The sequence below is a fragment of the Ardenticatenales bacterium genome (assembly GCA_020634515.1).
In the GTDB taxonomy this organism is placed as follows: domain Bacteria; phylum Chloroflexota; class Anaerolineae; order Promineifilales; family Promineifilaceae; genus JAGVTM01.
Genome location: JACKBL010000008.1, coordinates 1 through 57,671, shown reverse-complemented (window position 1 = coordinate 57,671; position 57,671 = coordinate 1). Strand labels below are relative to the sequence as shown.

The 57,671-nt window shown below is 58.7% G+C and carries 44 protein-coding genes, 1 pseudogene and 1 riboswitch (1 of these 46 running past the window's edge); of the genes and pseudogenes, 23 read left to right on the top strand and 22 right to left on the bottom strand.

Annotated elements, in window-relative coordinates; translation table 11 throughout:
• The 4 genes in view from H6650_19285 to H6650_19270 are tightly spaced (at most 23 nt apart) and all read left to right on the top strand, a layout consistent with a single transcriptional unit that may run on beyond the window.
• Nucleotides 1-1,180 carry the 3' end of a molybdopterin-dependent oxidoreductase gene (locus H6650_19285; GenBank protein MCB8954153.1) on the top strand. The gene continues 1,787 nt to the left of window position 1, outside the view, so the window shows 1,180 of its 2,967 coding nt (coding positions 1,788-2,967); its start codon lies beyond the left edge, outside the window; it ends in the stop codon at nucleotides 1,178-1,180.
• Nucleotides 1,181-1,193: 13 nt separating this feature from the next.
• Nucleotides 1,194-2,276 (top strand): AAA family ATPase, encoded by a 1,083-nt coding sequence (locus H6650_19280; protein ID MCB8954152.1) that lies wholly within the window; start codon nucleotides 1,194-1,196, stop codon nucleotides 2,274-2,276.
• A gap of 2 nt (nucleotides 2,277-2,278) precedes the next feature.
• Entirely contained in the window at nucleotides 2,279-3,001 is a 723-nt protein-coding gene (locus H6650_19275) for a hypothetical protein (protein MCB8954151.1), read from the top strand.
• A 23-nt stretch (nucleotides 3,002-3,024) separates the two neighbouring features.
• The gene (locus H6650_19270; protein MCB8954150.1) at nucleotides 3,025-3,714 is read left to right on the top strand and encodes a MerR family transcriptional regulator; all 690 of its coding nucleotides are present in this window, start codon (nucleotides 3,025-3,027) and stop codon (nucleotides 3,712-3,714) included.
• Between the two features lie 51 nt (nucleotides 3,715-3,765).
• Here the strand turns inward: H6650_19270 and H6650_19265 are convergent, their stop codons facing one another.
• Nucleotides 3,766-6,015, bottom strand: coding sequence for a DUF1906 domain-containing protein (locus H6650_19265; GenBank protein ID MCB8954149.1), 2,250 nt, complete (start codon nucleotides 6,013-6,015; stop codon nucleotides 3,766-3,768).
• 335 nt (nucleotides 6,016-6,350) lie between these two features.
• Between H6650_19265 and H6650_19260 the strand changes: the two genes are divergently transcribed.
• Nucleotides 6,351-8,894: a hypothetical protein gene (locus H6650_19260; GenBank protein ID MCB8954148.1), complete on the top strand. Its 2,544-nt coding sequence runs from the start codon at nucleotides 6,351-6,353 to the stop codon at nucleotides 8,892-8,894.
• 77 nt (nucleotides 8,895-8,971) lie between these two features.
• Here the strand turns inward: H6650_19260 and H6650_19255 are convergent, their stop codons facing one another.
• The 10 genes from H6650_19255 to H6650_19210 all read right to left on the bottom strand — a co-directional run bounded on the left by H6650_19255 (nucleotide 8,972) and on the right by H6650_19210 (nucleotide 19,438).
• Nucleotides 8,972-9,154 carry a peroxidase gene (locus H6650_19255; GenBank protein MCB8954147.1) on the bottom strand — a complete coding sequence of 61 codons (183 nt, stop codon included), beginning with the start codon at nucleotides 9,152-9,154 and terminating at the stop codon, nucleotides 8,972-8,974.
• Nucleotides 9,155-9,286: 132 nt separating this feature from the next.
• Complete coding sequence (locus H6650_19250; GenBank protein ID MCB8954146.1) at nucleotides 9,287-9,505, bottom strand: carboxymuconolactone decarboxylase family protein; 219 nt, start codon at nucleotides 9,503-9,505, stop codon at nucleotides 9,287-9,289.
• 261 nt (nucleotides 9,506-9,766) lie between these two features.
• Entirely contained in the window at nucleotides 9,767-12,196 is a 2,430-nt protein-coding gene (gene topA / locus H6650_19245) for a type I DNA topoisomerase (GenBank protein ID MCB8954145.1), read from the bottom strand.
• Nucleotides 12,197-12,514: 318 nt separating this feature from the next.
• Nucleotides 12,515-13,603, bottom strand: coding sequence for a mannose-1-phosphate guanylyltransferase (locus H6650_19240; GenBank protein MCB8954144.1), 1,089 nt, complete (start codon nucleotides 13,601-13,603; stop codon nucleotides 12,515-12,517).
• A 90-nt stretch (nucleotides 13,604-13,693) separates the two neighbouring features.
• A complete protein-coding gene (dprA, locus tag H6650_19235; GenBank protein ID MCB8954143.1) occupies nucleotides 13,694-14,806 on the bottom strand; it encodes a DNA-protecting protein DprA in 1,113 nt (370 codons plus the stop codon).
• 66 nt (nucleotides 14,807-14,872) lie between these two features.
• Complete coding sequence (rimM, locus tag H6650_19230; GenBank protein ID MCB8954142.1) at nucleotides 14,873-15,415, bottom strand: 16S rRNA processing protein RimM; 543 nt, start codon at nucleotides 15,413-15,415, stop codon at nucleotides 14,873-14,875.
• 254 nt (nucleotides 15,416-15,669) lie between these two features.
• Nucleotides 15,670-15,906 (bottom strand): KH domain-containing protein, encoded by a 237-nt coding sequence (locus tag H6650_19225; protein MCB8954141.1) that lies wholly within the window; start codon nucleotides 15,904-15,906, stop codon nucleotides 15,670-15,672.
• A 194-nt stretch (nucleotides 15,907-16,100) separates the two neighbouring features.
• Nucleotides 16,101-16,517, bottom strand: a complete 417-nt coding sequence (gene rpsP, locus H6650_19220; GenBank protein ID MCB8954140.1) for a 30S ribosomal protein S16 — start codon at nucleotides 16,515-16,517, stop codon at nucleotides 16,101-16,103.
• Between the two features lie 78 nt (nucleotides 16,518-16,595).
• A complete protein-coding gene (gene ffh / locus H6650_19215; GenBank protein MCB8954139.1) occupies nucleotides 16,596-17,930 on the bottom strand; it encodes a signal recognition particle protein in 1,335 nt (444 codons plus the stop codon).
• Between the two features lie 281 nt (nucleotides 17,931-18,211).
• Complete coding sequence (locus tag H6650_19210) at nucleotides 18,212-19,438, bottom strand: methionine adenosyltransferase (GenBank protein MCB8954138.1); 1,227 nt, start codon at nucleotides 19,436-19,438, stop codon at nucleotides 18,212-18,214.
• A 212-nt stretch (nucleotides 19,439-19,650) separates the two neighbouring features.
• Nucleotides 19,651-19,755: riboswitch (SAM riboswitch) on the bottom strand.
• A gap of 202 nt (nucleotides 19,756-19,957) precedes the next feature.
• Here H6650_19210 and H6650_19205 point away from each other — a divergent pair.
• From H6650_19205 to H6650_19190, 4 genes are all read left to right on the top strand, one after another.
• A complete protein-coding gene (locus H6650_19205) occupies nucleotides 19,958-20,668 on the top strand; it encodes a protein phosphatase 2C domain-containing protein (GenBank protein MCB8954137.1) in 711 nt (236 codons plus the stop codon).
• Between the two features lie 81 nt (nucleotides 20,669-20,749).
• Nucleotides 20,750-22,615, top strand: coding sequence for a hypothetical protein (locus H6650_19200; GenBank protein ID MCB8954136.1), 1,866 nt, complete (start codon nucleotides 20,750-20,752; stop codon nucleotides 22,613-22,615).
• Between the two features lie 201 nt (nucleotides 22,616-22,816).
• Nucleotides 22,817-23,773, top strand: a complete 957-nt coding sequence (locus H6650_19195; protein MCB8954135.1) for an isochorismatase — start codon at nucleotides 22,817-22,819, stop codon at nucleotides 23,771-23,773.
• A gap of 152 nt (nucleotides 23,774-23,925) precedes the next feature.
• Nucleotides 23,926-24,705, top strand: coding sequence for a VWA domain-containing protein (locus tag H6650_19190; protein MCB8954134.1), 780 nt, complete (start codon nucleotides 23,926-23,928; stop codon nucleotides 24,703-24,705).
• Between the two features lie 193 nt (nucleotides 24,706-24,898).
• On the opposite strand, the gene eno is transcribed toward H6650_19190, so the two are convergent.
• A complete protein-coding gene (gene eno / locus H6650_19185) occupies nucleotides 24,899-26,185 on the bottom strand; it encodes a phosphopyruvate hydratase (protein ID MCB8954133.1) in 1,287 nt (428 codons plus the stop codon).
• A 462-nt stretch (nucleotides 26,186-26,647) separates the two neighbouring features.
• On the opposite strand from eno, the gene H6650_19180 reads away from it, so the two are divergent.
• The 9 genes from H6650_19180 (at nucleotide 26,648) to H6650_19140 (ending at nucleotide 37,148) form a co-directional block, all read left to right on the top strand.
• Nucleotides 26,648-28,741, top strand: a complete 2,094-nt coding sequence (locus H6650_19180; protein ID MCB8954132.1) for a GAF domain-containing protein — start codon at nucleotides 26,648-26,650, stop codon at nucleotides 28,739-28,741.
• 13 nt (nucleotides 28,742-28,754) lie between these two features.
• Nucleotides 28,755-29,921, top strand: coding sequence for a cysteine desulfurase (locus H6650_19175; GenBank protein MCB8954131.1), 1,167 nt, complete (start codon nucleotides 28,755-28,757; stop codon nucleotides 29,919-29,921).
• A gap of 280 nt (nucleotides 29,922-30,201) precedes the next feature.
• Nucleotides 30,202-31,677 carry an AAA family ATPase gene (locus H6650_19170; GenBank protein ID MCB8954130.1) on the top strand — a complete coding sequence of 492 codons (1,476 nt, stop codon included), beginning with the start codon at nucleotides 30,202-30,204 and terminating at the stop codon, nucleotides 31,675-31,677.
• Nucleotides 31,670-32,314, top strand: coding sequence for a hypothetical protein (locus tag H6650_19165; GenBank protein MCB8954129.1), 645 nt, complete (start codon nucleotides 31,670-31,672; stop codon nucleotides 32,312-32,314). Before H6650_19170 ends, H6650_19165 begins: the two co-directional genes overlap by 8 nt.
• 51 nt (nucleotides 32,315-32,365) lie before the next feature.
• Nucleotides 32,366-33,526, top strand: a complete 1,161-nt coding sequence (gene mnmA / locus H6650_19160; protein ID MCB8954128.1) for a tRNA 2-thiouridine(34) synthase MnmA — start codon at nucleotides 32,366-32,368, stop codon at nucleotides 33,524-33,526.
• The gene (locus H6650_19155) at nucleotides 33,523-33,798 is read left to right on the top strand and encodes a hypothetical protein (protein MCB8954127.1); all 276 of its coding nucleotides are present in this window, start codon (nucleotides 33,523-33,525) and stop codon (nucleotides 33,796-33,798) included. Before mnmA ends, H6650_19155 begins: the two co-directional genes overlap by 4 nt.
• Nucleotides 33,799-34,010: 212 nt before the next feature.
• Nucleotides 34,011-34,460 carry a hypothetical protein gene (locus H6650_19150; GenBank protein ID MCB8954126.1) on the top strand — a complete coding sequence of 150 codons (450 nt, stop codon included), beginning with the start codon at nucleotides 34,011-34,013 and terminating at the stop codon, nucleotides 34,458-34,460.
• Nucleotides 34,461-34,507: 47 nt separating this feature from the next.
• Entirely contained in the window at nucleotides 34,508-34,876 is a 369-nt protein-coding gene (locus H6650_19145) for a YtxH domain-containing protein (GenBank protein MCB8954125.1), read from the top strand.
• A gap of 106 nt (nucleotides 34,877-34,982) precedes the next feature.
• A complete protein-coding gene (locus tag H6650_19140) occupies nucleotides 34,983-37,148 on the top strand; it encodes a bifunctional (p)ppGpp synthetase/guanosine-3',5'-bis(diphosphate) 3'-pyrophosphohydrolase (GenBank protein ID MCB8954124.1) in 2,166 nt (721 codons plus the stop codon).
• A 10-nt stretch (nucleotides 37,149-37,158) separates the two neighbouring features.
• Here the strand turns inward: H6650_19140 and H6650_19135 are convergent, their stop codons facing one another.
• From H6650_19135 to H6650_19120, 4 genes are all read right to left on the bottom strand, one after another.
• Nucleotides 37,159-37,374 (bottom strand): hypothetical protein, encoded by a 216-nt coding sequence (locus tag H6650_19135; GenBank protein MCB8954123.1) that lies wholly within the window; start codon nucleotides 37,372-37,374, stop codon nucleotides 37,159-37,161.
• Entirely contained in the window at nucleotides 37,371-39,176 is a 1,806-nt protein-coding gene (locus H6650_19130; GenBank protein ID MCB8954122.1) for an ABC transporter ATP-binding protein, read from the bottom strand. The genes H6650_19135 and H6650_19130 overlap by 4 nt, the downstream gene beginning before the upstream one ends.
• Before the next feature lie 169 nt (nucleotides 39,177-39,345).
• Nucleotides 39,346-39,903, bottom strand: a complete 558-nt coding sequence (locus H6650_19125) for a response regulator (GenBank protein MCB8954121.1) — start codon at nucleotides 39,901-39,903, stop codon at nucleotides 39,346-39,348.
• 389 nt (nucleotides 39,904-40,292) lie between these two features.
• Nucleotides 40,293-41,918: a GAF domain-containing protein gene (locus H6650_19120; protein MCB8954120.1), complete on the bottom strand. Its 1,626-nt coding sequence runs from the start codon at nucleotides 41,916-41,918 to the stop codon at nucleotides 40,293-40,295.
• Between the two features lie 360 nt (nucleotides 41,919-42,278).
• Between H6650_19120 and H6650_19115 the strand changes: the two genes are divergently transcribed.
• The 3 genes from H6650_19115 (at nucleotide 42,279) to H6650_19105 (ending at nucleotide 49,388) form a co-directional block, all read left to right on the top strand.
• Nucleotides 42,279-44,459 (top strand): hypothetical protein, encoded by a 2,181-nt coding sequence (locus H6650_19115; GenBank protein MCB8954119.1) that lies wholly within the window; start codon nucleotides 42,279-42,281, stop codon nucleotides 44,457-44,459.
• A 521-nt stretch (nucleotides 44,460-44,980) separates the two neighbouring features.
• Nucleotides 44,981-47,932, top strand: coding sequence for a hypothetical protein (locus H6650_19110; protein ID MCB8954118.1), 2,952 nt, complete (start codon nucleotides 44,981-44,983; stop codon nucleotides 47,930-47,932).
• A 109-nt stretch (nucleotides 47,933-48,041) separates the two neighbouring features.
• Nucleotides 48,042-49,388 (top strand): hypothetical protein, encoded by a 1,347-nt coding sequence (locus tag H6650_19105; GenBank protein MCB8954117.1) that lies wholly within the window; start codon nucleotides 48,042-48,044, stop codon nucleotides 49,386-49,388.
• 111 nt (nucleotides 49,389-49,499) lie between these two features.
• On the opposite strand, the gene glnA is transcribed toward H6650_19105, so the two are convergent.
• The 3 genes from glnA to H6650_19090 form a co-directional block, all read right to left on the bottom strand.
• Complete coding sequence (glnA, locus tag H6650_19100) at nucleotides 49,500-50,903, bottom strand: type I glutamate--ammonia ligase (protein MCB8954116.1); 1,404 nt, start codon at nucleotides 50,901-50,903, stop codon at nucleotides 49,500-49,502.
• Between the two features lie 294 nt (nucleotides 50,904-51,197).
• On the bottom strand, nucleotides 51,198-51,575 hold the full coding sequence (locus tag H6650_19095) for an RNA-binding protein (GenBank protein ID MCB8954115.1): 378 nt from the start codon (nucleotides 51,573-51,575) through the stop codon (nucleotides 51,198-51,200).
• 433 nt (nucleotides 51,576-52,008) lie between these two features.
• Nucleotides 52,009-52,491, bottom strand: a complete 483-nt coding sequence (locus H6650_19090; GenBank protein ID MCB8954114.1) for a peptidylprolyl isomerase — start codon at nucleotides 52,489-52,491, stop codon at nucleotides 52,009-52,011.
• Between the two features lie 272 nt (nucleotides 52,492-52,763).
• Between H6650_19090 and H6650_19085 the strand changes: the two genes are divergently transcribed.
• Together H6650_19085 and H6650_19080 are read left to right on the top strand one after the other, a co-directional pair.
• Nucleotides 52,764-53,792, top strand: a complete 1,029-nt coding sequence (locus H6650_19085; GenBank protein ID MCB8954113.1) for an endonuclease/exonuclease/phosphatase family protein — start codon at nucleotides 52,764-52,766, stop codon at nucleotides 53,790-53,792.
• A gap of 78 nt (nucleotides 53,793-53,870) precedes the next feature.
• A complete protein-coding gene (locus H6650_19080; protein ID MCB8954112.1) occupies nucleotides 53,871-55,163 on the top strand; it encodes a LysM peptidoglycan-binding domain-containing protein in 1,293 nt (430 codons plus the stop codon).
• A gap of 260 nt (nucleotides 55,164-55,423) precedes the next feature.
• Here the strand turns inward: H6650_19080 and H6650_19075 are convergent, their stop codons facing one another.
• The 3 genes and pseudogenes from H6650_19075 to H6650_19065 form a co-directional block, all read right to left on the bottom strand.
• Nucleotides 55,424-55,624 carry a DUF2892 domain-containing protein gene (locus H6650_19075; protein MCB8954111.1) on the bottom strand — a complete coding sequence of 67 codons (201 nt, stop codon included), beginning with the start codon at nucleotides 55,622-55,624 and terminating at the stop codon, nucleotides 55,424-55,426.
• A 277-nt stretch (nucleotides 55,625-55,901) separates the two neighbouring features.
• A pseudogene (locus H6650_19070) lies at nucleotides 55,902-56,888 on the bottom strand (hypothetical protein).
• A 156-nt stretch (nucleotides 56,889-57,044) separates the two neighbouring features.
• Nucleotides 57,045-57,320 (bottom strand): winged helix-turn-helix domain-containing protein, encoded by a 276-nt coding sequence (locus H6650_19065; GenBank protein MCB8954110.1) that lies wholly within the window; start codon nucleotides 57,318-57,320, stop codon nucleotides 57,045-57,047.
• Between the last annotated feature and the right edge of the window lie 351 nt (nucleotides 57,321-57,671).

Below are 57,671 nucleotides of genomic sequence, written 5' to 3'. Positions count from 1 at the left end.
CGAAATCGCCCACGCCCTCGACCTCGATCCCATCACCTTCCGCCGCAAAAACTGGGTGCAGGCGGGCGACACCATGCCCATTGCCCCCTTGCTGGGCGAAGGCGAGAAAGAAACCGTCACCTCCGAACCCGTCATCAACACCTGCGGCCTCGCCGAATGCTTCCAACAAGGCATGACGGCCATCGAGTGGGAGCGGCAATTCCAACCCGATTGGCAGCACGTCCCCGGAAAGCCCCATCTGCGGCGCGGCCTGGGCGCGGCCATGTGCATGCACGGCACGGCTATCCCCGGCCTGGACATGGGCGGAGCCAGCGTCAAAATCAACGACGACGGCTCCTTCAACGTCCTCGTGGGCGCAACCGACTTGGGCACAGGTTCCGACACCGTGCTTTCCCAGATTGCCGCCGAGGTCCTCGGCGTGCCCCTCGCGGACATCATCATCTATTCCAGCGACACCGACATGACCCCCTTCGATACGGGCGCATACGCCAGCAGCACTACCTACATCTCCGGCATGGCCGTAAAGAAGGCGTGCGAGCAGGTCGCGGAGCAGATTCGAGAACGGGCGGCGTTGATGCTGGGGCTGGACACCTGGCACGACATTCGCCTCAAGGACAGGCAGGCCATCGCCCCGGATGGTCGCCGCGTGGAAATGGGCGAAATCGCCCTGCATTCGCTGCATCAAGACCAGCAGCGGCAGATCATGTCCACCGCCTCCTACGTGAGCATGGAATCCCCCCCGCCGTTCGCCGGTCAGTTTGCGGAGGTGGAAGTAGACGTAGAAACGGGTCAGGTGACGGTGACGAAACTGGTGATGGCCGTGGATGCGGGCGTACCCATCAATCCGATCACGGCCAGCGGCCAGGTAGAAGGGGGCATGACGCAGGCGCTGGGCTACGCCCATTGCGAAGAAATGGTCTACACGCCGGACGGAGCGCTAATCAACGACAGCTTTGGCCCCTACCACATCTACCGCGCCGACGAAATGCCCTGGCTCAAGTGCATTCTCGTGCAAACGAACGAACCAAGCGGACCCTTTGGCGCGAAAGCCATTGCCGAAATCCCCAAGGACGGCGTCGCCCCGGCCATCGCCAACGCCATCTACAACGCCACCGGCGCGCGCATCCGCCGCATCCCGTTCACGCCTTCTCGCGTGTACGCGATGCTACATGAGCCATAGAGAGGAGGAGAAGATGTTCTCAAGTTTTACCGTTGAAAACTTCAGATGTTTCAAGAAACTCCACATTACTCCCCTCAATCGTGTCAACCTGATTGCGGGGAAGAACAATGTGGGAAAGACAGCATTGCTAGAAGCCCTTTTCCTCCATTACGGCTACCATAACCCGGCTCTCGGTATGGGCATTGATGCTTTACGAGGAATTCAGAGATTCAGGAGCGATGAATTGATGCTTAATCTCTTTTGCGGTTTTGATCCGGCAAAAGAAATAAAGTTGATTGCTGAGACGGATGACAAACATCGTCTATCGCTAAAAATCGTGTCTCAGATTCCGCGGCAAACAGTCGCTACACTAAAACCGCATTTGGGAAACGGTGGTGGACAACTGGAGATATTGGACACAAGTCAGGACTCCACGTCAGACCCTGGTGTTGAAGTACAATTTATCTACAAAGAAGATGATGAGACGGAGATTGTGTCCACGGCAACGCTAACGGATAGTTCAGACGAAATTCGGGTTGACAGAACGCCACAATCAGGTCGACCCGCGGCTGTTTTTCATACGGCAAAGCACCGGGAAAGCAGTGAGCAACTTGCGGAACGCTTCAGTAGCCTGGCCATCGCGCGAGAACAAACAAGGGTAATTAACACGCTCCAATTGCTAGAGCCAAAGCTAAAAGACCTGACACTGCAACATCGGGGCGGGAAAGTTATGATATATGGCGATACAGGAGGATCACGCTTGATACCATTGCAACTGATGGGCGACGGTATTACAAGGGTCCTGAGCTACGTCCTGGCTATACCACGGGTGCGCGGTGGGGCCATGCTGATTGATGAAGTGGAAAACGGTCTTCATCATTCAATAATGAGTGACATTTGGCGTGCATTGGCTCAGTCAGCGCGAGCATATGATGTACAACTCTTTGCTACCACTCACAGTTCTGAGTGCATTAGTGCAGCGGTCCAAGCATTTGAGTCCCGTCAAGATGATTTTCAATTGTACCGTCTGGACCGCATCAAAGATGATGTCAAAGTCAAATCCTATGACTTTGAAACGCTTTCCATGGCGCTGGAACTTGGATTGGAAACACGGTAGTAATGGAAAAGACACAAGCGATAACGCAATCCAAACTGCTTCTGGTAGAGGGCAAAGACGAACGAAATCTATTCGGTGCTTTGGTTAATCACCTCTCGCTAAAGGACATCCAGATTATTGTTGCAGGCGGCTACACCCAGTTTCAAACCAGACTCAAGGCGATTGCGACCACACCTGGGTGGGAGAATGTACAATCGCTGGGAATTGTGCGGGATGCCGATAATGACGCCGAGGCAGCTTTTCAAAGCATATGTAGCGTACTTCGGAATCGTGGGTTACCATCTCCTCTAAAATCGGCGGAGTTGTTTGTAGCCGACCCATCGGTGTCTATTCTGATTGTTCCGCCTCATTCCGCTACAGGAATGCTCGAAGATGTGTGTCTTGAATCGGTAAAGGATAACCCGGCCATATCGTGTGTCAATGGTTATTTCGAGTGTTTGAGGAATACCATGGTCCGACAGTCTCCCCATCTGGCAAAGGCTTCCGTAAGGGCTTTTCTGGCATCACGGGAAATGGTCGAGATGAGTGTCTTTGAGCATTTTCAAGAGCAGTATCCATCCCTCAACAACCAATATCCCCGACAGACAAATCCTGCCTTTGTCCATGCTTTTTTGGCGTCGCGGTATCGACCTGATCTTGATCTGGGCGTTGCTGCTCAAAAAGGCTATTGGAATTTCGATCACGACGCTTTTTCATCTATCAGACGCTTCATGGAAACCCTATAAACTCGGAACTCTTTGAGAGGATCATGGCGACTGTATCAACTCTGGTTGAACTGTTTGGCATCAGCAAGCACACGGCACGGACGTGGGCGCGGGAGTTTGCGCCGTACCTGAGCGCGGGCGCGGCCCCGCCCCGTGGCGAACGGCGCCGCTTCAGCGAGGATGATTTGACGGTGTTCGCGCTGGTGGCGTATCTGCGCGGGCAGAACGCCAGCTACGCGGACATTCACGACGCGCTGGCGGCGGGGGATCGCATGAACGTGCCGCAGCCGACGCGGGAGTTGGTCGTCAGTGGGCGCACGGGGACCGGCACACCACTGATGCCCTCCCCCGATTTTGCGCCCGTGGAGGTTTTCCAGTTATTCGCGGAGAAGCTGACGCAGCAGTACCAGGCGCAGATTCGGGAGCTGCGGGATGAGATTGAGCGCATTGGACGGGAACGGGATTATTTCCGCGATCAGTACGAGGCGCGCTATCAGGAAATCAAGGATGCGCAGGCCAGGGTGTTGCAGGCGGAAACGACGATTGCGCGCCAGGAGACGGAACTGGCAAATTTGAGTAATTTGCAGCAGCAGTTGAAGGAAGAACGCACGGCGCGCATGAATGTGATGAACCAATTGGCGGCGGCGCAGGCGAAGGCGGAGAAGATGGAGGCGCTGTTGGATAGCGGCCAGCAGCAAGATAAGGGGGGGCGCAGTCTGTTTGCGCGCAAGTAGATGAGGGCACGACGCACGCGGGGGTGCGTCGCGCCCATGTTGTGATGTGGATTATTCGTTTGGCAGCGTCATGGGGGTCCAGGTGATGCCGGCATCCACGCTCCACCACAAATTACTCGTCGTCACACAACGCAGCGGAGCCACACCCTTCTCACCACTGCACTGGCTCACCGCCGTCTGCACCCAACCCGTCTTGCCCTGCCAGGTCGCTTGCCCCGCCCCCGTCGGCGCGGCATCATCGGACAGGCGCATAACACCATCCACCAAATGCACCGGTACATGGCCGGTCGGTTCCACCACCAGCGGCAGCGTGCGTGCCAGCGTCCAGGTCGCGCCCCCGTCCATCGTGGCATAAAGCCGCACCCGCGACTGATCTCCATCAGCAATCGTTATCGGGAGCCAGCCATTCATTTCGTCAACAAAAGTCGGCAGCGCGGCAAAAGAAACCGCGGCATCCGTTAGCGTCAGGCGCGTCCAGAAACGTCCGCCATCTCGCGTGCGATACAGCGCGTCTCCGGCAGGACCGCCCACCGTCCAGCCCGTGGTAGGGCTGCTAAAGCGCACCGCCGCGCCCAGCGGCAGCGTCCGCTGCTGCCAGGTCTGGCCGCCGTCGCCGGTCTGGAACAACAGCCCCTGGCTGAAGTTGACGCCCGAACTCAGTGTCACCGCCAGATAGCCAACCTGCGTGGAAACGAAATCAAGATGGACTTGCGCGGCTGCCTGGCCGCTGTCCGGCGCAAACAGCGTCAGGTCATGCTGCTGCCACGTCTGGCCGCCGTCCACGGTAGCGAACACGGCCAGCGCATTGAGCGCCGTGGGGACGGCTACCCAACCATGCCGCACATCGCTGAAGGCCACCGACTGGATAGCCGCCGGGTCGATACCTGCGGGCGTGATGTTTGTCCAGGAAATGCCGGCATCCTCCGTCCACAACAACTTCCCATCCGTCAGGAGCCATCCCTGCCGCTCATTGAGCAAGCGCATGTCGCGGGCGCTGACGCCCGTTTGCGCCAACTGCACGGGAGACATCGCGCGCGGATTCACCCCCGCCACGTGCCCATCCTCCGCATTGCTGTCAATGTTAAAAGTCACACCGCCCCAGGTCTCATTGTGTCCACCGGCATATTGGCGCAGGCGTTGATGGTTGCTCCAGTAACCATCGGAGACGCAGGCCACATTCCAGACGGTGGCATTGGCGTTGTAGCCACTATAAATCCAGTGCGCCAACCACACATCGTCAGGTACATTGCCGGCACTCGCCCAGTCGGTGACGTAAGTGCCACAGGCGGAGCCATACGCGCCGGCCCGTTGGCCCAATTCCTGCAGGCGACCACTCCAGCCGCTGATGAATGATTTAGCCGCTTCACGACAGTTTGCGTCACCAGGGTACGCTTCCAGGTCATAGTAGATGATCGTATTGCGCCCTTGCCCAATGAGGCCGAGATTAGTAGCGACATTGTAGGCGGAATTTGCTTCGCTGCGTCCCTGGCTGTAGGCGGTGGCGGGATCGGAACTAAAACGGGAACTAAAGCCAGAACACGGCGCCTGTGGCCCCACCCAAGTGGGAATGAAATTCCAACCTTGATTGCTGACAGTAGAGACCCAGGCAGCATTAAGACCGGAATTGGCGCAAGCGCGCGCGGAACCGCCTATGTACAGATTGATTTCATAGTACGGGCTGCTGTTCCACCACGTTTGCATCTGGCTGGTGGAAGGAATTTCGCATTTGTCGAACCCTTGCTGGTTAGAGATGACAATGCCACCGGGATTGCCACCGCCGCCCTGCCAGTAAAAGGTATGCTCCCAGACATTGTCGTTTTCGTTGCTTTCCGCTACAACGTTGGTGCAATCGACAACAATACGCAGGGTATGGTTGCCGCTGCTGTTGACCGTATAGGTCCAATCTTCAAGATAAGTGTAGTAGTTGCGCCGCAGTCGGCGTACGGACCAACTGCCGATCTGGCTGCCATCCAGGTAGACGCAGACCGAGAATTGATCCCAGGCGCTCTGATTACCGTTGTTCACGACCGCCCAGTCGATGTAGGTTGTCTGACCGGCATAGAGGGTGTTGACGGTGTTCGTGCCGGAGACCGAAGCAGGCACGATGGGATAATCCCAGCCCGTGGGTGTGTAGGGAGCAAGATTGGGGGCGCGAGCAGCGTCCGGGAAGGGAACGTCGGCCTCCGCCTGCCGAATTTCGTCGGACTGGGCGCTGGCGGCGCGCCCGGCGAGGAACAAGGGGAAGGCAAAGAGGATGAGCCAGAAGAGAAGAAGGGAACGTTTGCGGGGAGTTGAATTCATGCTGCCACCTGTAAAATATGAAGCGGTAATCAAAGCAAACAACCACGTTGTTTCCTGATCGCACTTTTATGGTAACGATGCAGATCCATATTTCATGCCACCGTCAGCCCCAATCAGGACGATGCCGGGGTTATTACCATGTCAGCTACAACCGAAGAAACGCAACACGAGCCAATAATAACACCCCCACGGCGGATTGCCCACGAAAAAAACGCGGAATCGACCTGTGCCCGTTGTCGTTCTCCCTCACCGCCTCTGATCGATTTCAGATCGTCTTTCTATTATGCTCCTGGTAGTTTGAGATTCAAGAACACCCAAATAACAAGGAGCATTCCATGAAAGTTAACGTTTCGTCCCAAGTACGCAGACGGCGTGGCGGTTTGCTGCTGGCTTTGCTGGCGGCGCTGGGCGGCCTGGTCTGGCTCATGACCCAGGCGGATGTGGCCCTGGCGGCCAACTTCACCGTTACGCGCTTTGATGATCCCACGCCGAATGGCTGTCTGGCAGGTGACTGTTCCCTGCGGGAAGCGATCATTGCCGCGAACACAACGGCGGGCGCGGACCTGATCTTTTTGCCGGCAGGCAACTTCGCGCTGACTCTGGCCGGGACAGGAGAAGATGCCGCGGCCACCGGCGACCTGGATATTCTGGAAACCGTCACGATTATCGGCTCCGGCGCGGGGGCCACGATTGACGCCGGCGGCATTGATCGCGTTTTCCACGTCATTGGCGGCGGCGGCACGCCGGTGGTCACATTCAGTAAGCTGACGATTCGCGGCGGCGCGCTCACCACCGCGGGCGCGGCGGGCAGCGGCGGCGGCATCCGCAACGATGGCGGCACGGTCATTCTCAGCTACTCCGTGGTGCGGAACAACAGCGTCACGCCCGGCTATAGTGACTGTGGCGGCGGCGGGGGGATATTCAACGATGCCGGCAGCGTCACTCTCTCCAACAGCAGCGCCATTGGCAACACATCCGACAGCTTTGGCGGCGGCATCAGCAGCGTGGAAGGCGTCGTCATCCTCTCCGGCGCCAGCCTGGACAGCAACATCGCCGAAGTCCAGGGGGGCGGTCTCTACAACATTGACGGCTCGGTCGTCATCAGCGGCTCCGCCGTCACCCAAAATGAAGTAGGCACGCTCATCCCCGGGCCAACCTTCACCGAAGGTCGGCAGCCATTGGTCGCCAACTGCGGCGGCTTTCTGGCAACGGATGGCGGCGGCATTTTCAGCAACAGCGGCTCTCTGGTGATCACCAACACCCTCATCAGCAGCAATTATGGCAACACGGGTGTGCATGGTGCCGGCATTGCCACCCGCTTCAGCAACAATATGTCCCTGGAAAACGTGGCTTTCCTCAACAACAGCAGCGTGAGCAGCGGTGGCGCCATCATGATCAACGGCGGCCTCAACGAAATCAACAACAGCCTCTTCCAGAGCAATTACAGCAACGGGCGCGGGGGGGCCATCTTCGTGCGCGATGATGAGGATGCCAACCCCGGCACCCTGATCATCAACCACACCGATTTCATCAGCAATGTGGCCGAATACAATGGCATTGGCGTCTACGGGGGCACAGGGGGCGGCATCCACGCCTACTCCTCCGCCGGAACCGTCACCGTGGAGATGAATCAATCCACCCTCATCGGCAACCAGGCGCTGGGCAGCGGCCTTTCCGAAGCGCGCGGCGGGGCAATTCACATAGACGAATATCAGCCGATCACGTCCACCGTCCTCTTCACGCTCAACGACACCACCGTTGACAACAATCATGCCGATGAAGAAGGCGGCGCGCTATACAATCGCGGCGGCTACGTCACCATGAACGACACCACGCTGAGCCACAACAGCGCGTCCGTTGGCGGCGGCATCTACACCTACTCGACCAGCCGCGTTGTCCTCAACAACAGCACCATCAGTGGCAACACGGCGGATTTGTGGGGTGCGTTCTACAATGGGTATACCGCCGGGGAAATGTTCCTGAATAATGTAACGATCAGCGACAACAGTTCCCCGAACGAGGTCTTGAAGGCGTGGGGTGGCTCTCCCGCGCACTTCCGTAGCAGCATCATTGACACGGACCAAACCTGCGCCGGAGACATCGTCTCCCAGGGCTACAATATCGGTCCCGCGAGCTGCAATTTCACGGAAGTGGGCGACTTGATTGGGGACCCGCTGCTGCTGCCGCTGGCGGACAATGGCGGGGAAACGCAAACGCACGCTTTATCTGATACGAGTCCGGCGATAGATGCCGGCAATCCCGCCGGTTGCGAGGCGGATTTCGACGGGGATGGCCTGCCCGAAAGCATCTTCACCCTGGACCAGCGCGGCGAACCCCGCGTAGATGTCCCCGGCGTGGGGCATGAGCCGCCCGACGACGGCTGCGACATGGGCGCGTATGAGTACCAGCCCATCGCCGCCCTGATCCTCAATGGCGGCTTCGAGATTGACAGCAACGGAGACGGCAGACCGGACTATTGGCAGGCGATTAACGCTGCGCCCGAAGACGGGCAGTACTGCACATTCGCCCACGGAGGATTATGCTCTTTCTACTCCACGGCGACAGGCCCCACCAAATTCGTCTACCAGGTCGTGAACCGGAGCGGGGCGGCGGGCGATAGCTATCAGCTCAGCGTGTGGGCGGCAACGAGGAACGCTGCCGGCACGCCCACGGGAGCCGTCGTCATCCTCCGCTACGCCGATGGCAGCAAACAGACCTTCACCAAAGGGTACAACCTGGGCACACATGGCTGGCAGAACTACCACCTCAACTTCACCGCCCAGAAGAACTACACCAGCATCATCGTCATCCCCATCTACAACAACCTCACCGCCGGTGAACTCCTCGTAGACGACGTTACCCTGACCCCCCAACCGTAAAATCGGTTCCCCCACCTTCCCGGAAGCTCCACCCACCTTCCCGGAAGCTCGCAGCTTCCGGGAAGGTTTGTCGGACACTATTCCCCCTCCAATTCCACGCCCAAACCATCCGCGATGCGGTTGACAAATGCAAAATACGCCGTCACGGCGCAAATGTCGTGGATGGCACGGTCATCAAAGCCTACCTCCCGCAGCGCCGCCACATCCGCCGCCGTGATCGCGCCGGGCGTCCGCGTCAACTTGGCCGCGTAATCCAGCATTGCCCGGTCCGCCGCCGCCAGGGGAGCCGCCGTATAATCCGTTTTCAGCGTCGTCAGCAAGTCATCCTGCGCCGCCTCCGTCCACGCCTGCGCCGTCAGCAGTTTGCGAAGCCCCGCTTCGTGATGGTGCAGTCAGTAATGGCACTGATTCAGCGCCGACACCACGACGGCCATCATCTCCCGCTGCACACGGCGCAACGGTCCCCCACGCCGCATCACCTGCACGTACAGGTCATAATGCTGCCGCATCACCGCCGGATGCACGCTGTGAATCTGGATGATGTTATCCCGATCCGCCACCCGCTCCCCCTCCGCCAGCGCCTCCTCAGGAACATACGCGATAAAGGCCATGGTGTTTATTCCTTCTAACCGGACTCTGGCGTTTTTGGCGTGGAAGTTTCCGCCGGTTCACTAATAACTTACTGAGATTGGTCCAATCTTGAAGATTGGACCAATCTTGACTCTACTGAAAAAAGGCCAAAAACCGGGTTTTTACACATGAACCACTCTGGTTATTTCGGCCGGACACTCGAAAAACCCGGTTTTTTCAGTGAACTCAATCTTAAAAACGGGAAGTTGTTTTTAGACGCTCACTTAATGAAAGACTGGTCATCACTCCAGTACGGCATCGGGAACGTGGACGGGCTGGCGTTCGCCGCATTTGGTGCATTCGCCGGTGTCCCGGTTGACCTGGACGACCAGGCCACCGCAGAGGCGGCAGGGTTGGGGCAGCGGGCGCTTCCAACTGGTCCAGTCGCAGTCGGGGTAGTTGGCGCAGCCGTAGAAGACGCGCCCGCGACGGGTGCGTTTTTGCACCAGGTCGCCGCCGTCCTGGGGGCAGGCGACGCCGATTTTGTGTAGGATTTGTTCGGTATGCCGGCATTTCGGGAAATCACTACACCCGATAAACTTGCCAAACTTACTCTCGCGGTACACCAACGGCTGCCCACACGCAGGGCACGCCCGCCCCACCAACTCCGGCTCCTTCTTCAAATCCATCTTCGGGATCGCTTGATCCGCCTTCTCCAGGTCCTGGCTAAAGCGTCCATAGAAATCCCGCATCAGCGGAACCCACTCCCGCCCATCCACGATCTCATCCAGCTCACTCTCCATGCGCGCCGTAAAATTCACGGAAATAATGTCCGGGAAATGCTCCACCAACAAGTCATTGACCAGATACCCCGTTTCCGTGGGAACCAGGCGGCTCCCCTCGCGCACCACGTATCCCCGATTCTGGATCGTGGAAATAATCGACGCATACGTGCTGGGGCGGCCAATCTCGTTCTCTTCCATTTCCTTCACCAGCGTCGCCTCGGAGAAACGGGGCGGCGGCTGGGTGAATCGCTGTTCCGGCAGTAGTTTGATCAGATCGAGTGGCTCGTTGTCCTGCAAATCTGCCGGCACAACCACATCATCCTCCTCCCCGTTTTCCTCCTTCGACTCCTCGTACAACGCCAGGAAACCGGCAAAACGCAGCGTCGAACCCGTCGCGCGGAAAAGATATGGTCGCTTCGTTAACGGCGTCGCCGCTTTGCCGGCATAAATATCCACCGAAACCGTGTCGTAAACGGCGGGGGCCATCTGGCTGGCGACAAACCGATCCCAGATAAGCTTATACAGGCGATATTGATCCCGCGACAAATGCGACTTCATCTGCTGCGGCGTCCGCTGCACCGACGTGGGTCGAATCGCCTCGTGCGCCTCCTGCGCCGTCTTCGAGCGCGTCTTATACACCGGCGGCGTCTCCGGCACGTACTCCTTGCCAAACGCCGCCGCAATGTACGCGCGCGCCGTCGTTTCCGCCTCTTTCGACACGGAAACACTGTCCGTGCGCATATACGTGATCAGACCCGTGGAGCCTTCCGCGCCAATATCCACCCCCTCGTACAGTTGCTGCGCCACCCGCATGGTCTTACTCGTGCCAAAATTCAGCCGGCGGGACGCTTCCTGCTGCATCGTGCTGGTCGTAAAAGGCGCGGACGGGCGGCGCGTGCGCTTGCCCAGCCGCACTTTGCCCACCTTCCAATCCGCCGTCCGCAGCGCATCCAGGTGCGGCTGCACTTCCGCGGCGGAGGACAGCGTCGGCTCCTCCCCGTTCAGGCGATGCAACCGCGCCACGAAGGTCAGCCGCTGCCGCGCCTGGCGGTATTTCTCCTGGCTCAATTCCGCCTTGATCAGCCAGTATTCTTGCGGCTGGAAATCGTCGATCTCCCGCTCACGCTCCGCCACCAGGCGCAGCGCCACGGACTGCACGCGCCCGGCGCTGAGGCCACGCCGCACTTTGCGCCATAGCAGCGGGCTGAGCTTGTACCCCACAAGGCGGTCAAGAATGCGGCGCGTCTGTTGCGCGTCCACACGCCGCATGTCAATCTGGCGCGGGTGCTGGAACGCTTCCAAAATGGCCGATTTCGTAATTTCATGGAAAACGACCCGCTGCGTCCGCCGTGGATCCATGTTAGCGGATTCTAAAACGTGCCAGGCAATCGCCTCTCCTTCTCGGTCCGGGTCCGTTGCCAGGTAAATCTCGCTCGCCTTGGCGGCGGCGGCTTCCAGTTCTTTCACCACGGCGCGTTTGTCATTGGGCACACGGTACTCGGGCGTAAAATCGTTCTCAATATCCACGCTGAGGCGGGACTTGAGCAGATCGCGCACATGCCCGACACTGGACTTAACTGTGTAGCCACGGCCCAGGTAACGCCCGATGGTTCTGGCCTTTGCCGGAGATTCGACGACGACGAGCTTGCCGCTACGTTTCTCGCGGGATGTGGATTTCGCCGTTTGACTTTTGCCCGCCTTCCCCTTTTTACCGGAGTTCGCTTTCTTGGAAGCGGCTTTCTTCCGCGCGCCCGCCGTCACTTCTGGCTTAGGCAACGTGTCATGGGCAGGCGTATGCCCACGGCGATAGATGTTCGCGCCGCAGACGGCGCATTTTCCGCGTGTGGCCGGCGCGCCGTTAGACGCCCATTCGGGGCGCGGGTCTTGCAGCACGCGCGTTTCTTTACATTTCAGGCAGTAGCCTTCTAAAGGTGTTTGTTCACTCATCATAGTTGGGACAATGTGTCAAAAGACGCCAAAAAACGACAGTTTTTCCGCTTGTTGGAAGTACTCCTGAGGCAACGGGCCACGGAGGTAGGTTAAAAAACGGTTTCCGCGGAAGAAACCGGGGTTTTCGGTGTTCAGTTGTACATTCTCGACTTTTGGGGGAAACGCAGCCTGAGCTTGTCGAAGGCCGTTGGTTTCGACAGGCTCAACCAACGTTCCCACCCTTTATTGAGAAGGTACGTTCAGTTCAGTCGAAGGCCGTTGGTTTCGACAGGCTCAACCAACGTTCCCGCCCTTTATTGAGAAGGTACGTTCAGTTCAACTGAAGTGTTCCAGGTCTGTTCCTTCCAGACCATTAACCACTTTTTTCACCAACGGTATGTGATCTTTGTGTACGACGAGGATCGCGTCTTCCGTGTTGACGACGATCATGCCTTCCAGACCTATGGCCACCAGCAGTTTGTCGGCTTCATAGTTGTACAGTAGCGAGTCGCGTGAGGCTTGGGACCGAACCAGGCCCTTGGTCACGTTGTCTTCAGCGTGGGGGCTGATAGCCTCTTTAAGGGCGTATAGCGTGCCCGGGTCGCTCCAGCCCATTTCACCGTGGAGGACGAGCGCGGATTGTGCCGGCAAATGCGTCAGAATCGCATCATCAAAACTCATCTCCGGCAGCGTCGCGTACACACGCGCCAACGTCCGCGCATAATCTGGCTGGCCGATGGTCGCGCCAATCTCTTCCAGACTGGCCCACATTTCCGGCTGATAGGTGCGGTAGGCGTCGCACACGAAACCCACCGTGGTCACGAAGTAGCCCGTATTCCACACATGCGAGCCGGCGGCCATCATATGCCGGCATTCTTCCAACGGCGGGCGATACGTAAGCGACTCAAACCCATAGTAGGGCCAGCCATCCATACTGCCACGCTGAGGCCCCAGACCAATCCAACCCAGATTCTCGTTAGCGAAACGGGGCGTTTCTCCGATAAACAGAATGTCAGCCTTTTTTTGTTGTATCAGTTGTTCAGCGATTGTCAAGACCCGTCTGAACGTGTCCACATCGGCCATCGTGTTGTCGCCCCACAGAATCGCCACCGTATCCGTGGGCGACGCCATATGCGCCAGATGGATCATAGACAGACCCACGGCTGCCGCCAGATCGCGCCGCATCGGTTCCCCAATCAGGTGCGCGACCGCAATCCGCGGCAACTGCCGTGCCACCAGGGGCACATACCGCTCGTTAGTGGAAATAAAGATATTCTCCAGACCACACAAATCTTCCACCCGCTCAACCGCAAGCTGCAAAGTCGAACGATCACCAATGATCGGCTCAAACTGCTTCGGTGAGCGCTGGCGACTGATCGGCCACAGGCGTCGCCCCGTGCCACCGGCAAAAATGACTACTTTCATCCTCAAAACCTCATTGTTGCTGCCCGGCAAACCATCAACCTTTCTGGAAGCTGCGAGCTTCCAGAAAGATGCCCAGAAACAGTTACACGACTACACCTGATAATCAGGACCGGATTCCCGGAATGAAACATAATTCATTCCCCCCACTTGCCGCGTCATACCCTTCAGTTCCATCAACGTCAGGGTGCTGCTGACCAGGGCGCTGGGCAGCCCGGCTTGTCGCGCCAGATCATCGATGTGGGTGGGCTGCGGGGACAGCAGCGACAAAAGCGCCGCTTCCTCCGCCGTCTCCGGTAACGCCATCTGCACCGCAACACGCTCCGAGACCATGTTGATATTCAGTTCTTCCAGAATATCCTCCACGCCGGTTACGAGTTTGGCTCCGTTTTGAATGAGCCGGTTGGGTCCTTTACTCACGGGGCTGTTGATGTTACCGGGCACGGCGAACACGTCACGGTTTTGCTCCACGGCAAAATCCGCCGTGATGAGCGCCCCGCTACGTTCGCCCGCTTCGATAACCAACGTACCCAGCGAGAGGCCACTGATGACGCGGTTACGCGGGGGGAAGTTGCGCGCTTCCGGCTGCACACCCAGCGCATATTCGGTCATCACCACGCCATGATCATCCTGGGGAATACGCGCGGCCAGGGGGCGGTTTTCCGGGGGATAGATGCAATCAAGGCCGGAGCCGAGGACGGCGATGGTGCGTCCTCCCATTTCCAGGGCGGTCTGATGGGCTATGGAGTCAATACCGCGAGCAAGGCCGCTGACGATGGTGACGCCGTTGCGTACGAGTCCTTCCACCAGCGTTTGCGTCACCTGGCGGCCATAGGCAGTCAGGCGGCGCGTCCCCACGACGGCAACGGCCCACTGGTCTACTTCGTTGATCCGGCCACGGGTGTAGAAGAGGGGGGGCGCGTCGGGAATCTCGCGCAAGTAGCGCGGGTAGGCAGGGTCGGCCCAGGTGAGGAGGGAAATGCCGGCATCTCCTACCATCCGCAGCCGTTCATCCAAATCCAACGTACGCCGCGCCTCAACCAGATTCGCTATCGCCCGCTGATCCAGGCCCAATCGCCGCAAATCCGGTTCACTCGCCTGCCACGCCTGCTCCACATCCGCAAAATAACTCAGCAACGCCTGTAATTTTGCCGGCCCAATCCCTTTTACCAGGTTAAAACCCAGCCAATACTTAAGGTCAGACATAAGAGCCAGAATACCACGCGCCTTCCGCGACTGTCAAATTCGCCCGCCCGGCGCGTCCCCTTCGCCTTACGAACGATCCCGCGGCAAAATCCCCGGCAGCAAATGAATCGTCACCAACTGCGCCGCAAAATCGATCTCCTTGACGACATCAGGCACATCCGGCAGCAGTATTTCCCCATACGGTCCCTGCACCACAAACACATTGTTCGCCGGCGTCTCCATCACCTCCACCAGCGTGCCCAACAACTCATCATCTTCGCTCACCACACGCAAACCCTCAAGCTGGTAAAGGTAATACTCTCCGTCCTCCAGGGGGATCGCCTCGGCAAACGGCACAAACAGCCACAATGAGCGCAGCGTCTCGGCGGTATTGCGGTCGTCGCAGCCGGCCAGTTTCAATAGCACGGCGTTTTGGTGAAAACGCGCCCCTTCGACGTCCATACAACGCGGCGAATCGGTGTCCGCTTCCTCACTCACGTACACCGCCCGCAGCCACGTAAATCGTTCCGGCACGTCAGTATGCACCATGACGCGCACCTCGCCGCGCACCCCGTGCGGTCGCACAATCTGACCGATTAACAAGAAACGAGGCTCAGTGTCTGGTATCACCGAGCCTCGTGGGGCATCCGACTCTGGATGATGTGAACGCTGTTCTGTCAAAACGCAGCCCTCCTTCGAAAATAATCTTCCCGGAAGCTCAGTCACGGATGATGGTCCTGGGGTGCAGCTTCCGGGAAGATGTTGTCATGTGGGTGGTGAACGGTAGTCAGGACATGCCCGGCTGGTCACATGCCTATCCTGAACGGCTTTGAGGCACTTGAGGCAGCGGCAACCAACAAGATCGGCTTGCCGCTGCCACCCTGCTAATCTTCCACAACTTCCAGGTTGACGCGCTGGCCTTGCTTGGCGGCCAACACCTGCACAATAGCACGAATAGAGTTGATGACGCGCCCCTGCTTACCAATGACGCGCCCCATATCACCATCAGCCACACTGAGTTCCAGGATAATGGTAGAGGCGCTCTTGATCTCGCGCACGCTCACCTGGTCAGAATTATCAACAAGTGATTTTACGATGTATTCGACAAGGTCCTTGTACATTCCTATGCTCCACGGGTAGAGTGACCACACGAGAAGTGCGCCGCTACGATACTGTCCGAATTCCTGTAAACCATGCCGCTTACAATGCTTCTATAAGCCGCAAGCAAACGACTTGCCCCAAGACATTCGCCCAGCGGCGACGCATGGCCGTTATTGCCGGCACTTTTGCCACCCGGTGTAATCGCCGAAATGGGTTATTCTTCTTCGTCCAGCGGCATTTCCGCCACCATCACTGCCTCGGCGACGGCGACCGTTCCGGCAACCGCTTCCGCCGCCGGCGCGGGGGCAGCGCCCGTTTCCATCAGAGGCACGCCCTCATATTCGGCAACCAGCGCCTGCAATGTTTCGCCCGCATGTAGCCGCGCCAGGCGGTCATATGTGCCTTGCTTCTCCAGCAAACGGCGCACGGCATCCGAGGGCTGCGCGCCGACGCTGAGCCAATACAGCGCCCGCTCTTCTTCTATTTTGTAGGTGACGGGATCGGTGAGGGGATTGTAGAAACCTATGAGTTCTACGTAACGACCATCACGCTTGGCCTCCACATCAGCCACGACCACACGATAGTGAGGTTGTCTTTTTTTGCCTACACGGCTCAAACGAATTCTCAGCATTGTTTTGAAATCTCCAGATCGGAAAGTATTGGCCGTAACGGCGCTGGCACTGCGTCTTCGCCAGGCCCTTACTTCATGTTACATGCGCCCGCTGAAAAGGTTATTCAGGGCGCTGCGGCGACCGCCGCGCTTGAAATTTCTCATCATCTCCTGCATTTCACGGAATTGCTTCAGGAGGACGTTGACATCTTGCACGGACGTTCCTGAACCTTTGGCAATACGGCGCTTGCGGCTGGCTTTGATGATCTTGGGATTGCGACGCTCTTCCGCCGTCATGGATTGGATGATCGCCTCTACCCGTTTCAGTTCTCCCTCCGCGCCACTAAGATCCACATCTTTCGCCATCTTGTTGATGCCGGGGACCATCTCCAGCAACTGGGCAATCGGCCCCAGTTTTTTCATTTGCTGCATCTGGCTTAGGAAGTCATCCAGGTTGAATTCCCCTTCCATGAGGCGTTTGCCCGCCCGCTGCGCTTCTTCCTGGTCCAGTTCCTGCTGCGCCCGTTCGATTAGCGTGAGAACATCCCCCATGCCCAGAATGCGATTTGCCAGGCGGTCGGGGTGGAATACTTCAATGGCGCTTAATTTCTCGCCCGTGCCCAGGAATTTAATCGGTACGCCGGTGACTTCGCGCATGGAAATGGCCGCGCCGCCGCGGGCGTCACCGTCAATTTTGGTCAGGATGAGGCCGGTGATGTTGACGGCGTTGTTGAAGTCCGTGGCCACACGTACGGCTTGCTGCCCCGTCATGGCGTCCGCCACGAGAAGTGTTTCGATGGGTTGGACGCGGGTCTTGATCGCCTTGATCTCGTCCATCATCATTTCGTCAATGTTCAAACGGCCCGCCGTGTCCAGAATAACGACCGTTGCTCCGGTAGCTTTGGCTTGTTTGACGCCATTGGCGCAGATGTCAGGGGGACGCGATGTGGTTCCTTCGCTATAGACGGGGATGTCTAACTGCTTGCCCAAGGTTTGCAACTGGTCAATAGCCGCGGGGCGGTAGGTGTCCGCGGCCACTAGCAGCGGGCGGCTGCCACCTCGGCGCAGATGCAAGGCCAGTTTGGCAGCCATGGTGGTTTTGCCCGCGCCTTGCAAGCCAACGAGCATGATGATGGTGGGAGATTGACGACCCAGTTCCAGGCGTCCCGCTTCACCAAGTGTGCGCTCCAGCTCTTCGTTGACAATTTTCACCACCATTTGGCCGGGCGTGAGGCTGGTCATGACTTCTTGACCAACGGCACGTTCGCGCACGCGGGCCACGAAGCTTTTCACAACCTTGTAGTTGACATCGGCTTCCAGCAGGGCGAGGCGGACTTCGCGCATGGCAAGATCGACGTCGGCTTCGGTGAGTTTGCCACGTCGTTTCAGGCCATCAAAAACGGTTTGCAGGCGATTGCCCAGCGATTCAAACATGGTGTGTTATGTCCTTGTGCCAACGGTGAAGCCGGGTGGGTTCTTCCGTTAACCAGACAAAAGTTACCCAGGCCATGCCTGGCATGGCGCAAAAAGGTCAGGATCAACTGCTCAAGACGGGAATGCCGGCATTTGGGTCACCCCATGCCAGCCTCGGATAGATAATCCGGCCAACTGCGCGCAAGCGCCAACACGCGCTTCCGCGCATTGCCAGGCTGAAAATTCTAACGCAGCCTTGTATCCGCGTCAAGGTAAGATAAAATGAAAAACCCGCCGCGAACTTAAGCAGGCTCTTGCAGCGCGTTTGCCGCCGCCAGCAGCGCCTCCACGCGGTTGGTGCGTTCCCACGGGGCGTCAATGTCGTCGCGGCCAAAGTGGCCGTAGGCAGCCGTGGCCTGGTAAATGGGGCGGCGCAGTTCCAGATCGCGCACAATCGCGCCCGGACGCAAGTCAAAGCACCCCTCAATCAGGCTCACGAGCAGATCGTTGTCCAGTTTGCCCGTGCCGAAAGTCTCCACGCTAATGCTGATGGGGTGGGCCACGCCAATGGCATAAGCGACTTGCACTTCACAGCGTTCTGCCAAATCGGCGGCGACGATATTCTTGGCCACCCAGCGAGCCGCATAGGCGGCGCTGCGGTCCACTTTGGTGCAATCTTTGCCGCTAAATGCGCCACCGCCGTGCCGCCCCATGCCGCCATAAGTGTCCACGATGATCTTGCGCCCGGTAAGACCGGCATCGCCCATGGGACCACCGACGACGAAGCGTCCGGTGGGGTTGATGAAGATGCGCATATCGTCGTCTACGAGGTGCGGCGGCAAAACCGGGCGAATAACGTGTTCGATAATGCCGGCATGAACCTCTTCCTGGGACAATTCCGGGGCGTGCTGTGAACTCACCAGCACCGTATGAATACGCTTCGGCCGGCCATAACTGTACTCCACCGTCACCTGCGTCTTTCCATCTGGACGCACCCAGGGCAGCGTTCCATCCCGGCGCACCTGCGACAATCGCCGCGCCAGTTTGTGCGCCATGTCAATCGGCAGCGGCATCAACGATTCCGTCTCGTTGCAGGCAAACCCAAACATCATCCCCTGGTCCCCGGCTCCAATCGACTCAATAAGCGCCTCCTCGCTCCCATTGCCGCGAAACTCCAGGGCACGGTTCACGCCCTGCGCAATATCCGGGCTTTGCTTCGCCAGGGCGACGAGGACGCTGCACGTCTCGGCGTCAAACCCTTTCTTGCTGTCGTCAAAACCGATGTCGCGCACTACGTTGCGTACCAGTTCATCATAATTGACCTGCGCCGTGGTGGTGATCTCCCCAAAGATCAGAACCATGCCCGTTTTCACAGCCGTCTCACAGGCGACGCGACCATAGGGGTCCTGGGACATGATGGCGTCCAGCACGGCGTCACTGATCTGATCACACATTTTGTCTGGGTGGCCTTCCGTGACCGATTCGGACGTGAAGAGCAAGTGTGGTGCGTTCATAAAGGAATGACTCATGATTACCTCCATTCTCTGAATTTTCCCCGCTGGTCCGTTGCGCGGCAGAGGGGCGCGGAAAACGTGCGCCGGGCGCGGAAAACGTGCGCCGGGCGCGGAAAACGTGCGCCGGGCGCGGAATACGTGCGCCGGGCAAAAACAACGTGCGCCGTGGCGCGGCGTAAGCAAAAAAAAGCCCCTTGCAAGGCAAGAGGCTACAGGTCAGTGCTGGCTTCTTATCTTCCAAGTTCAATCCTGACGGACTTAGCACCTGTCCCTGATTTCAGGGGGTTGCTGCAGTTTCATCGGGCCGGTCCCTCCACTGCTCTTGATAAGGATATGGCTATGTGATTTTTTAGGTGGTGGCGCGGCCAGCCCAAAAAAACCGCGCATAATCGAATTGACCAAAAAGTATACCTGAACGAAAGGAGATGTCAAACGGGGATTGCGCGGCGCGAAGCTGATCGCTTGACAAAGTGTACTAGAAACACTATACTACCCAACAGGATTTAGTGTAACAAACACACTTATGGAGCGCGTATGATTGTTAGCCAGGCAACCCACATCGGACGGGCACACCGCTTGATGCACCAGAACGGACAGGATTATGCAAATGCCGGCATTCTCCCCCCCCACCACAGCTTCGGCATCGTCCTGGACGGCTGCGGCAGCAAATACCGCCAGGAAAGCGAAGTCACACCCTCCGCCAACGAAGTCGGCGCGCGCCTGTTGGGGCAATTCATCAGCAGTTGGCTGCACGCCAGCGACCTGGACCGGCGCGCGGACGAAATCGTCGCCCAACTACACCAGGCCACCCTCACCTTTCTCCGCCAGCTAACCACGGCCATCCCCTTCGCCAACGACGATGCCCGCACCCGCTTCATCGCCACGCAGCTACTCTGCACCGTCGTCGGCTTCGTGGCGCGGCCACGGGATGCCTTCTTCTTCTGGGCCGGGGATGGCTGCCTGGGCATCAACGAGGAAGTGATTATCCTGGAGAGCGACAATCGCCCCGATTACCTGGCCTACGCGCTTCTGGACGATCACCCCCACCCCTTCCACACCCTTTCCGTGCGCCGGCGGGAGACGCTCACCCGCCTGGCCGTCGCTACCGATGGCTGGCAACCCGACCAACTGCGCCAACTGTGCCAGCCACTGACCAGCCTGGCCTTGCAGCGCCAGGTCAATCAGCAGGCGCAGCAGCGCGGTTTCTTCGAAGACGATGGCGGCATTGCCATCTGCTGGCTATGACAACCACCTTCCCGGAAGCTGTAATGAAACACTTTCGGCTTGAAATGGAGCTTCCGGGAAGATTTACCACCGGATACGATCATGAACCCACTCTATATCGGCGGCAAACGGGTAAAGCTGCAAGCCACGGACCTGATCCAGGCGGGCGGCGAAGGTATGGTTTTTCGCTGGCAGGGGCAGGCGGTGAAGGTGTACCACCAGCCGCAGCCAGGGCATGGGCAAAAACTGGCGTATTGGCGGCAAAACGATCTGGCGCGCCAGGTTCCCGACGTGCTGCTTGGTCCCACGGACCTGGTAACGGATAAACAGGGGATGGTGCAGGGGTTTGTGATGCCGGCATTGCCGGCCACCACCCACCCCATGAAACAACTCGCCAACCCCAACTTCACCGCCCGCCACCAGTTCGACCCCCGCCACGTCATCCTCTGGCTGCAACACGCCCACAACACCCTCACACGGCTACATCGCCTGGGCATCGTCGTCGGCGACCTCAACGACCACAACCTCTTCTTTGCGCGCCCCACCCCCGGCGGCCACGCCATCACCTACTGGATTGACGTAGACAGCTACCAGTTTGGCGGCTTCCCCTGCCCCGTGGCCATGGAAGCCTTCCTCGATCCCCACCTGGCCGGCGTAGGCGACCTCAGCCGGCAACCCGTCTTCGCGCCAGACACCGATTGGTACGCCTTCTTCGTGCTGCTGGTGAAGAGCCTGCTGCAAGTCCACCCTTTTGGCGGCGTTCATCCCCAGCACAAGACCCTCCCCGCCCGCATCGGCGCGGGCGTGACCATTCTCTCCCCAGACGTGACCTACCCCCGGCGCGCCCGCCCCGTGGAAACGCTTTCCGACGACCTGCTGCATCATCTGGACGCCGTTTTTGCGCGTGGTCGGCGGTCCCCGTTTCCCGCCTCGCTGCTCGCTGACTACGCGAATAGTCTGATGACGTGCGCCCACTGCGGGCAGGTCTATCCCCGAGAACGCGCGCACTGCCCCGGATGCCGGCAGCAGCACACCCCCCCCGCCCCGGCCATCCAGCGCGGTCGGCTCCATTTCCGCCTGCTGCTGCACGCGGACGGGCTGATCACCCAGGTCGCCGTCATGCCCTCAGGCCGCATCCAGGCCATCGTGCGCGCCGGGCGGGAATACCGCCTCGTGCGCGCGGGCGTCGGCGGCGTCCTGGAAGATGTGCCTCTCTTCACAGGAGAAGCGGATTATCACTTCGCCTTCTGGGGGCAAAACCTGGTCGTAAATCAGACCGGAACGGACCAACTGCTGCTGCTGGAAGCCACGGCGGCCGGTTTCCGGCCCGCCACGCGCCTGCAAACGGCCATGTTCCGGCAGGAAGCGGTGTTCGCGGCCACGGACCATCATCTCTTTCGGCTGGCAAATGGCTACCTGATGCGCGGCGCATGGCAGCAAGGGCATTTTGTGGAGAGTATTGCCGCCGACGCGCGCCGAGATCAGACGCAGTTCTGGGCCGCGCCCGATTCGCCGCTGGCGTTGGGCTTCTATCGCCTGTTTGCCGACCATCATTTCTTTATGATGACGGAGAAGGGGGAGATGCTGCCGTTGTCGCCGATGTTGCCGACGGCTGCCGGCATTATCCGTGACACGGCCGCCCTATTCAACGCCAATCACGCCGCGCTGCTGCTGCAAACGTCCCACAAAGGACAGGAAACAACGCATACGCGGCTCTATGACCGGCGCGGCGGGCTGCGGCACGAGTGGCGGAGCGATACGGACACCGCGCCGCTGACCGGGCGGGCTTTGTTGGGCGAGACGGTGCTGTGGGCGACGGATGCCGGCATTCACAAGCAAAACGCCACCGGTCAAACCCTCCTCAGCGACAGCGCCGGCCACGTTGCCGCCGGCGACCTGCTGCACGCCCACCCTCAGGGGCTGCTCATTCAGCAAGCCTCACGGCTGTGGCTGGCGACCGGCAAGTAATTTCAGCAAATTCCCCCTTGACAAAGTGTAGCAGATACACTATACTTTTCCGCAAGTTAGTGTTCACAAAACACTAACCGCAACCGGCAGGCGTATAATCATGTACGCGGCAGCTTCCTGGAGGCTAGATGCTGCTTCCAAGAAGATGAAATGATGAGACTTGTTGTCCGACGGACCTTCCTGGATGCGAAAGGAGCAATCATGACCGACTTTCCCCGCTTTTACGATCCCAGCCGCATTGGCACGCTGTTTTATCCTGACAAGGCCACTATCGCCGCCGAAGCATTGGGCACGAATCTACCCGCGGCTGCCGCGGACAAGTTTAAGACGCACCTGGTGATCATTGACATGCAGGTGGATTTCTGCCACACGCGCGGCAGTCTGAATGTGCCCGGCGCGTTGGGTGACATTCAACGATTGACGGAGTTTATCTATCGGAATGCCGGCATCCTCACCAACATCACCTGCTCCCTCGACTCCCACCTCCCCTTCCAGATTTTCCATCCCGCCTGGTGGGCGGACGCCGACGGAACCCATCCCTCCCCCTTCACCATCATCACCTGGGAAGACATCAAGCAAGGCAAATGGCGCCCCCTGATCGCGCCCGCGGCCTCCACCAACTACGTCAAACAGCTAGAGAAGCAAGCGAAGAAGCAGCTTACCATCTGGCCCTTCCACGTCATGATTGGCAGTGCCGGCAACATGCTCGACCAGGAACTGTGGTCCGCCATCTTCTGGCACGCCCTCGCCCGCAAAAGCCAGCCCGCCTGGCTCACCAAAGGCAGCATCCCGCTCACCGAACATTACTCCATCATCCAGCCAGAAGTGCCCGTACCCAACCACCCCCTGGGCGGCAAAAACAAGGCATTCCTGGACACGCTGGCGGAAGCGGACGCCATCGTCATCGCCGGCGAAGCGGAAAGCCACTGCGTCCTGGAAACAGTCGAAGACATCGTCGAAGATTTCGCCGGCGACCCGCGCACGCTGCAAAAAATCTACTTCCTGCGCGACTGCACCTCGCCCGTGCTGCATCCCGACGTAGACTTCCACGCCATCGCCATGCAGCGATTCGCCGAATTCGAGAAAATGGGCGTCAACTTCATCAACAGCACCGACCCCCTGCCCTTCCTCGCGCACACCCAGGCCCGGCACGCATAACCAAAGCGGGGCGGCGCGCCACCCGCGCGCCGCCCCGCCCACGGCCTGACAAACCCAAAAACAATCCCATTCCATCCCCGCAGACGATGACGGCCACGTCGCCGCTTATGCGCTGCCCCCTGCCTGCCAACTCCAGGCCAAAGGAATAAACCATGAACAACAACGGACTCGGAAACCTGGATGATCTCTTCCAATCCGCACAAAACGATGGGCTGACGAACAACACAATGGACCTGGTCGTCGCCAACCTCAACGGTCCCACGATGACGGGCGCCGTGGGTGTGGGGTTGGATCAGTTAGCCTCCAACGAGGTGACGCTGGCAATGAACATCATTGACATGAGTGGCTCCATGGGGCCACACGCCGCCGACCTCGTGCGCGCCTACAATGAGGATTACCTGGCGGCAATGGTTGGCTCCACGGCTGCCGACGATATTCTGGTCAGCACGATTCTGTTTGACGACGCGGTGATGCTGCATCACGGCTACCTTAACCTGCGCGACGCGCCGCCGCTGACGCGCGCCACGTATGCGCCCAATGGCACGACGGCGCTGTATGATGCGGTTGCTGCCGGCATGACGAACATGGTGATGTACGCGCAAACCCTGCGGCAAAGCGGCGTCATGGCGCGCTGCCTGATCATCGTTTACTCCGACGGTGAGGACAACGCCTCCCGCCAGAGCGCCGCCACCGTGCGCCGCGCCGCCGCGGAACTGCTCAAGCACGAAATGTACACGCTGGCTTACGTTGGCTTCCGCACCGGGGGTATTTCCTCGCGCGAGCTGCGCCAGTTAGCGGATACGATTGGCTTCCCGGACATCTTGATTGCCGGCATGTCCCACACCGAACTGCGCCAGATATTCCACCTCGTCTCCATGTCCACCATCCGCGTCAGCCAGCAGCAGCCCAACGGCGCGTCCATTTTTAGCTAAACCACCTTCCAGAAAGTGGACCTTCCAGAAAGTGGACCTTCCAGGAAGCTGACTGCTTCCTGGAAGGTCATAGCCACAACCTAGCTCGACAACCTAAAAATGAGGGGTGAGAGGGGTGAGGAGTGCGGCATCCTCAGATGCCGCCCATTCGCATCTGAGGATGCGAACTCCTCAAAATCACATTGTTGAGGCACTAGCGGCGCAAATTCGTAAACGCCTTCATCCCCGGATAAACAGCCGTATCGCCCAACTCATCCTCAATCCGCAGAAGCTGATTGTACTTGGCGACGCGATCCGTCCGCGCCGGCGCGCCCGTCTTAATCTGGCCCGCGTTCAGCGCCACCGCCAGGTCCGCAATCGTCGCGTCCTCCGTCTCGCCGCTGCGATGAGACACCACGGCAGTCCAGCCATGCCGCTGCACCGCGTCCACCGAGGCAATCGCCTCCGTAAGCGTGCCGATCTGGTTCACCTTGCACAACAGGCTGTTCGCCGCCTTACGCGCAAACGCCATCTCAATCCGCTTCACATTCGTCACCAGCAAGTCATCCCCGACAATCTGCACCCGGTCCCCCAGTTTCTCCATCATCAAGGTCCAACTATCCCAGTCATCTTCCTGGAGGCCGTCCTCTATGGAAATAATCGGGTACTGGTCCACCCACTGCGCGTAGAAGTCCACCATCTCCGCCCCCGTCAGGCGCCGCCCTTCCGTCTTCAGATGGTAAAGGCCATCCTCATAGAATTCACTGGCCGCCGGGTCCATCGCCAGCATAATCTGGTCGCCAGGATGGTAGCCCGCCTTCTCAATGGCCTCCATAATCAGGTCAAACGCCTCTTTATTCGCGGAGACGCGCGGCGCAAAACCGCCCTCGTCGCCGACCGTCGTATGATAGCCGCGGCGGGCCAGCACCTTCTTCAGCGCGTGGTAAATCTCCACCGCCCAGCGCAGCCCTTCGCCAAACGTGGGCGCGCCCACGGGCATCACCATGAACTCCTGCAAGTCCGTGGCGCCGGCGGCGTGCTTGCCGCCGTTCATGATGTTCAGCATGGGCACGGGCAGCGTGCGCGCCGACGTGCCGCCGAGGTAACGATAGAGCGGCAGGTCCACCGATTCGGCGGCGGCTTTGGCCACGGCCAACGAAACGCCCAAGATGGCATTGGCTCCCAGGCGGCTCTTGTTCTCGGTTCCGTCCAGGTCGATCAACGCCTGATCAATGCCCACCTGCTCCACGGCGTCAAAACCAAGCAATGCTTCGGCGATTTCATCATTCACGGCGGCAACGGCATCGTGCACGCCTTTGCCCAGGTAACGGCTGGCATCGCCATCCCGCTTCTCCCAGGCCTCGTGGACGCCGGTGGAGGCGCCGGACGGGACGATGGCCCGTCCCATGGCCCCATCGCTGAGGCCAACTTCAACTTCGACAGTCGGATTTCCGCGCGAGTCCAGGACTTCGCGCCCGTGTACGGCAACAATGATGCTCATAGTAACTCCTCCGAAAACACTTTGTAGGGCGAGCTTCTCACTCGCCTGAAAATGGTTGATAGCTAGTCGTTGGCGGTTGTTCGCGGCACCGCCGATATGTAGCGCCGATGGGGGTGGACCACGAGTCGTGAACCACTACTTCTGCGAACAACGGGTGGCAGCCACGGCAAATGCCGGCACAAAGAACCTCCAAATCGCGTAGTCTGACATGGGCATCGCTCAGGAATTGACGGATGCGCGGGAATGGTCCTTGCTTGGCGGACAATCAAGTTAATTTTGAACGAGCCTGAAGGGGACAGTTGGTGGCTGTTACTGGTTAGCCTGGATAATACCGTATGGTGGGGTGTTCGGGCAAGGTGAGGCGTGTTTGGTAAGAATTGACTATGCAGGCGGGAGGAAAGGAGGAGAGATAGCGGGGGGTTTGGTTTGCCAAACGGGTGCGACGGGATGATAATTGCCGGCATGACGACCAACCAGCCGACCTCGCTCACAAATGCACACGTCCATACACTGTGGGAAAAACTGACACAGGAGCTAATCGGCATCCTCGACGCGCACGGGGTCTGCGCCGCCGTGGCTTCCGAGGTAGCGCTGTTTACGCGCACGACGACGGTGGTAGCGATGAGCAACCGTCTGAAGCAGTTCCATGACGTGTGGATTTGTCAGCCGGACGGAAAAATAGAGCAGACTCGCTGGGAAGATGCCGGCATCACCCTTGAACGCCTCAACCAGACCAACAACGTCGTCGCCTGGGATAAATTCGGCATCAGCGCCCGCGAGCAAATCCAGAGCGAATTGTGGCATCTTTCCAAAGAAAGCGTACTGGCCGTTCCCCTGCCTTTTGCCGGCAGCGCCAGCCACATCACGCCATCCGGCGCCCTCTTCCTCCTCGACCCGCCGCCAGACTGCCCGCTGCATCAATCCAACCTGGACCGGCTGGGCATGCACATCACCACTTTTCTGGACCGCGCCTATTTACGCCACCGCTCCGACCAGCAAGAGATCGAGTTTACCGTCGTTTCCGAAATCAGCCACGCCCTCACCGCCAAGTTGAACCTGGAAAACATCTACCAACAGGTGACCAATTCCGTGCGGCGGACGCTGAATGTCCACTCCATGTCCATTGGCCTGGCGGACCCTGTTACCCGGGAGATCGTCTTCGTCAGCGCCCTCATGGGGCCTTTGTTCCACGATTTGCCCCCCATCCGCCTACAGGCAGGGCAGGGCATTGCCGGCTACGTCGCGCTCCACGGTGAGCCGATCATCGTAAACAACGCCTACGCGGACAAGCGTTTCTACTCCCGACCCGATACACTCTCCGGTTTTGAAACCCAGTCCATTCTCTGCGTGCCCCTGATGGTAGAGAATCGCGTCATTGGCGTCCTGGAAGCCATCAACAAGAAAGATGGGGATTTCAACAATCAAGATTTGAAACTATTGCAGGCAATCAGCGGCCCCCTGGCGGCGGCTATTGAAAACGCGCGGCTGCATCTGGACGTTCTGGCGGAGAAGCGACGCATTGAAACCATGTTCGCCAGCATGTCCGAAGGGATTCTCGTGGTCAACCACGATGGCCGAATCACAATTGTCAATGATGCTTTGTGCAGCTTGCTGCGGTTGGAAGAAGAGGCATTAACAGGACAGGAAGCGCATAAGGCAGTGCGGGCGCGTGCCGGCAATTTCGCGGAATTCATTGAGTACGCCCTACGCGCCAAAGAAGACACGCCCCAGATCGCCTGCGACGTCCTACAAGGAAATGGGGAGTACGTTCCCGTCCTCGTCAGCGGAGCCGCCATCACCAACGAACAGGGGGAAGTCCAGGAGGGCATCTTCGTCTTCAGCGACCTGCGCCAGATTCGTGAGCTGGAACGAATGCGCGACGACTTCTTCCACAACATCATTCATGAACTGCGCACCCCCCTCGCCACCATCCTCATGTATGCCCGCCTGCTGCGCGAGGGCAAGGCAGCGGACAACAAAGAAAAAGCGGATCGTTTTCTGGGCGTCATTGAGCGCGAGAGCGACCGCCTGCAGCGCATGGTGCGCCAGATGCTGCAACTGGCGAAGCTGGAAGCACGCGAGATCCAGCGCAGTTCGGAATTCATTAATCTGAACAAGCTGCTTGATGAACTGCTACCTCCGCTGGCGGACCGGGCTACGGAAAAGGGACTGCTGTTTAGCCAACGCATTCAGCCCAATTTACCCTTCATGCTGGGTAACGAAGAAACACTGTACATTGTTTTTAAGAACCTGGTGGAGAATGCGATCAAGTTCACACTGTCGGGCGCGGTGCGCGTGAACGCGCAGGCCACGCCGCAAGAAATTACGGTGCGCGTGTCCGACGACGGCATTGGCATCCCCGTGGAAGCGATGCCCAATCTGTACAAGCGTTTTTATCGCACTTCGACAGCCGTGGAGCGGGGAATTGCCGGCACGGGCCTCGGCCTCTACATGGTCAAAGAAGGCGTCGAAAAACACAGCGGAACCATCACCGTTGACAGCAAAGAAGGCAAAGGAACCACCTTCATCCTCAAATTCCCCGCCGCCGCGCAATAGCAGGGGCCACACCATGAACCGCACCCCCATCTACCTCGACCACAGCGCCACCACGCCCCTGGCGCCGTCGGTTCTGGAAGCGATGCTTCCCTACTGGACCGAATTCTACGGCAATCCCTCCTCCATGCACTTTCATGGGCGCGAAGCCGCGCGCGGTCTCAACCAGGCGCGTCGCACCATCGCCGAGCTGCTCAACGCCCGCCCACAGGAAATCGTCTTCACCGGCTGCGGCTCCGAAAGCGACAACCTGGCTATTCGCGGCGTCATGTGGGCCGCCAGGGCCGCCGGGCGCGGAAACCACATGATCACCAGTGCCATTGAGCATGAAGCGGTGCGGGAAACATGCCGGCAATTAACCACCTACTTTGGCTTCGCGTCAACCATCCTCCCCGTGGACGCCGACGGTCTCGTAGACCCCGCCGCCGTCGCCGCCGCCATCCGCCCAGACACCGCCCTGATCACCATCATGGCCGCCAACAACGAAATCGGCACGGTGCAGCCCATCACCGCTATCGGAGAGATCGCCCGCGCGCATGGTGTCCTCTTCCACACGGACGCCATCCAGGCCGCCGCCTACACGGCCTGGGATTTAGCCACCATGCCCATCGACCTCCTCAGCCTGGCCCCGCACAAGTTCTATGGCCCCAAAGGCGTGGGCATCCTCTACGCCCGCCAGGGGGTAACGCTGGTCTCCGCCCTCACGGGTGGGGGGCAAGAAGAGGGACGGCGCGCGGGCACGGTGAACGTCCCCTTTGCCGTGGGCGCGGCGGAGGCGCTGCGCCTGGCGATGACGCGGCGCGAGCAGGACACGGCGCATTGCCAGGCGTTGCGAGACAGGTTGATTGGCGGCATACTGGCGGCGCTGCCGGACGACTGCCGCCTGACGGGGCATCCCACACGCCGCCTGCCCCATCACGCCAGTTTTGCCTTTCGCCACGTCACGGGGAATGATCTGCTGCTGCATTTGGATGTTGCCGGCATTTGCGCCAGCAGCGGCTCCGCCTGCGCCACCGGAAACCCCGAACCCTCCCACACCCTCCAGGCCATCGGCCTCAGCCACGAATGGACCACAGGCGGCCTCCGCCTCACCGTAGGCCGGCAAAACACCCCCGCCGACATCCAATACACCCTGCAAACCCTCCCCCGCATCCTGCGCGCCATCCGCTCTTACCATTTTTGACTCTACTGAAAAAAGGCCAAAAACCGGGTTTTTACACATGAACCACTCTGGTAATTTCGGCCGGACACTCGAAAAACCCGGTTTTTTCAGTGAATCTGTGATCCGCAGTCAATTGGGAAAGGTCCTTTCCTTTATCTCAAGGCAATGGGGTAAGTGTACGTCCGATCAAGGTTTCCACAGAAGTTCCGTGTACCCAATCCGCCAATCCTCTTCCATGCAAAAGAGTATCAAATCTGTTATATTATTTGTATCGTAGCCCTAATCTTCACTGGAGTTGGACATGCTCACCAGGCTAAAAGTATCCGGCTTTAAGAACCTAGTAGATGTTGACGTCCAATTTGGACCATTTACCTGTATAGCCGGGCCGAACGCCGTTGGTAAATCTAACCTCTTCGACGCCATTCGTTTTCTTAGCTTCCTTGCTAATGATACCTTAATGAATGCGGCATTATCTATTCGTGCAGAAGGAGGTCGCACAGCTGATATTCGGAGCTTGTTTCACCAATCTGGGAACGAGTACGCAAGGAAGATGTCTTTTGAAACCGAAATGATATTGCCAGAAGTTGGGAAAGATGACCTCGGACAAAAAGCAATAGCCACGATTACATTTGTGCGCTACACGCTTGAGTTAGGTTATCGGACTGATAGTGCCCTGCCCACATCAGCATCTCTTGAACTGCTCCGTGAAGAGCTTGAGCATATCAATCTAGGTGAAGCGCCAAGGCTATTGGTATTCCCTCACAAAGTTCAATCCTGGCGAAAATCGGTACTTAAAGGGCGGAGAACCTCACCTTTTCTCTCCACGGTAACAGAAGGTGGCAACCGCATCATAAAACTGAGCCAGGATGGTAGTGGAGGACGTCCCCGATCAATACTAGCGACTAATCTGCCTCGCACGGTTCTTTCTACAGTTAATGCAATAGAAAGCCCAACGGCTCTTCTGGCCCGTCGTGAGATGCAATCGTGGCGATTGCTACAACTCGAACCTGGTGCTCTACGAGAACCTGACTCTTTTTCTACACCACCAGGCCTGGGAACAGACGGCTCTCACCTCCCCGCGACACTCTATTACTTGGCGCATCCCTATGGGGCGAACAATCACTCTCCGCATACGGCTCCAGTATATGGACAGATAACATCACGACTAGCGGATCTGATTGACGATATATCGGATGTTCAAGTTGACCGCGACCAAAAACGTGAGCTGTTCACCCTTTATGTACAACAGCGCGATGGAACGACTTATCCGGCTCGATCTCTTTCAGATGGAACATTGCGCTTTCTCGCCCTGGCGGTTCTTGATCTTGATCCATCCGCGAGCGGCCTTATATGTCTGGAAGAACCTGAAAATGGTATTCACCCTGAAAGGATTCCTGCTATGCTCCAATTGCTACAAGACATTGCTTGTGATGTAGACGAAGCAGTTGGCGATGACAATCCGTTGCGTCAGGTAATTATCAATACCCACTCCCCTTCTGTGGTCAATCAAGTCCCCGATGACAGCTTACTGGTAGCGCAAATAAAAGAAACCTTTTCAAACAACAAGCGAAAGAAAGGCGTGCGCTTTTCCTGGTTGCCAGAAACATGGCGAACTAAAGCAGACCCAGATACACCTCCTATTGATAGAGGGCATTTACTTGCGTATTTGAATCCAATTTTACTTGAAGCAAGGGGTGACGCAAAGAAAGTTCGTAGAGTTGTCGACCGCGACGATATTCAGATGATTTTTCCGTTATTTCAAAATCAGAATGAATGAACTGCGCTATACTCTTGTCAGTGACGGGAGTTCTGACAGGTCCTTAATTCCCATACTAACCTGGTTGCTAAGAAATAATGGTATTACCGCCGCTATTCAACCGACTTGGGCTGACCTTAGTCGCCTTCCTCAACTCAAAGCGAATCTAGGTCTAAAGGTCAAGTATGGCATTGAATTCTACTCTGCTGACCTGCTATTCATCCATCGCGATGCCGAAAGAGAGCTGCCTCAAGAGCGTGTCAATGAAATTCAGTATGCAGTTGAGTCGCTTGATTATCCGGTTCCGCCATACGTTTGTGTCATACCGGTACGAATGACCGAGGCATGGCTACTTGTAAGCTCATCAGCCATTCGTCATGCATCTGGAAACCCAAATGGGCAAAAACCACTGGAAATCCCGCCTCTTCATAACCTGGAAAGTCTCTCAAACCCTAAGAACATCCTGTTTGAAGCCCTAAAGGAAGCCAGCGAACTATCGGGGCGTAGGCTTAAGAAATATCCGGTAAATCGCCATGCTCTCCGCGTCAGCAACTACTTCGAGAACAACGACTTTCTAAGGCTACGGACTTCACCTTCATTTGAGACTCTCGAGACGGATCTGCAAATGATAATTCAAGAGCATTCGTGGAGTCCGTAACGCAATTCTCGGCAATTGATTCACCTCCTACCGTATGCTACAATCCAGACCATGATCAGCACGCGCAATGGGCAGCACCCTTCTCCCGCGCAAACGCGCGTCGTCGTCGCCATGAGCGGCGGCGTGGACAGTTCCGTGGCCGCCGCCCTCCTGGTACAGCAGGGGTACGACGTCATCGGCATGATGATGCGCCTCTGGAGCGAGCCAGGTATGGGGCCGCGCGCTCCCCTGAACCGCTGCTGCACCCCGGACCAGATGGCCGACGCCCGCCGCGTCGCCGATCTGCTGCGCATCCCCTTCTACGTCATTGACGTACAGGACTATTTCCGCCGCGCCATCGTGCAGTTCTTCATTGACGAACACGCCCGCGGACGCACGCCCAACCCGTGCATCGAATGCAACCGCCAGGTACGTTTTACGCACCTCTTGCAGCGGGCATTGGCCCTGGATGCCGATTACCTGGCCACCGGGCACTACGCGCGCGTGCACCACACGCATGGCAACTACCAACTGCTCAAAGGGCTGGACGACGACAAAGATCAATCCTACGTGCTGCACATGCTGAATCAGGCGCAGTTGGCGCGCGTAATGTTCCCCGTCGGGGCGTACACGAAGCCCGCCGTGCGCCAGATTGCCGCCGACCTGGGGCTGCTGCCCGTGGCAAACAAGAGCGAAAGCATGGACCTGTGCTTCCTGGGCGACGGAGATTACCGCCGCTTTTTGACGCAGCACGCGCCGCAATTGGCGCAGCCTGGCCCCATCTTGAACACGCGCGGCGAGGAATTAGGTCGGCACGATGGTTTGCCCTACTACACCATTGGGCAGCGCAAAGGGCTGGGCATCAGCGCGCCGCGGCCGCTCTTCGTGCTGGCGAAAGATGCCGCGCGCAATGCGCTGATTGTGGGCACACGGGCGGAAGTGGGCCAACATCGGATGGAAGTGCGCGATGTGAACTGGATTGCGGGACAGCCCCCCGCCTTCCCCATCGTCACGTCGGTAAAAGTACGGTACAAGGCACGCCCCGTGCCGGCCACCCTCACCCCTGGCGACGACCGGCGGTTGCGGGTTTCCTTGCACGAGCCGCTGCCGGGTATCACACCCGGCCAGGGGGCGGTTTTTTATGATGATGATATTTGCCTGGGGGGCGGTCTGATCGCGGACATGGGGTTTGCCCCGGCGACGGAGCCGGAAGTTGCGGTGGCGCGCGCATGAGTAGCACTGCCGCCGGCGTTGTCCTCGGCTTCTTGCTCGCCAGCATCTATGGCGCGTCTTTTCACCTTATCCTGGGTGGGCCGGCCCGTCGCATTGTCTTGTACGTCCTCGCCGCCTGGCTTGGGTTTGCGCTGGGCCATCTGGCCGGCGATCTGCTGCACATTGATCTGCTCAAATTGGGTGCGCTGCATCTTTTCAGCGCCAGCCTGGGTTCCTGGATTGCCCTCGTTGCCAGTTTGTGGCTAAGCAAACACGAGGAATCCGCGGCGTAGCTATTCATAAACTGGGCGGCTGCTACCTGAAACAACCGGCGCAACAGAAGGGGCTGCCGGCAATTTGCTGATTCTACCAGAGGCGATATACTTTTTAGTTGGAGAGTGACTACTAACCCGTTGCCTGAGCCTGTTGACGGCAATACGGGATTGTCACAGGCTTCAACAAGCTCAGCCCCCAAGAGGGTTAGCCGTTACGTTGGAGAACTTGCATGGAAAATTCATATCAAGCCCAGCTTCCCGCCCCAACATCCGCCAAGCCCCTCGTGTCCCGCATTGGCGTGGCCGCCGGGGTGATCGGCGTCTTGCTGATCGTTGGGTTAATCATCTGGGGCATTTTCTGGGCAGCCACACAGCACCCTACTGCCGTTGAATCTCTGCGCGACATTGTGATCATTGCCCTGGCACTGGGGTCCTGTCTTTTTGGCGTTGCCTTCATCATCATGCTCGTCATGATTGTTCGCCTGGTCAACATGCTGGAATTTGAAATCAAGCCCATTCTGCAGCAGACCAACGAAACCATTGGCACGCTAAAAGGGACCACAACGTTTGTTAGCCAAAATGTGGTCAAACCGGTGACCAAAGCGAGCAGCTACGTGGCCGGCGTACGCCGTGGCGTGAAGGTGCTGTTCGGCGATCCCAGAAATAATCTGCCTGACTAAGGAACGGAATCCATCATTTCGTACATGACACTAGAGGAGCATCAATCATGAGCGACAACAACGGTGAATTTGGAGCCTTTTTGGCCGGTTTTGTGATCGGCGGACTGGTGGGCGCGGCAACAGCGTTGATTTTGACGCCGCAGTCGGGCGAGGATACGCGGGCGACATTGTCGCAGCGCGGCGCGGAGTGGCGCGACAGGGGAACGCAGCAATGGGGAGACGCACGAGAACGGGCAAGTTCGGTTCTGGCGGAGACACGCACCCGGGCGCAGGAGGCTTCTCAGCAGATTCAGGAGCGAATTGTTCTTAGTGGCGATAGAAAAGGCCCGTCAGACAGGACAGATGCCGGCACGCATCCCACCACCGACACCCCTACTGACGGCTCCCACGAAGGAGAACCCCCCGCTGCCGCTTAGTCCAGCGCAACCCCCGTGAAGCAGGAACAGCAAAGCAGGCGTTCTCCAACCAGGAGAATCGCCTGTTTTTTTTCGCCAAGCAAACCAAGCAGACGATGTTAGCCCAATGACCACAGCCAATTCCCTTACGATTGACGACTTGCTGAAACAGTTGCCGACACAGCTTGATGCCGAAGCGCGGCAGCAAATAGGCCAGGCATACGACTTCGCCGCGGCAGCCCACAACGGACGCACCCGCATATCCGGCGAACTCTTTATCCAGCACGATCTCTCCGTCGCCAACACCGTCAACCAGATTGGCATTGACATCGTCAGCACCTCCGCCGCCATCCTGCACGACTCGCTTCTGCCGCACACAGGCGTACAGCCCAAGATATTGCAAAGTCGCTTTGGCAGCGAAATCAGCAAGCTGGTAACGGGACTGGATCAACTCGACCCCTACGTACGCCTAAACACCACCGCCAACGAGCGCAACCTGGAGCTAATCCGCCGCGCCATCCTCACCATCATCGACGATGACCTGCGCATCGTCCTCATCCGCATGGCGGACTGCCTGCAAGACCTGCGTAAAGCCGGCTACATGCCGGAAGAAAGCCGACTGCAGGTCGCGCAAGAAGCCAGCAACATCTACGCACCTATCGCCAACCGGCTGGGCATCTGGACGCTCAAATGGGAGTTGGAAGACCTCTCCTTCCGCTACCTGAAGCCAGAGCAGTACAGAGAGATCGCCCGCTACCTGGCGGAGAAACGCGCCTCGCGCGACGAGAGTGTACAGGCGTCTATCCGCCTGCTGCAAGCAGAGATCGAAAAGGCGGGGTTGCGCGCCTCGGTGACGGGACGACCAAAGCACATTTATTCGATCTATCGCAAAATGGAGCGCAAGAGTTTGCGCTTTGAGGAAATCCACGACGTGCAGGCCGTGCGCATCATCCTGGACACAAACGACAAGAACCGCTGTTATCAGGTTTTAGGGCTTGTTCACAATCTTTGGACGCCCGTGCCGCAGGAATTTGACGACTATATCGCCCGACCCAAACCCAACAACTACCAATCATTGCATACAGCGGTCGTCGATAGAGATGGACGCACGCTGGAGGTACAGATACGGACGCGCGCCATGCACGAGGAAGCCGAGCGGGGCGTGGCCGCCCACTGGGCATACAAAGAAGGGGGCAAGGCCAACTCGGCGCTTAGCCGGCAAATACAGATGCAGCGGGAATTGTTGGCACTGCTGCAAGAGGCCGAAGGTCAGATTCTGGACCAGAGTTTTATCAGTCTGGAGAGGGTTCCCGACCATATTTATGTCTTCACACCACGCGGCGATGTGGTGGATTTGCCGGCAAATTCCACGCCCATTGACTTTGCCTACCAGATTCACACAGAAGTCGGCCACCGGTGTCGCGGCGCCAAAGTAAATGGCAAAATGATCAGTCTGGACCACAAACTAAAATCAGGCGACCGCGTGGAAATTCTCACCACCAAGAATGGGGGACCAAGCCGCGATTGGATGAACGAGAGCCTGGGTTACACCGGCAGCGCCCGCACCCGCAGCAAAATCCGGCAGTGGTTCCGCGAGCAGGAACGGGAGCAAAACATCCAGCAAGGGCGCGAAGTCGTAGAAAGAGAACTAAAACGGCTCGGTCTGACAGCCACATACACCGTGGAGGACATAGCCTACGCCCTGCACTACGACGATGTGGACCAGTTTTTGGCAAAAATCGGCTTTGGTGACATTCAAACATCCCAAATCGGCGGCGCGATTGCCTCTATCAAGCAGAAGTTGCAGCCCGATGATGAACTTCTGCCGTTATTGAGCAACCGACCCAAGTCCAAAGGACTGACCGTTCGCGGCGTCAGCGGACTGCACACGCGCATGGCACTCTGCTGCAACCCCATTCCGCCCGAAGAGATCGTTGGCTACATTACGCGCGGGCGCGGCGTCACCGTCCATCGCAAAGATTGCAGCCAGGTGGTGAACATCAACGAACAGGAGCGGATCATTGAAGTCGAATGGGGCGAAAAGGCAGAGGCATATCCAATCCCGATTGTCATTAAAGGCTACAACCGACCCGGATTGATGAACGACATTACGAATACGCTGAAAGGACGCGGCATCCCTCTGGTGAAGACAAAATCGACGGTCGCCAGTTCCGTGACCACGCTCTACATGGTGGCCGAGATCAGCAGTCTGGAGGACCTGGAATGGCTGCTGCGGAAGTTAGAGAATCTACCAAACGTGACGGAAGTGCGCCGCCAGCGTTGGACAGGTTAGCGGGGAACCATTACGACGCTTCCTTTATCACGCCCATTTCATCCAACCAAACCGTTTTCGCGGCTGGCCCATCCCCCAGGGTAAGCTGCCCCGTTTTCAAGCCAAAGCGAAACGGCTGGCGCACGTCGTCCGCAAACGCCATTTCCCCCCAAACCGCGTCTTCATCCCGGCCACGTAGAAAGAGACGCGCCTGATGCCAGCGACAGTAATAGACAAGAGGCTTCATCGGGTTGTTGCACCTGTGACCGCGGACGCATGTCCGTCGTCAGTGGTCTCATACTGCTGGAAGATACGGCGGTAGGCGGGAGAGGTGTGCATAAGCGTGTCGTGGTTGCCTTGAGCAACCAGCCGCCCCTGACGCAGCACCACTACCTGGTCCGCCCAGCGTATCTGGGAAAGACGATGGGTAATGAGGACGGTGGTCTGATTGGCAGCGGCACGGGTGATCGCCTGCTGAATGCGATCCTCCGTCGCGCTGTCCACGGCGCTGGTGGAATCATCCAGAATGAGGATACGCGGACTGACGAGGAAGGCGCGCGCCAGAGCCAGCCGCTGTCGCTGCCCACCGGATAGGGTCACGCCGCGCTCGCCGATCACCGTATCATAACCATCCTGAAAGGACAGGATGAACTCGTGCGCCTGGGCGTTTTGGGCCGCTTCGATGACCATCTCGCGGGTGGCACCAGGGCAGCCAAAGGCGATATTTTCGGCAATGCTGCGCGAGAACAGAAAAACATCCTGCTCGATGATGGAAATCTGGCGGCGCAGAGCGGCCAATTGCCACTCGTTGGTGGGCACGCCATCAATGAGAACACGTCCCTGATCTACATCGTAGGTGCGGTTGATGAGTTTGGCGATGGTGCTTTTGCCGGCACCGGTCTGCCCCACAATCGCCAATGTCTGTCCGGGTTCTACGTCAAAGCTAACGTTTTGCAGTACGTTCACGCCCGGCACGTAACCAAAACTGACGTTTTCAAACGTGATACGCCCGCGAATCGCGCCCGCCTTGCCGCCGACATTCTCGTCCAGATGCGTTTCCGCCTGGATCAACTGCAAAATACGGCGCGCGCCTGCCATTCCCCGCGACACCTGCGAGTAGGCCGTGAGCGAGGTGAATGTGGGGAATCCAAACAGCGTCAGCAACCCCACGTAGCCAATCACGTCCCCCACGTTGATAGCTCCGGCCTGGTAGAGCAGGAAGGCATGGGCAAAACCGGCCGCGGTCGTAATCCCCAGGAGAAGCAGGGGCAGGAATCGTGCTTCGACGTATCCCTGCGTCACGACGGCGTCGCGGTAGTCCGTGGCGTATTCACGGAACCGCTCAACCTCCTGCTCCTCCTGCGCGGCCCCTTTCACCGTTTCAATGCCGTCAATAGCCTCCGCCAGCCGACTGTTCATGCGCCCAAAGGTGCGGCGAACCCGGTCGGAGATGGCGGAGAGGACGCCCAGGTAACGCGCAATGGACCAGAAATAGGTCACGAGAAAGAAAAGGGGCGCGGCAATGAGGCGGGGATCGTAGGTGGGGCTGACCAGGATGGGCATGAGGAGGAAGTTGGAAGAGCCAACGACCAGGTTGATGCCTGGATTCAGCATCAGATTGACTTCACGCACGTCGTTGGTGGCGCGCGCCATCGTGTCCCCGACCGGCTGCATGTCGTGGAATGTCATGCTCTTGCCTAGCAGGCTGAGGTAGAGTTCTTCGCGCGTGTCGCGCTCCAGACGCTGGCCGATGAGTTCGCTGGAGAAGTTGCGGCCAAGCTGCAACACGGCGCGCACGGATTGGCTGCCGATGATGCCCAGGGCAATGAGGCCAATGGCGCGGACGTCGGGCGGGGAGGCCAGGGCGGCGTTGAAGGCGCGGCCAATGAGGACGGGTACGAGGGCGGCCAGCGCGGCGTTGCCAAATGCGCCGAGAAACATGGTGAAGATGAAGCGTTTATTGTGTAGGACGTGGAAGAGTACCCAGCGGATCGGGGAACGCTGGTCGGATTTGATGGGATTGGCGATGACGAATTCGCTGGCTGTCATGAGCAATGAGATCAACAAGTGAAGGCGGAAGGCCGTGAACAATCACGAGCAGGCTGATTATCGGCGTTTGATGGAGTAGGATGATTCAAATTCGGAAAAAGCCTTAGGCAATTGTCTCACACAATACCGGGTTTGGCATGTGATTATGAGGCAAGATCGACGGGGATTTTCAGGCTGCGTCGCGCAGGATGGCTTCGGCGATCTGGCGCATGGTGCGGCCTTGTTCGCGGGCGCGGCGTTGGATGGCATGGTAGGCGGTGGATTCGTTCATGCCGGCATTCATCAAAACCCCCTTCGCTCGATCAATCAACTTCCGCGCCTGGAGTTCCGCCTCCAGCGCCGCCGCCCGCTGCCGCAACTGCTCCGCATCCGCAAACCGCCGCACCGCAATCGCCATCGCCGGCGCCAGATCCGCCGCCTGCACCGGCTTCACCAAATACCCGTGAATGGGCAAATCCGCCGCCTGATCAATCAACGCCTGGTCACTGTACGCCGTCAACAGCACAATCGGCATCGGTTGTGACCGCGCCAGCACACGAGCCACCTGCAAACCATCCGTAAACGGCATCTTCACATCCAGAATCGCCAGATCGGGTCGTTGCGCCCGCGCCATTTGCAGAGCCTCCCGTCCGTCGCGGGCGGCGACCACCTCGTGATCCAACTGCTGCAACATGGACTTCAAACCCAGGCGAATTATCGACTCGTCATCCGCAATCAAAATACGCATGTAGTAAACCTTCCCGGAAGCGCCATTCCGGGCCAACACCGTCTCCTACGGTAACGGCTAACCCTCTCGTGGGCTGAACTTGCCCAAGTGCCTAATGCCTGCGGCAAGATCAGTAACCGCCCAAAAGTAACTTCACACTTTTTACGGACGGTTACGGACAAGCCGTCCGCACATTTCCGCTAAGTGACTATACAGGTCATCTGCCCAGATTGGACCAATTTGCTCTGGTTGAATCTTATTGATGTCTACAAAATTGGTCCAATCTCTCGGAGACGTGAATAGTTACTCCGCTAATTTAATTACGGACAGCCACTCAGGCAACGGGCCAGTCGTGCCCTCATACTTCTCATTTCGTATCCAATCAGCTTCCGAGACAGTGCCCGGTGGTCTCATCCTGCCGCTTCAATCTCGCGCGGCAGGCGAATGCTCACCTCCGTGCCGTGAACCGGGCGATTGAATTTGATCTGGCCGTGCAAATCTTCACTTACCAGGGTATGGACGATTTCCAAACCGAGGCTGCGGGGAAGCGGCGCAGGCATCCCCACGCCATCATCCCGCACCAACACCACAATCTCCCGCGGCGAGCGCCCCAGCGAAATATCCACGCGCCCCGCCTCACGCCCCACAAAAGCGTGTTCCAACGCATTTTGCACCAACTCATTCACCACCAACGTCAGCGCCGTCGCCGCCCGGCTGGGCAGCAGCAGCGTCTCCCCCTGTACCTGAATCGTCAAATGCCGCCGCGGATCAACCATGCTCTGCGCCGTCATACGCGCGATCCGCTCCAGCACATCCTTCACCTCCACCAGCGTGAACCCACGTTCCGACAACGCCTCGTGGACCGTGGCGATGCTGTGAATGCGGTGGATATTCGTCTCCAGCACATGGCGCGTATCCAACCGCTCCGCCTCGGGAATCTGCAACTGCATCAGCATGGCCACCGTTTGCAGATTGTTCTTGATACGATGGTGCATTTCCCGTACGATAGCCGCGTTCGTCACCAGGCGCGCATTCTCAATAGCCAGCGCCGTCTGGTTTGCCAGGGTAACAAACAGCGCCCGTTGATCATCGCTAAACACACGCTCACGCGCCGTATAACAGTTGAACACCCCAATCACGTGGTCGCGCACGCTCAAGGGCACGGAAAGCAGCGAAACCAATCCCTCGCTGCGCGCCAGTTCCGCCCCCTTGTACAACGCATTCGTGGAAACATCCCGCACGTACATGGGCACGCCCATAACGGCCACCCGTCCCGTCACACCTTCGCCCAGTGGCAGCGGCGGACGGTGGCTGTAGGGGCTGGTGGTGCGCTTCGCCGAACGCAGTTCCAGATGCGTGCCGGTCTCGTTGAGCAGGAAAATGGAACACACGGCTGCGTCCATCGTACGCGCCGCCATTTCCGTGACGACGTTCAGCATGTCATCCAGGTATTGCGGGGCGGTGACGGCTTCGCTAATTTGCGCCAACGCCTGGAGTTCGTCTATCTGGCGGCGCTGGCTGTCGTACAACTGCGCTTTCGCCAGCGCGCCGGCTGCCAGATCGCCAATCAGAGACAACACCTCCACTTCATCGGCACTGAAGGCGTGTGGGGTAATGGTCTGCACATTGAGCGCGCCAATGGGCTTCGCCTCAATCACCAGGGGCACGGCCAGTAGCGAGTGAAAGGCGGTTTCGTCCGCTTCCTCCACCCATTTGAAATGGGCATCATCTTGCGCATGGGTGGCATAGACGGGCTGATTGCGACGCACAGCGTGCCCCGTCATCCCTTCCCCCACGGAGAGCGTGGCGCGACCGAGCGCGCGCCGGGCCAATCCGGTCGTGGCGCGCAGGCGCAGTGTCTCGCCATCGGGATCGAGGAGGTAGATGGCGCAGGAGTCTACGTGCATGACCTCGGTGGTTTTGCGCACGATCAGATCAAGCGTCGTGTCCAGGTCCCAGGCGGCGCTGAGGACGCGGGCGATCTGGCGCAGGGCGGTGAGGGCTTGAGGACGGGTGGAGGGGGTTTGTGCCGGCATCTGCAATCATGGCCAGTAGACACTCATCAATAAACAACCCTTGGGAGAGCCATCCGGCGCTCTGTCCCACGGCGTCGTAGGCGGATTCTACCAGGAGAATGGACCGAGGGCGAGACGGCTTCTCGTCAAAGCGGGCAGGCGAAATCCCCTTGCGGGAATCGTCGCTTGAAAGCGGGGCCGTAATCGAGTATGCTACCAGAAGCCCCAACATCGCAGACAAAACTCACAAATGAGGCGGAAATGGCATAATGCCGGCAAGGATCGGCCTCCGGCTTCAATCGCGCAGCACCCACCAACGCTGCCGTAGACATTGCGCGCACCCCGTGCTATTGTCAATTTGAATCATACGGGAGGTGTAAAGTGCAGAGATTAGGAGGATGGTTATTACTGAGTGTGGTCGTACTGCTCTGTAGCGTGATCAGTTTCTTGAGTCCCGGCGTGGCGCGCGGAGCGGCTGCGGGAGGTGAGGAGAAAGTCATCAGGTACGGTCCGGTGATGATCCCCGCCGTGGGGCCGTATGGGCCGGGGTACGGGCAGCTTGAAATAGTGGATACCGGCATGGAAATGCCGTGTACGGATTGTTACATTACAAGCATCAGTTTTGACGTTGTGCGCGAGGATGGGTCTACCTTGAATCGGGGAACAGACCCCTCCATTGTGGCTACGGGCAGCCTGAATAACCTGGCGCGAGTGTCAGCGGCGTGTGGCACGATTGGGGAGCAGATATTCATCGGCAATCCAGACCGGACGCCCCTGTCTTTTCCGCCAGGCTACGGCTACTACAATCCGCCAGGTAGCGTCTGGTCGGGAAAGACTCATTTCAAGAACTGGTCCACCGACGTAGCGGAGGCGTATGTAGAGATCACGTACACCTATCTGCCGGCAAGCGCGTCGCTCACACATATGACCCCGATCCAGATTGCCCAATCCGGCTGCCAGGGGCGCCTGGCAAGCGCGTTTCGCTGGCGACCCTTTTATACCGCGCCTGAAGGATATTCGGACGCCCAAATTGAACTGACCCTGGACCGCGGCGGGGATATTGTGACCACGTTTGGGCACATGCATGATTTTGGCATCAGTAACGCGCTGGAGTACCTGGGGCCTGATCCGACCTACATTTGCACGTCCATTGGCAGCTATGCCATTGGCTCCGCGTTTGCGCCGGTCGGACCCGGCAGCGGCATAGACGAAGGACACCCTGTGTTGCCCCACTTTCTGGACCCAGGAGATCCAAACTTCGCCGGGCATCTGGAGCGGATGGACCTGTGTTGGTCCAATTTCCACGTGAATAAGGGGGACACGGTACGCCTACACACGCAGTATTACACGTCCATGGTAGAACCAGGAGCCATGGGGAACATGGTGATGTACATGGACGTCACGGACCCGCCCGTGTGTACGCTATCCATGCAACTCGGCTATGCGGAGAATTCGCTGAACGTCGGTTTCATTCTGGGCACCCTGCATGAAGCAAACTGGAATTTGTGGATGATAACGGACAATGGCGCGGTGGCACTCGTTTCGAACCGTCCGCTCCCCGTGATTGCCCCTGTCATGAGGATATTCAATTCCATTCCATCCTTCCCGCACCTGGGCAAGGTATTGTTCGTCACGACTTTGACCACGCCAGAAAGCGGCGTGGTGTGTTCTTATTGGGATGCGGTGGACACGGGGGCGGCAACCGGCGAGACCCAGGCCGCCGGTGTTTCCAGGTTGATGGAGAGTGACTGGGTGACGCTGCAACCCGCCGTGCCATCTTTGGCGCAACCGCAAGGGATTTTCGGGCATGAGTTGACGCCGCCGGATCAGATGGCCGGTCGCGGCGCCGTTTTGAATCCGGCCAACGGGCATTACTATGAGGCGTTCGCCACGCCGCTGGGGATCAATCTGGTAGACGCGGCGGACAGGGCTTGGGCGGCAACATTGACGGGCTATGAGTCCTACCTGGCGACCATTACCTCGCAACAGGAAAATGATTTCATTGTTGAAAATTTCCCGGAGGTGGTGGGTGAATCCGGTTATTGGGTCGGGGGCAGCCAGGGGTTGGACAGCCCGGAACCGGATGGCGGATGGCAATGGGTAACGGATGAGGCTTTTACTTATAGCAACTGGCAGGTGGGGCAACCGGATGATGCCGGCAGTCAAGACGCGATTCATTTCTACACGGAGCCGGGCAAGTGGGATGATCGCGCCAGAATGGACGGCCTGTCGGGCTACGTCGTCGAGTATGAGCCGACGTGTACGCTGGAGATGAGTGCCAGCTACGATGCCGGCACGCTGGCCCTCAGCTTCAATCTCGGCAGCCTGAAAGAAAACACGCAATGGAACACATGGATCGCCTATCAGGGCTATCTGTTCCCCCTGTTCTCGCGCGCTTTGCCCCTTATCTATCCGCCTATCCCTGTCAATCTTTCGCTGCCGCGGTTCCCGCATCTACGGACCATTGGCATTCTGACAACGCTGGCGACGGCAGCGGAGGGGATCGTTTGCGCCGACTGGCAACAGGTAGATACAGGCTCCGCGATGGCCAGGGATGGTTAGTGGCCGTTCGCAATTAAGTTAGCGGAATGGCGCGAACAGCTTGTCAGTAACCGTGCGCAAGAAGTGTGAAGTTGTTTTCGGACGGTTACTTGTGGCTGTTCGCAATCAGGTTAATAGGACCTGTCCACCAAATGGACAAACTAGAGTTAATTGGTCCTGAAAATGGACTGCAAAAGTCTCAAACCAGCTTTGACATTGAAACGCCCGGCTACGACTTTTATAGCCTGCCCTGAACTGGCGTTTTGGGAATGGAGGCTTTAGCCGGGCCACATATGGCGGTTCGACCCGGCTAGAGCCGCAGTTCCGGCCAACATATATGGATTTTGCCAGGCGCCAGATAGGTGCAAAGGAAGTCACGTGGGGCGGGTGATTTTTGTTACTTTACAGTTTATGACAGCATCTGTATAAAGAGTATGGGGGAGTGTGACATTCTCTGGGGGAGATACGGAACGCGGTGCAAGGAGTGTGTATCCATGTCCCTGTTGGCGTCTCTGCCTCGCCTGCTAAGAAGCAAACTTGTCATGCTCATTTGTCTTGCGTTTCTCGTTCTGGTGGCGGCTTCGCCTGTTCCGGGCGCGGCGGGCGCGGCAGGTTGCGAGCCGATTGTCATGGTCACGAGCGACGCGGACCGTGGCCCCGGCAGTTTGCGCCAGGCGATCTTGGACGTGTGCGCGGGGGGCGAGATTGGCTTTGATTTGCCAATGCCGGCATCCATCCTCCTCACCGGCGGCCAATTGACCATAGACAAAGCCCTGACCATCAACGGACCAGGGACCGACCAGTTGACCATTAGCGGCAACGGGGAATCGCGCATTCTGCTCGTAGGCGTCAGCGGCAAAGGCGTCAACTTGAATCATCTCCGCCTGGCAAATGGCAACGAATACAACTATGGCGGCGGCATCCTGAATGCGGGTGAACTGCACCTGACCGACACCCTGCTAGAGAACCATTCCGTTGATGCGGTGCAATCGTCGGGTTACGGCGGGGCCATTTTCAATCAGGGAATCCTCTTCGTTACTGACACACTCATCCGCGCGAATTCCGTCCATACAAGTGGTCTGTATACGGCCGCCCTGGGCGGAGGCATCTATAATCAAAACGGTGTGCTATTCATGTACCGCGACACCTTGAGCCAAAACCAGGTCTATGGCGGTGGCGGTCCAGAAGCGGCGGCCATAACCAATCTAAACGGTCTGGTGACGATCCTGAACAGCACCATCAGCGGCAATATGGCCATCTATGACAGCGGCGCCCTCCTTAACCTGGGTGGTGTCATGCACGTCAGCCACAGCACGGTGGCCAATAACCGTGTCGATCCTATCGCGCCAGGTTACGCTATCTTGAACGGCGAGGGGACGCTTGATTTACGAGACAGCATCGTAGCCAATAACGAGGTGGCCGCCAACTGCGCGCCATCACTGATCACGTCGTTGGGATATAACCTGGCCGACGATGATTCCTGCAACCTGAATGGGCCAGGGGATTTGTCCAACAGCAATCCCCAATTAGGCGCGCTGAAGGTGAATGACGTCGGTCTGCCGACACACGCTCTCCTGACCGGCAGCCCGGCGTTGGATGCCGGCATTTGCACTGACTTCGACAACAACCCGGTCCCGAACGATGGTCGCGGCCTGCCCCGTCCCGTTGATGGCCCCACCCTGCCCAATGCCGCCGACGGCTGCGACATAGGCGCGGTGGAAACGCAGGCGGTGGACCTGGAGCCACGCAAACGCATCGGCGAGGGCATGCCCATACCCGGACAGCGCGTGGATTACGTCATCACGCTCACCAACCACGGCGTGATGACGACCACAACGGCGATTGTCTCCGATACGTTGCCGTCGGAACTGACCTTCGCCGCTCCCGTCACGCTGGACCCACCCCAACCCGACGCCATCCTCGCCCACGACGCGGCGGACCTGCCCATGATTGGCAGCAACCTCTCGCTGGTGCATGGGCAAACCATCACCCTCACCCTGCCCGTCACCATCAATCTGGACGTTCCCTGGGGGCAACCCATCACCAATACGGTCATCGTCAACAGCGACGAGGCCCTGACGCCACACCAAACCACCTACATTGCCGCCGCCTGCGCGCCGGCGCTACCCGTCACCAACAACGCCGACGATGGCCCTGGCAGCCTGCGCCAGGCCATTCGCTTCGGCTGTCCGGGAGCGACTATCGCCGTGGACTTCGCGCAGCCAATCACCATCACGCTCACCAGTGGGCAACTGTATCTGAACAAACCGTTGCGCATCGTCGGCTCCGGCGCGGGCAAGGTCATCATCAGCGGGGGCGGGGAGAACCGCGTTTTCTACGTTGGCCCCTATCAGGTCAGCCTGGAAGGCATGACTATCCGCGATGGCGAGGCGGAAATTGGCGGCGGCATCTATAACGATGGCGGCGATCTGCGGCTGGCATTCACGCGCGTTATGGAAAACGAAGCCACGTCGGCGCTGGCTCGCGGCGGCGGCATCTTCAGCGAGGCGGGGAGCCTGCGAATAAGCGACAGCGCGATTGCCGGCAACGATGTGCAAAGTTCGCAGAATAGTGGTCAGGGGGGCGGCATGTACGTTTATGCCGGCAACGTCCTCCTCAGCCACAGCACGGTGGCGGACAACGAATCAAACCTCTACGGCGGGGGCATTTCCGCCAGCGGCTACGTCGATTTTCACATCTTCAACAGCACGATTTCCCACAACGAAGCCACCTATTCAGGCGGCATTGCCGCCGGGCGTTACGCCAAATTCTTGATTGAAAACAGCACGATTGCCGCAAACGAAGGCGGCAGCGGCGCCGGCATCGCCGCCAGCCTCGCCGCCATCACGCTGCGGAACACGATCATCGCCCACAACGGCATCGGCAACTGTACCAACGACGGCGGCCAGTATGAATCGCGTGGCTACAACCTGGACAATGATGACTCTTGCCATTTAACGGCGGAGACGGATCTGCCCAACGAGGAGCCGTCACTGCTGCCTCTGGGCGATTATGGCGGGGCGACGGCCGTTCATGCGTTGGCGGCGGGGAGTGTGGCGATTAATGCCGGCAGTTGCTTCGACGACGGCGGCAACTTCCTCCCCGACGACCAGCGCGGCATCCCTCGCCCCCAGGGTGACAATTGCGACATCGGCGCATATGAATGGGTCGGTATCGCGTTGCGGATTGTGTATCAGTACTGGATGAACGATGGCAGCAGGGATCAGGGACGCTACACGTTGCTGGCGGATGGCAGCTACGTCGATGGATACAGCGCCACCGGCTTGTGGAGATTTCAGCCCACGCCGTCGCCACGCTTGCTGCTGCGCTACGATCCGGGGCTAAGCTGCAATGCGCTGTCCGTCGGCTATTTTGTCTCACGCACGGAACTACGCGGCTGGCGGCTCTGCCGCGATGGTTCCGGGGCGATTGGCTATTGGATAGGCCAGGTTACAGGGAGCGAAGCAATGTTATCTGTGCCGGCATCACCGTAACCCACTCCCCCCCCCGCGCCTCCCCCCCGCACCAGTTCCACCTGCAACTTCGGCCCGATTTCTGGCGGTAGACGGCGCACCGCCTGCCGCCAAAGAGGGGGTAAGCACCATGCTTTTCCAACAATCCTTTCCGAAAGACAAAAGGACAATCGGGGCCATCATCGTAGTCACACTCATGCTGGCCCTGCTGATCTCGTATTCGTTCCAGACAGCCGCCGCGCAGCCCGCGATGGGGGCGTTGGCGCAAAGCGAAGATTGCCTGCCCGCCATCACCGTCACCAGTGCCGCCGACAGCGGCCCCGGCACGCTGCGCCAGGCGCTTGTTGATGTGTGCGACGAAGGGGAAATTGACTTTGATCTGCCGCAGCCGGCAACCATCACGCTAACAAGCGGCGAACTGGTCATCACCAGAACCATGACCATTCAAGGCCCCGGAGCCAGCATGTTAGGTATCAGCGGCAACAATGCCTCCCGCGTCTTCAACGTGAGCGGAAGTGGCGTGGCCATCCGTGGGCTGACCATTCGGGATGGGCACATCAGCGGGGATGGTGGCGGTATCTACAATACCGGTTCCCTTAGCGTGCAAGACAGCGTCATCTTCAGCCATTATTCCGGTCATGATGGCGGTGGGGTGATGAACGACGGCGGCACGCTTTTCATCATCGCCACCCTCATCCGGGATAACATGGCGCATGGCGGCGCCGGCATCTTCACCGCGCACGGCACCACCGTCGTCAGCCATGCCAGAGTACTCAGCAACATTTCCAACGACGACGGCGGCGGCGTCACCAATGACGGGGGCCGTGTGATCATCAATAACAGCACCATCTCCGGCAACATCACCAGCGACCTGGGCGGCGGCGTCCACAATCGGGGCGACACACCTATCATGCTGCTCAGCCAATGCGCACTCACCAACAATCATGCCGGCGGCAAAGGAGGCGGCATTAGCAACGAGGAAGCAGACCTCATTCTGGTATTCAACACCACCGTTTCCGGCAATGTCACCAGCCTCGGCGGCGGCATCTACAATCGCGTGGGCTTGATCTACTTGCAAGGCAGCACGATTACGGCTAACCAGGCCAGCACCGGCGGCGGCGTCAACAGCTACGTTCACGCACAAAGCCAGGTCTACGTAAACAACAGCATCATCGCCAACAATCTGGCCGGCGAACAATGCGTCGGCGCGCCGCTCATCTCTCTGGGCTACAACCTGTCCGGCGACGGCTCCTGCAACCTGACCGGTCCCGGCGACCTGCCCAACACGGACCCGCTGCTGGGTCCGTTGCAGGACAATGGCGGTCCGACGTTGACGCACGCTTTGTTATCGGGAAGTCTGGCGATAGATGCCGGCAACAACGACACCTGCCTCCCCACCGACCAACGCGGCATCCCTCGCCCGCAAGGGCCGGCCTGCGACATCGGCGCATACGAAGTCGAAGTCACCCCGCCATAAAAAACTGGAGCAGTCTCGAAGACTGTTCCAGTTCGTAGGAGAGAATACAAAAGTCTGGCAGACTTTTGTATTCTCGTTATCCAGGCGAATCGCGCCGCTTGACGCGCCGCGTCACGCGCCGTAGTACAGCAAAAACTCATACGGATGGGGGCGCAAACTGACGGGACCAACTTCATGTTCAAACTTGTAGGAGATGAACGCCTCCAGCAAGTCCTCTGTAAAGACGCCCCCTTCCAACAAGAACGCCTTATCCGCCGCCAGCGCGTCCAGCGCTTCGTTTAGCTTGCCCACCGTCGTGGTCACTTTGGAGATGTTCTCCTCGTCGAACAGGTCCATGTCCGCGGCCGCGCCCGGATGAATCTTGTTCTTGATGCCGTCCATGCCGGCCATGACCATCGCCGCGAAGGCCAGATACGGATTGGCGGCGGGATCGGGGCAGCGGAACTCAACGCGCTTGGCTTTCGGCGAGTTGGAGTACATGGGGATGCGCACGGCGGCGGAGCGATTGCGCGCCGAGTAAGCGACGACGACGGGCGCCTCGTAACCGGGAACCAGACGGCGGTAGGAGTTGGTGGTGGGCGCAACGATGCCCAGCAGGGCGTTGATGTGTTTGAGAATGCCGCCGATGTAATAAAGTGCCATCTCACTCAGGCCGGCATATTCCGTGCCGGCAAAAAGTGGCTTCCCATCCTTCCACAAACTCTGATGCGTGTGCATGCCGGAACCGTTGTCCGCGTAAATCGGCTTGGGCATGAACGTGGCCGTCTTCCCATTCGCCTTTGCCACGTTCTTCACAATGTATTTGTACAACTGCACCTTATCCGCCATCGTCACCAGCGAATCATACTTCAGGTCAATTTCGCACTGGCCTGCCGTCCCCACCTCGTGGTGGTGCACCTCCACATCCAGACCGGAAGCAATCATCACGCGCACCATCTGGGAGCGAATATCCTGCAAGGTGTCAAAAGGAGCCACCGGGAAGTAGCCCCGCTTGTGCGGCACGGAGTGCCCAAAACCAAAAATGCCGGAATTCCACGGTCCTTCAATGCTGTCCACCTGATAGACGGAGGAGTATTCGCCGGCGGAGTATTTCACCTGGTCAAAAATGAAGAACTCCGCTTCCGGGCCGATAAAAACCTCGTCGGCAATGCCGGTAGCGCGCACATAGTCCACGGCTTTCTTGGCGACGTAGCGGGGATCGCGTGAATACGGCTCGCGCGTCAACGGGTCGTATACGTCGCACACCAGGCTGAGCGTGGGCGCGGCGCAAATGGGATCCATCACCGCGGTGTCCGGGTCGGCAATCAGGATCATGTCGCTGGACTCAATGCTCTGGAAGCCGCGAATAGAGGAGCCATCAAAGCCCATCCCTTCGCTGAAGGCGGTGTCCGCGTCAAACGCTTCCACGGGCATGGAGAAGTGCTGCCATTGTCCAAACAAATCGGTGAATTTCACGTCTACAATTTCAACGCCCTTCTCTTTGATATAGGCCATCACATCGCTGGGGGTTTTCATAAACTACGATCTCCTTCAAAAAAATCATGTGGGACGAGTTTCTGGCTCGCCTGAGAAAAGTTGATGGTCGATGGTTGGTAGTTGGTCGTGTCGCCACGCCGACAAGTAGCGGGCAAGAAAGTGAAAACGCCCCACACACCAACCAGATGGTTGGTGCGGGGGCGTCGTGACCCTAAATAGTATCCTATTGACGGGCGGGAGTATAGCCAGAGTGCGTTCCGGTGTCAAATGCGCTTGTCAGCGCATCTCAGACCGGCGGACGTTCCGTCTTCCTACCACCATGAATGGGCTGTTCTACCAGCCACCGCGCCCGCCGCCGCGACGGTCATCACGGCGATCATCGCGCCGCCCACCGCCGCTGCCACCGGGACGACCACCGCCAGAGCGTCCGCCACCGAAGCGACCACCACTGCCGCCGCCGCTGCGGGGTTCGCGCGGCTTGGCTTCGTTGACGGTGAGGGTGCGACCACCAAGATCCGTGCCGTTCATGCCGGCAATAGCCGCTTCCGCTTCCGCTTTGTCAGGCATTTCCACAAAACCAAACCCGCGTGACTGACCGGTATCTCGATCCAGGATGATGACCGCACGATCAACCGTCCCAAATGCTTCAAATGCCTCTTGCAGCTCGTCTTGAGTCGTCTGCCGTGGCAAATTTCCAACGTAGATATTCATGTAATCCTCCGAAAAAGGTAATAGATGCTGCATCTATTCCGAAATCAGCACACACTGGCTGATTCGTACCCGATGCCAACAAACAGCGACTCACGCGGGACTCCGAGAGGAATCCGCGGCGGGTCAATAGAGCAACCCGCGTCACCAGATAGCGCCTGTTGAGGCCAGGGCCAGAATGGCGCAACCTGTCCGCAGGCTGCAAGAAAACGAACGAAGACCCTGGTGTCGTATCGGGAACCGCGCCAAACGGTTCTTATCGTTTCTGTTTCCAGGAATAGGGGATGCCGGCATTCCACCAGCCAAACATGTTTAGAACTGGCGCTAAAAAAAACGTGAATTGCAGCACCAGTTTGAAGGAGCGGTAAGGAAACACCCTTGTTGCCTTATTTAATTTCCGCGCCTTAGCGTCACCCAACAACCACTGAGCCTGAATCTAGTGCACATGACCGTGCGCCATCTCTTCAGGGGAGGCTGCCCTTAAACCAACAATTTTAACGTCAAAAAACAACGTTTCGCCCGCCAACGGGTGATTGAAATCCAGCACGACGCTATCCGCGCGCACCTCGTCCACGGTCGCGTCGAACGTCGCGCCTGAATCGGTGTCGCGCATCTGTAGTCGCATTCCTACTTGCAAATCCATCCCCGTGGGGAAAGCATCACGGGAAACCAATTGGAATTCATCGGCGTTCAACTCACCATACCCATCGATCGGCTCCACCACAACCTTCTTCTCATCCCCCACCCGCATTCCGTACAATGCAGACTCCAGACCAGGAACAATCTGGCCTATTCCCTGCAAGAACTCCAGCGGTCCCTGCGGCGCGGAACTGTCAATTTCGTTTCCATCATCCAGACGCAGCGTGTAGTCCATACGGACCACCATGCCATCATCAACCATCAGGGCATCATTACTCATCAGCCACTCCTCAAATCATTGCGCAGGCCGCTACCTGATTCACCGCCTCCGTTGGCTCGCACGCTTGGAGCAAACGATGAGGAGAAGCTATCGCTGGACACATCGCAAAAAAAAGCCCAGACAAGCCAGTCTGGGTCGTCTCGTTAACGTCACATCAAAAAACAAAAGATAATAGAAAGATACAGCGGATTTTCGTTCCTGTCAAGGACGGCGCGGGCAGTCCGCGTCCCATCATCTTGAATCGGCGTGGCCTGTGTTATACTGGATGCCCTATGGACCTTCCTGACGAACCCATCAGCACTCGCTCCGGCCCATCCGGCGATACGGTTATCACCACGTTTAACCTGTGCAACCTGTTTCCCCCATCCGTGACGCCGGCAGACCATGATCAGGGAATCGCGCAGGCATTCGTCGAAGTGCAGGTTGCCAAGCTCTCGCTGGCGATTCGCCAGGAACTGCGGCTGCCCCCGGTGATTGTGGTGCAGGAAGTCGGTGGCGTGGAGATACTGCGGCGGCTGGCGGCGCATGTCAACCGTCATGCACCGCCAGGCACGCGCTACGAGGGAATTTCGCTCCCTTGCAGTGACCGGCGGGGAATTGAGGTAGGGTTTCTCTGGGATGAGGCTCGCTGCGGCCTGTCGCGGGCGTGGCAGCTTGAGGGGCCGCGCGTGGAAGCGGCTTTCGGTCCGGATAGCCCCAGTCCGGGGCGGGAGCCGCTGGTGGGGGTGTTTCACCTCAACGGGCAGGAGGTGATGATTGTGGCGAACCATTTCAAGAGCGATCACGTGCCGGCATCTCTGTCCGCGAACAAGGAGCAAATGCTGCGTGTCTTCCAGGCGCAGCGGCGAGCGCAGGCGCAGGTCGTGCGCGATTTTGCCACACAGGTGCTGACGGAAAATGTGGCGGCGCTGCTGATGGTGGCGGGAGACTTGAATTATTCGCCGCCGCGCACCGGAGGAGATCCCACGAACAGCCCTTTGCGAATTCTGGCGGGCAGCGGGCAGGAGCCGCCGCTGACGAATCTGCTGCCGCTGAAAGGGGAGGCGACGGCGTACACGTTTAGGCGGAATGGCGCGCCGGAGACGTTGGACCATATTTTTGTCAGTGAGGGGCTGCGGCGACGTTTTGCCGGCATTGACGTCCTCCACTTCAACGCCGCCTCGCCCCATTTCCTGCACATCGATCCCAGCACCCCGCGCGGTGCATCCGACCATGATCCCGTGGAAGCCCGCTTCTGGTTCGCCGGAACCGTCCCGTTTCCCTCATCCCCGACTCAGGTTTTGCCGGCATCCGTTTGGTAACTGCTCCCGATCATGCTAAAGTTCCGCACTATGAAGCGTCGAATTCTCTTAGCCAGCCTATTCCTGGCGGTGCTGCTCGTGACAAGCCGAACCCAGCCCACCGCGCAGGCCCAAGCCGATCCCATCTCTGAAACATTGCGCCTGGTGAACCAGGTGCGCGCCGCCAATGGGTTGCCCCCGTACCAGTACAACGCCACATTAGCCACAGCGGCGCAGATACACGCCAACTGGATGGCCGCCACCAACACCTACAGCCACACGGAAACCAATGGCTCCACCCCCTACAGCCGCGCCGTGGGCGTAGGCTACCCCAGCACCGGGTACGTCTCGGAAAACATCGTCGGCGGCACAAAGTTGTCGCCGCGCCAGGCCGTTATCTGGTGGGAGAACAGTCCGGTGCATTTTGCCGGCATGGTCTCCAGCAACAACGTGGAGGCAGGCGTCGGCTTTGCCTCCAGCGGCGACCAGAACTACTACGTCCTGGTCATGGGCCGCCCGCCCGCGCCCGGCCAGGAAACCGCCCTCGCGCCGCGCGCGCAAGAACCGCAGGCGCAGCCCCTCTTCATCACGCCCGTGCAGTTGGCCCCCCCGCGTGATGATGGCTCCATTGTCCACATCGTGCAGCCGGGGCAGGCGCTGTGGACGTTGGCCGCCTACTACGATGTAGACCTCGCCTATCTGGAACTGATCAACGGCCTGCCGGACGACCCCTTACTGCGCACCGGGCAGGAAATCCTTATCCGCCTGGCGGAAGGGCAAGCCCCGCCGCCGACGCCCACGCCGCCGCTGAACCATACGGTGCAGGAGGGGGAAACGCTCTGGTACCTGACGTACAAGTACAATCTGGAGATGGAGACGTTGTTGTGGCTAAACGGCCTCACGGAGGACGCGGTGTTGCAGCCGGGTCAGTTGGTGAAGGTGCGGCTGGCGGAAGGAGAAGCCCCGCCGCCGACGCCCACGCCGCGGTTGCAGCATATTGTGCGCGCGGGGGAAACGGCGTGGACGATTGCCGCGCTGCATGGCCTGACGTTGGGCCAGTTGTATGCGCTCAACGGCCTGACGACGGACCCGGTGCTGCATCCGGGGGATTTGCTGTGGATTCGGGAGCCGCTACCCACGGCAACCCCGCCTTATCCTCCCACGTTTACGCCCGCGCCCACACGCACGCCGGCTGCTGAATTGACACCGCCGATGCCGGCATTCTCCCCCACCCCCATCCCCACAATCACCTCCGCCGCCACTGCTACCCCCCTGGTCCTAAACACCGCCAGTTCCCTGCCGGCAACACCGGCCAACAACAATCTGTTACTCGTTGCTGTCGGGCTGCTCATCCTGGGCGGTTTCGTCATGCTCGTGCTGCGTCGCGCCTGACCCGCCTCGCGGTGCGGCCCACGCTTCTCACTCCCATCATTCCCAAAAGCAGCTCCTAAGTGGCTGTCCGCAATTAAGTTAGCGGAAATGTGCGGACAGCTTGTCAGTAACCGTCCGCGAAAAGTGTGAAGTTGTTTTCGGACGGTTACTAAGGAACGGAATTTCAAGCTGAGCCTGTCGAACTCCGTGTTACCTGAAAAAAGAGCGGCGCGAACATTCGCGCCGCTCTTTTTTTTTCGGCCAAGCCGGGAACCGGGGCGTCATTTTCGTTGCGTGGTGATGCCAAAAGGCGCGTAGAGAGGGCAGAAGCCAACGAGGCTGGTCAGCAGCAGCAGGATGGCAATGATCAGGCTCACCAGCGCGACTGTGCCGCTGACGACGTGGGCAAAATAGAGGATGCCCAGCACAACAGCACCCAGAAAGCGCACTACACGGTCCAGGTCGCCCATGTTTTTGGTCATGATGATTTTCTCCGTTTGCACGTCACGGGGGTTGGGAAACGATGGCTGGTCCTGCGAATTCAGGACCAGCCATTTTGCCATAGGAATTAGGCCAGGAGACCAGGGGATCGGAGAAAGTGAGGCGGTGCGTCGGCGGCGTCCGGGTGGACTCGCACCACGTTGAGTCCCCTGCTACCCCGGACTCCATGCCCGTGAGTCTATGCGAGAATGGGCGGCGGCGTTAGGGAGGATTGTCACTATTTATGATGCCAAAGATCAGGTGCGGGGGGGCGGGGAGTCAGGGGGCGAGAAATGCCGGCATCCACACCCAATAAGCCGCCTCCATCCCCCGCGCCGCGCCCGAATCCGCGTCAATCATCAGGCCAGCCGTATCCACTACCTCAAAATCGTGCCCTTTCACCGCCGCCAGCGCCACCACCAGCATATCATTATCCCACCGCTCATCCGGCTCGCCGCTGATGTACCAGTCGCCGCCATTGTCCGCGATCATCATGCCTTACTCCTGCAACGCCGTGAGGATCACGCGCACCGGCGGCGGAAACAGCGACACATCAAACGAGGCCTTCAGGCGCAGGCGCAGCCCCATCGGCGGCAACGCGGGGTCATCATCGTCGGAAGCGAAGTGACGCGCCGGCCAGACGTAAGCGCGGCGCGTTTCGCTCACTGTAAAGCGCAGCGCGTGGTCAATCCGTCCCGCCGCGACCTCATCGTAGCGCACTAGGCCGGGGAAAATGGGCAGCCCGGCGGCGTCGGCGGAGGTCCAACCGGCGGGGCGCAGGTCGTTGCTCGTCAGGTCGTAGCCGGCTCCGGAGCCGGCCTGCCAGCTTTGGTCGGGTTGCGGCCAGGCGTAGTACAACTCGTAGAGGCGGCAGTTATCTTCGTCGAGGACGATGACGTGCCGGTCGCCGTCGCTCTGTGGGCCACCTTCAATAGGGGCGTCCGGGGGCACGGGGTAAGGACCTGGGTCGCTTTCGTCGCCATACCAGATGAAGTCAATGGGCACGGGGGGCTGGTTACCGCCAACAGTGACGGTGGGGATGCCGATGGGGCCGCCAGCCCACAGTCCCGCGCCGAAATCAGGGTGTAGTCCGGTGTCCGCGCCGATGCCGGCAATAAAGACATCAGACATCGGGTGAACGGGCAAATCGTCTACGCGCGTATTCCAGATATTGTCGGCGGGGAAGATGGGGCACGTGGTCGGATGGGCGGTGGGGGGCATTGGGGTTGTCGATGGCGGCAGATGACAAAACGCCGTCAACGTCATCATCAGCAGCAGCACGACAAATGAGCGTGTCATAACTTCTCCTTCGAGAAAAATCTTCCCGGAAGCTTCGTCACGGATGATGGCCCTGGGGAGCAGCTTCCGGGAAGATGTTGTCATTTATGGCGGTACGCCGCGGCGCGTGCCGTCTCCTCTACATCAGCGTGCATTCTCTCCCGCTTCATCAGGACGCCCTTCGGGGAAGAACTGATAACCGCCGCGCCGCGTCACCAAATACATGGGCTGGGTCGGGTCTGGCTCGATTTTCAGGCGGATGCGGCGCGCCACCTGGTAGACCGCTTCCGTGGAAACGCCAGCGGTGTTTTCCACCTCCGACCACGAATTCGTGATCAGGTCGTCATGTGAATGGGGCACGTAGGGATGCGACAGCAGGTACGTTAACACAGCTTGCTCTAGTGGAGCCAGGTCTTCCACCCGTTTCGCCCCCTGGTAGATTACTTTGGTTTTCCCTAACTGGAAGTTAATACGGGATGAAAATGTGGGTGTATTGAGGCATGATTAGGGTGTGAAGAAAACCAACACCAATACACCCACGAAAATAGATTAGCAGGTGCAACAAGCAATTGAGCAAATGGTTTCCTCTTTGCCCAAAGTATAATGACCCCCAAAAACTAGACCACAAGCTAAGGTGGATAGAGGTATCATTGTCATCAGCTTGTGGAGGCAACAAATGACACAAAAACGTAAACAGTACAACATGCAGTTCAAGTTCAAGGTGGCGCTGGACGCCGCCAAAGGGGTCAAAACTATCAACCAGCTTGCCAG

Bases quoted from the DNA above. Each gene is read 5' to 3' on its own strand.
- H6650_19280 (MCB8954152.1), top strand. From the start codon at position 1,194: ATGTTCTCAAGTTTTACCGTTGAAAACTTCAGATGTTTCAAGAAACTC.
- H6650_19275 (MCB8954151.1), top strand. From the start codon at position 2,279: ATGGAAAAGACACAAGCGATAACGCAATCCAAACTGCTTCTGGTAGAG.
- H6650_19270 (MCB8954150.1), top strand. From the start codon at position 3,025: ATGGCGACTGTATCAACTCTGGTTGAACTGTTTGGCATCAGCAAGCAC.
- H6650_19265 (MCB8954149.1), bottom strand. From the start codon at position 6,015: ATGAATTCAACTCCCCGCAAACGTTCCCTTCTTCTCTTCTGGCTCATC.
- H6650_19260 (MCB8954148.1), top strand. From the start codon at position 6,351: ATGAAAGTTAACGTTTCGTCCCAAGTACGCAGACGGCGTGGCGGTTTG.
- H6650_19255 (MCB8954147.1), bottom strand. From the start codon at position 9,154: ATGCTGGATTACGCGGCCAAGTTGACGCGGACGCCCGGCGCGATCACG.
- H6650_19250 (MCB8954146.1), bottom strand. From the start codon at position 9,505: ATGGCCTTTATCGCGTATGTTCCTGAGGAGGCGCTGGCGGAGGGGGAG.
- topA (MCB8954145.1), bottom strand. From the start codon at position 12,196: ATGAGTGAACAAACACCTTTAGAAGGCTACTGCCTGAAATGTAAAGAA.
- H6650_19240 (MCB8954144.1), bottom strand. From the start codon at position 13,603: ATGAAAGTAGTCATTTTTGCCGGTGGCACGGGGCGACGCCTGTGGCCG.
- dprA (MCB8954143.1), bottom strand. From the start codon at position 14,806: ATGTCTGACCTTAAGTATTGGCTGGGTTTTAACCTGGTAAAAGGGATT.
- H6650_19225 (MCB8954141.1), bottom strand. From the start codon at position 15,906: ATGTACAAGGACCTTGTCGAATACATCGTAAAATCACTTGTTGATAAT.
- rpsP (MCB8954140.1), bottom strand. From the start codon at position 16,517: ATGCTGAGAATTCGTTTGAGCCGTGTAGGCAAAAAAAGACAACCTCAC.
- ffh (MCB8954139.1), bottom strand. From the start codon at position 17,930: ATGTTTGAATCGCTGGGCAATCGCCTGCAAACCGTTTTTGATGGCCTG.
- H6650_19210 (MCB8954138.1), bottom strand. From the start codon at position 19,438: ATGAGTCATTCCTTTATGAACGCACCACACTTGCTCTTCACGTCCGAA.
- H6650_19205 (MCB8954137.1), top strand. From the start codon at position 19,958: ATGATTGTTAGCCAGGCAACCCACATCGGACGGGCACACCGCTTGATG.
- H6650_19200 (MCB8954136.1), top strand. From the start codon at position 20,750: ATGAACCCACTCTATATCGGCGGCAAACGGGTAAAGCTGCAAGCCACG.
- H6650_19195 (MCB8954135.1), top strand. From the start codon at position 22,817: ATGACCGACTTTCCCCGCTTTTACGATCCCAGCCGCATTGGCACGCTG.
- H6650_19190 (MCB8954134.1), top strand. From the start codon at position 23,926: ATGAACAACAACGGACTCGGAAACCTGGATGATCTCTTCCAATCCGCA.
- eno (MCB8954133.1), bottom strand. From the start codon at position 26,185: ATGAGCATCATTGTTGCCGTACACGGGCGCGAAGTCCTGGACTCGCGC.
- H6650_19180 (MCB8954132.1), top strand. From the start codon at position 26,648: ATGACGACCAACCAGCCGACCTCGCTCACAAATGCACACGTCCATACA.
- H6650_19175 (MCB8954131.1), top strand. From the start codon at position 28,755: ATGAACCGCACCCCCATCTACCTCGACCACAGCGCCACCACGCCCCTG.
- H6650_19170 (MCB8954130.1), top strand. From the start codon at position 30,202: ATGCTCACCAGGCTAAAAGTATCCGGCTTTAAGAACCTAGTAGATGTT.
- H6650_19165 (MCB8954129.1), top strand. From the start codon at position 31,670: ATGAATGAACTGCGCTATACTCTTGTCAGTGACGGGAGTTCTGACAGG.
- mnmA (MCB8954128.1), top strand. From the start codon at position 32,366: ATGATCAGCACGCGCAATGGGCAGCACCCTTCTCCCGCGCAAACGCGC.
- H6650_19155 (MCB8954127.1), top strand. From the start codon at position 33,523: ATGAGTAGCACTGCCGCCGGCGTTGTCCTCGGCTTCTTGCTCGCCAGC.
- H6650_19150 (MCB8954126.1), top strand. From the start codon at position 34,011: ATGGAAAATTCATATCAAGCCCAGCTTCCCGCCCCAACATCCGCCAAG.
- H6650_19145 (MCB8954125.1), top strand. From the start codon at position 34,508: ATGAGCGACAACAACGGTGAATTTGGAGCCTTTTTGGCCGGTTTTGTG.
- H6650_19140 (MCB8954124.1), top strand. From the start codon at position 34,983: ATGACCACAGCCAATTCCCTTACGATTGACGACTTGCTGAAACAGTTG.
- H6650_19135 (MCB8954123.1), bottom strand. From the start codon at position 37,374: ATGAAGCCTCTTGTCTATTACTGTCGCTGGCATCAGGCGCGTCTCTTT.
- H6650_19130 (MCB8954122.1), bottom strand. From the start codon at position 39,176: ATGACAGCCAGCGAATTCGTCATCGCCAATCCCATCAAATCCGACCAG.
- H6650_19125 (MCB8954121.1), bottom strand. From the start codon at position 39,903: ATGCGTATTTTGATTGCGGATGACGAGTCGATAATTCGCCTGGGTTTG.
- H6650_19120 (MCB8954120.1), bottom strand. From the start codon at position 41,918: ATGCCGGCACAAACCCCCTCCACCCGTCCTCAAGCCCTCACCGCCCTG.
- H6650_19110 (MCB8954118.1), top strand. From the start codon at position 44,981: ATGCTCATTTGTCTTGCGTTTCTCGTTCTGGTGGCGGCTTCGCCTGTT.
- H6650_19105 (MCB8954117.1), top strand. From the start codon at position 48,042: ATGCTTTTCCAACAATCCTTTCCGAAAGACAAAAGGACAATCGGGGCC.
- glnA (MCB8954116.1), bottom strand. From the start codon at position 50,903: ATGAAAACCCCCAGCGATGTGATGGCCTATATCAAAGAGAAGGGCGTT.
- H6650_19095 (MCB8954115.1), bottom strand. From the start codon at position 51,575: ATGAATATCTACGTTGGAAATTTGCCACGGCAGACGACTCAAGACGAG.
- H6650_19090 (MCB8954114.1), bottom strand. From the start codon at position 52,491: ATGAGTAATGATGCCCTGATGGTTGATGATGGCATGGTGGTCCGTATG.
- H6650_19085 (MCB8954113.1), top strand. From the start codon at position 52,764: ATGGACCTTCCTGACGAACCCATCAGCACTCGCTCCGGCCCATCCGGC.
- H6650_19075 (MCB8954111.1), bottom strand. From the start codon at position 55,624: ATGACCAAAAACATGGGCGACCTGGACCGTGTAGTGCGCTTTCTGGGT.